The sequence below is a fragment of the Streptomyces sp. ISL-11 genome (assembly GCF_018614525.1).
Lineage (GTDB): Bacteria > Actinomycetota > Actinomycetes > Streptomycetales > Streptomycetaceae > Streptomyces.
Genome location: NZ_JAGGOL010000014.1, coordinates 1 through 54,027 on the forward strand (window position 1 = coordinate 1; position 54,027 = coordinate 54,027).

A 54,027-nucleotide genomic window follows, 5' to 3' on the forward strand; every position below is an offset into this window, starting at 1 on the left:
GGCGCCGGCGGCGGCCCGTACCCCGGCGGCCCCGGCGGCGGCCCGCCCGGTGGTCCCTACGGCGGCGACCCCTACGGCGGAAGCGGGGCACCCGGCGGCCCCGGCAACCCCTACGGCGACCAGTACGGCGCCGCCGACCCGCTGGCGGGCATGCCGCCGCTCGCGAGCCGCTGGAAGCGGCTGGTGGCCCGGATCATCGACGCGCTGCTCATCGGCATCCCGGTCAGCGCGATCTTCTCCGCCGCGACCTGGGGCTGGGACCCCTGGGACGACAGCGGGAAGTCCACCGGGCTGTCCATCATCATCTCGGTGGTCTACTTCATCTACGAGGGCTTGATGCTCACCAGCCGCGGCCAGACCGTCGGCAAGATGGCCATGAAGATCCGGGTGGCGATGCTGGAGAACGGCGCGGTGCCCGAAGGAAGGCCGGGCTGGACCCGCGCCGCCGTCTACTCCCTGCCCGAGGTCGTGCCGTGCTGCGGCTTCATCTTCTGGCTGATCAACGTGTTGTGGTGTACATGGGACGAGCCGTATCACCAATGCGTGCACGACAAGGCGGCGAAGACCGTGGTGGTCTCAGCCGTGTAGCGAGTGCTCGCTCATCCTCGTCTCGGCGGGCAGCGGCGCCCGCCGTCCCGGGGCGCCGGCCGCGGTCCCGCGGACACCGCGGCCGGTCGTACGCGGCAGGGCCAGGGCGAGGGCGACGACAAGTCCCAGCGCGAGCGACGCGAGGGCGATGACCGCGATTCCGATCCCCCCGCGGGCCTGCGACACCAGCAGCATCGCGAGCGCGGAGAGAACGACGGTGGCCGAACCATAAGTTATCTGTGCGGGAGTCGGACGCGGCATGGCGGGATCCGTCCTCGGGGCAACGTATGAGAGGTGGGGGGAGCCGGCTGGTGGGTACACCAAAACGGCTCTACGGTCCTGTCTGCCCGAGCTGAACTTGCGGTAAGCGTGACCTAACTCATGGTTGCGGAGCACGGGGGGCGCACGGGCTCATGCGCCTGTCCAACAGGTGAGATCGGCGCGCCCGTTAGTGTCCGAAATGCTCCAACTTAAAAACCGTATAACGTACTTGCCTCACCGGCCTCAGTCAAGACCTGGTTTTTCTTGCCCCTGTCCGGTCAAATACCTCCACAGTTGTTACTGGGGAGGACAGGACACAAGTGAAAAGCAGCCAACGGAGGATCGTCGGATCCGCCGCCGTGGCCACGGTCGTCGCGCTGAGCGCGGCGACCCTTTCGGCCGGAATCGCACAGGCGGCGGGCACGATCGGAACGGCGAACGGGACTGACCACCCCGCGGCCGTCGAGCGGCACGACCCGGAGCAGGCCGAGCGCCGTGTGGAACACGACCTCAAGGGCCCGTACAGCAAGAAGAACGAGGCGCAGCGCAAGGCCGCCCTCGACAAGGTGATCGCCGGCGACGCCCGGGCCGAGCAGCGCGGCGCGTCGAAGGTCGTCCAGCTCGGCAAGGGCAAGTACGTCGAGCTCGCCCGCGAGAAGACCGACCGGATCTTCACGATCCTCGTGGACTTCGGCGACAAGGTCGACGACACCACGATGTACGACCCGGACGGCCCGGACGGCCCCAAGCCGCCCGTCAAGAAGTACGGCGGCACCGCCGGCCCGGCGCACAACCGAATAACCGAGCCGGACCGCAAGAAGGACAACAGCACCGCCTGGCGGAAGGATTTCAACCGCCAGTACTTCCAGGACCTGTACTTCTCGCACGACAAGGACAAGGAGTCCCTGGCCAAGTACTACGAGAAGCAGTCCTCGGGCCGCTACTCCGTCGAGGGCCAGGTCGCCGACTGGGTCAAGGTCCCGAACAACGAGGCCCGCTACGGCTCCAACTACTGCGGCTCCACCAACTGCCCCAGCGCCTGGGACCTCGTGCGCGACGGCGTCAACCAGTGGGTGAAGGACCAGCAGTCCGCCGGCCACTCCGACGCCGACATCAAGGCGGAGCTCGCCAAGTACGACCAGTGGGACCGCAACGACTACGACGGCGACGGCAACTTCAACGAGCCCGACGGCTACATCGACCACTTCCAGATCGTGCACGCCGGTGAGGACGAGTCCGCCGGCGGCGGTGTGCAGAAGACCGATGCCATCTGGGCCCACCGCTGGTACGCCTACGGCTCCGACGCGGGCAAGACCGGCCCCGGCACCAACAAGGCCGGCGGCACCCAGATCGGCGACACCGGCATCTGGGTCGGCGACTACACCATGCAGCCCGAGAACGGCGGCCTCGGCGTCTTCGCCCACGAGTACGGCCACGACCTGGGCCTGCCCGACGAGTACGACACCACCGGCAAGGGCGAGTCCTCCGTCGCCTACTGGTCGCTGATGTCCTCCGGCTCCTGGCTCGGCGCCGGCAAGGACTCCATCGGTGACCTGCCCGGTGACATGAGCGCCTGGGACAAGCTCCAGCTCGGCTGGCTCAACTACGGCAAGGCCAAGGCCGCGACGAAGTCGACGCACAAGCTGGGCGTGGCCGAGTACAACACCAAGGACAAGCAGGCGGTCGTCGTCGACCTGCCCGCCAAGGCGGTCAAGACCGACGTCGTCAAGCCCGCCGAGGGCGCCAAGCAGTGGTGGGGCGGCCAGGCCGACGACCTGAAGAGCACCCTCACCCGGTCCGTCGACCTCACCGGCAAGTCCAAGGCGCAGCTCGGCCTGTCGGGCTGGTGGGACATCGAGGCCAACTACGACTACCTCTACGCCGAGGTGTCCACCGACGGCGGCGCCAACTGGACCCCGCTCGACGGCACCGCCGACGGCAAGTCCATCCCGCGCGACGGCGGCGACAAGCCCGCCCTGACCGGCGTCTCCGGCGGCTTCGAGAAGCTCGCCTACCCGCTCGACGCCTACGCGGGCAAGAAGGTCGACCTGCGCTTCCGCTACCAGACCGACGGCGGCACCACCGGCAAGGGCTTCACCGCCGACGCCATCACCCTCACCGCCGACGGCGCCACCCTCTTCGCGGACGGCGCCGAGGGCGACGACAACGGCTGGGCCGCGAAGGGCTTCTCGCGCATCGGCGAGTCCTTCACCAAGGAGTACGCGCAGTACTACATCGCCGAGAACCGCCAGTACGTGTCGTACGACAAGACCCTGAAGGTCGGCCCGTACAACTTCGGCTGGAAGAGCACCAAGCCGGCCTGGGTCGAGCACTACCCGTACCAGAACGGCCTGTTGATCTGGAAGTGGGACACCTCCCAGATCGACAACAACGTCGGCCTGCACCCGGGCGTCGGCCGCATCCTGCCCGTCGACGCGCACGCCAAGCCCGAGAAGTGGGCGGACGGCACCATGATGCGCAACCGCTTCCAGGCGTACGACTCGCCGTTCAGCTGGTACCCGAGCGACGGCTACACCATCCACAGCGACGGTGTCGCCACCCGCGTCAAGGGCAAGCTCGGCACGCCGGTCTTCGACGACCGCAAGGGCTCGTACTACGACAAGGCGAACCCGACCGGCGGCGTGCAGCTTACTGACACCAACACCCGGATCAAGATCCTCACGGAGGCGCTGAGCGGCTCCACGATGACCATCCAGGTGGGCCCGTCGGGCAAGTAACCCCCGAGTAATCGGTATCTCCGCAGGTCAGAGACGTGTCGGCCGTCGCCCTCTAGCGGGCGGCGGCCGATCGCGTTTAGATGACTGCCATGACGCTGTTATTGACACGGGTGGCTGCGGGGGATTCGAGGTGACCGGTATGGCCGGAGGTGGATTCGCCAAGCTGCCGGGCGGCAGTGTGGTCGTCGCCCTCTCGCTGCCGAGCCCACCGGGCGGCGGGGCCCCGAACGGGCGCGTACGGGTCCTGGTCCACGCCGTGAACCGCCAGCGGGCCCTCACCCGCCTCCGCAACCTCGGCCTGCGGTCCGTCTACCTCCGGGGCAACAGCGAGCCCCCGACGCCGGACGAGATAACCGCGGTCCTCCACCACCCGGACGGCCTCGTCTGGCGCGGCGCACCGGATGACGACACGGAGTCGTGGCATCCGATAAGGGCCCTGCTGCGGAGCCGCACCCCATCAAGCCCGTCCGGCGTTTGAGGACGCCTGTGGCACGGCCACGACCCGCCCCTACCCGCCCTGAACCACCGGCTTGCCGCTCAGCTCCACACCCGCGTCCCGCAACTCCTCCAGGGCCCGCTCCGTCGTCCGGGGCGCGACCCCGGCCGTGAGGTCGAGCAGCACGTGCGTACGGAAACCCTCTCGGGCCGCGTCCAGCGCTGTCGCCCGCACGCAGTGGTCCGTCGCGAGGCCCACGACGTCGACCTCCGTGACGTCCCGCTCCCGGAGCCAGTCCGCCAAGGACACCCCGTTCTCGTCGGTGCCCTCGAAACCGCTGTACGCGGCGGCGTAGGCACCCTTGTCGAAGACGGCGTCTATCGCCCCGGAGGCGATGATCGGCGCGAAGTTCGGGTGGAAGCCGCTGCCCTCCGTGCCGGCCACGCAGTGCACGGGCCAGGAGCGCTCGTAGTCCGGGTGATCGGAGAAGTGGTCGCCGGGATCTATGTGGTGGTCGCGGGTGGCGACCACGTGCCGGTAGCCGGCGGTGGCCTCGCCGACCAGGTCGGTGATGGCCGCGGCCACGTCGGCGCCGCCGGCGACCGCGAGGCTGCCGCCCTCGCAGAAGTCGTTCTGCACGTCGACGACGATCAGTGCACGCTGCATGATGCGGATCCTTAGGGGAAGGGCCCTCGGCCGACAGTGCGGATCAAGTCGTTGTGACCGAGGGTAGTGACTCGCCTCGCGTTATGGGAGGGGGTGTCCGGAGCGCCCGGGCGCAAGGGCGCCCGTCAGACGTACTCCGTCGGCAGGACCGCCTCGCCGCGCGAGAGCTGCGTCGCCGACATCGGCAGGGCCGCCCGCGCGGCCGTATGCCGGTCGCGGGCCGCGTCCAGCGGCTCGCGGGCGACGGTCTCGCCGCCGCGTACGAGCTGTACGAGCAGCTGCCGGTCCGCGAGCTCGGCGGGTACCGGGCCGGTGCCCACGACCTCGGCCTCCGCCACGCCGTCCACGTCGAGCCGGCGGGCCGCCCACTTGCGGCCGCCGACCGAGGACTTGCCGCCCATGGACTTCTTCGCGACCGGCCGCAGCGGCGCGTCCGCCCCGGGGCCGTCCGCGCGGGCCACGAGCTTGTAGACCATCGAGCAGGTGGGGTGCCCACTGCCGGTCACCAGCTGGGTGCCGACGCCGTACGCGTCCACGGGCGCGGCCGCCAGCGAGGCGATCGCGTACTCGTCCAGGTCGCTGGTGACGACGATCCGCGTCTTGGTGGCCCCCAGCTCGTCCAGCTGCTGCCGCACCCGGTGGGCGAGCAGCAGCAGGTCGCCGGAGTCGATCCGGACGGCGCCCAGCTCCGGCCCGGCGATCTCCACGGCCATCCGGACGGCCTCCGTGACGTCGAAGGTGTCGACGAGCAGGGTCGTGCCTCCGCCGAGGGCGTCGACCTGTGCGGTGAAGGCGTCCCGCTCGCTGTCGTGCAACAGCGTGAAGGCGTGCGCACTGGTGCCGACGGTCGGAATGTTGTAACGGAACCCGGCCGCCAGGTCGGACGTCGAGGCGAAGCCGCCCACGTACGCGGCGCGCGCGGCGGCGACGGCCGCCAGCTCGTGGGTGCGCCGGGCCCCCATCTCGATCAGCGGCCGCCCGCCGGCCGCGACCGCCATCCGGGAGGCCGCGGCGGCGACCGCCGAGTCGTGGTTGAGGATCGAGAGGATCACCGTCTCCAGGAGGACGGCCTCGGCGAAGCTGCCCTCGACGCGGAGGATCGGCGAGCCGGGGAAGTAGACCTCGCCCTCGGGGTAGCCCCAGATGTCACCGCGGAAGCGGTAGTCGGCCAGCCAGGCGAGCGTCGGCTCGTCCACGATCCCCCGCTCCGCGAGGAAGTCCAGCACGCCGCTGTCGAAGCGGAAGTTCTCCACGGCGTCCAGGACGCGGCCGGTGCCGCCGACGACGCCGTAGCGGCGGCCGTCGGGCAGCCGGCGGGTGAAGACCTCGAAGACCGAGCGGCGGTCGGCTGTGCCCGAGCGCAGTGCCGCCTGGAGCATCGTGAGTTCGTACCGGTCGGTGAAGAGGGCCGTCGACGGCACGTCCACCGGCAGCCTCAAGTCCGCAGCGTTCATGGCATCAGATGCTACCCCCGAATCTCGTCAGAGTGACGATTTCTGTCGCCGCAGGGTGGCCGGGCGCGGGCGTCGGGCGGGCGGGGCGCCGGGCCGAGGGCGGTACCCCTTTGTGCATCGCGCCGCCGCGAGTGGCAGCATGGGAAGGGTGAGTGTTGCACCGGTCGAGATCGAACGACCCGAGACGGGCGAATCCCCCTTCGCCGTGGCCGAGCCCGACGTGCCGTGGGTGACCCTGGTCCACAACGATCCCGTCAACCTCATGAGTTATGTGACGTATGTCTTTCAGGCGTACTTCGGTTACCCCAAGGACAAGGCGCACCAGCTGATGCTCGACGTCCATCACAAGGGGCGCGCCACCGTGTCCAGTGGCAGCCGCGAGGAAATGGAGCGGGACGTGCAGGCGATGCACGGTTACGGCCTGTGGGCGACGCTGTCGCAGGACCGTTGATGGCCGGGCACTTCGAGCCGCTGCCGGGCGGCGGGGCCGCCGTGGCCCTGGACGAGGTCGAGATCTCCATCCTGCGCAGCCTGGCCGTCCAGCTCCTGGAGCTGATCGGGCCGGGCGAGAGCCACGGCGCCGACGACGCCGACCCGCTGGCGCGGCTCTTCGCCGAGGGCCCCAGCGAGCCGCCCGCCGACCCCGCGCTGGCCCGCCTCTTCCCGGACGCCTATGGTGATCCGGGCTCCGAGCAGGACCAGCGGGAGCGCGCGTACGCCTCCGAGTTCCGCCGTTACACCGAGAACGACCTGCGGGAGCGCAAGCGCGAGGACGCCCTGGGCGTCGTCCGCTCGCTGGACTCGCTGACGCCGGCCGGGGACAGCGGCGCCGTGCTGCGGCTGCCGGCCGAGGACTGCCGGCGCTGGCTGGGCGCGCTCAACGATCTGCGGCTGGCCATAGGGACGCGGCTGGAGGTCCGGGAGGACGACGACAGCGAGGCGCTGTTCCGGCTGCCGGACGAGGATCCGCGCAAGCCGATGGTCATGGCGTACCTCTGGCTCGGGGGTCTTCAGGAGACGCTGGTCGAGGCCCTGATGGCGTGAATTCGACGGGCAAATCCGGAGCGAATGCCATGAACATGCCAGATGTGTCCGCTTAGCGAACGCTCAAGTCCGGATAACGATCGAATCACTGTGGTGGCGGCTATTGGCCGTCACCATTACTTTTGTCCTAATTCCTTTGTGGTGTGCCTCACAATGGCCCCGACGATCTCCTCGCCACTCGTGATAAATCTTCACGACCTGCCACCGCGACGCCACCCATGTTGCGGCGGGAGCGCTTCGCCGGCCGACCGTCGGCAATGACAGGACTCCATTTCCGGGGGGATCTGGACCCGATCCGAATTGACCGGATCGGTATGGAGAAAGGCGCACCACCATGACCTCTGAGCAGGTCGCGGACCGTACCGCAAGCGCGGAGGCCGCAGGGCAGGACGGAAGCGGACAGGACGCTTCCGAGGGTTACCAGCGCGGACTGGGCAACCGACAGATCCAGATGATCGCCATCGGCGGTGCCATCGGCACCGGCCTGTTTCTCGGCGCCGGCACGGCCATCCACAAGGCCGGTCCCAGCCTGATCCTGGCCTACGCAATAGCCGGCCTCGTCATCTTCTTCATCATGCGCGCGCTCGGCGAGCTGCTCATGTACCGCCCGGTGTCGGGGTCCTTCTCCGACTACGCGCGGGAATTCCTCGGCCCCTTCTGGGGGTACGTGACCGGCTGGACGTACTGGCTCTTCTGGGTCGTCACCGGCATCGTCGAGGTCACCGCCGCGGCGACCTATATGAGCTACTGGACCCATGGCGACGTCCCGCAATGGGTGTCCGCTCTCGGGTTCACGGTCATCCTCTACTTCGCCAACCTGATCTCCGTGAAGCTCTTCGGTGAGCTGGAGTTCTGGTTCTCCATGGTCAAGGTCACCGCCATCATCGGCATGATCCTGATCGGCCTCGGCGTGATCACCCTCGGCTTCTCCGACGCCGGTGACACCGCCACCTTCACCAACCTCTGGTCGCACCACGGCTTCTTCCCCAACGGCATCCGCTCCACGCTGATGACGCTGCAGATCGTGATGTTCGCGTTCCTCGCCGTCGAGCTCGTCGGCGTCACCGCGGGCGAGGCCAAGGACCCGAAGAAGACGCTCCCCAAGGCGATCAACACCGTCCCGTGGCGGATCGCGGTCTTCTACATCGGTGCGCTCATCATCATTCTGGCCGTGGTCCCGTGGACCGAGTTCATGCCCGGGGTGAGCCCGTTCGTGGCGGCCTTCGCGAAGATCGGCCTGCCGGCCGGCGCCGGCATCGTCAACTTCGTGGTGCTGACGGCGGCGCTCTCCTCCTGCAACTCCGGTATGTACTCCACCGGCCGCATGCTGCGCGACCTCGCGCTCAACGGCCAGGGCCCGAAGTTCTTCGCCCAGCTCACCAAGAACGGCCTGCCGCTGCGCGGTACGACCTTCTCGGCCGCGCTGATGCTCGTCGGCGTCTGGATCAACTACCAGTGGCCGGGACAGGCGTTCACCTACGTCGTGTCCTTCGCGACCATCTCGGGCATGTGGGCGTGGATCATGATCCTCGCGGCGCAGCTGATCTACCGCCGCAAGGCCAACCGCGGCGAGCTTCCGCAGTCCGCGTTCAAGGCCCCCGGTGCGCCGTGGACCAGCCTCTTCGCGCTCGCCTTCATCCTCATGGTGATCGTGCTGATGGGCATCGACAAGGACTCCCGGATCTCCCTGTACTGCGCGCCCATCTGGGCCGCGATCATGGTGGGCTCGTACTACGTCCTCAAGGCCCGCAACCCGCAGGCATTCGCCCGCAAGAACTACGCGGCGCCTGTCGAAGAGGCGGCCAAGAGCCACTGACGCTCTGACCGCTGTCCGGCATTCGGGCCCGTTCGTACCACCACTCGGTACGGACGGGCCCTTCTGTCTATCCTGGCCGACATGCTGACCATCACCAAGGACCTCCACGACCGGATCGTCGCCCACGCCCGCGCCGACCACCCCGACGAGGCGTGCGGCGTGGTCGCGGGTCCGGCCGGCACCGACCGCCCCGAGCGGTTCGTCCCCATGCTCAACGCGGCCCGCTCGCCCACCTTCTACGAGTTCGACTCCACCGACCTGCTCAAGCTCTACCGCGAGCTGGACGACCGCGACGAGGACCCCGTCGTCATCTACCACTCGCACACCGCCACCGAGGCGTATCCCTCGCGCACGGACATCACCTACGCCAACGAACCCGGCGCCCACTACGTGCTCGTCTCCACCGCCGACACCGACGGCGCGGGCCCCTTCCAGTTCCGCTCGTTCCGCATAGTGGCGGGCGAGGTCACGGAGGAGGAGGTCGAGGTCGTGGCCGCGTACTGACGCCATGGCGGCGCGGTGAGACGGAAACGTCCGCATGCCGGGACGAACTTCCTGGATGCGTACAAGGAATCGATACGATGCGCCCATGGTTCTCACGACGTGAGCCCCCGCGTTCCGCGCGAACCGACCCCGCACTCCGACAGGAGCACAGACCCATGGCCATCGAGGTCCGCATCCCGACCATCCTCCGCACCTACACCGACGGCAAGAAGGCCGTCGAGGGCAGCGGCGCCACGATCGACGACCTCATCAAGGACCTCGAGACCCGCCACGCGGGCATCCGCGAGCGCCTGGTCGACGACGCCGCCGGCGGAGAGCTGCGCCGCTTCGTGAACGTCTACCTCAACGACGAGGACGTCCGCTTCCTGGCCGGCATCACCACCGAGCTGAGCGACGGCGACAGCGTCACCATCCTCCCGGCCGTGGCCGGCGGAATGGTCTGAGCGACGCGCATGCGTTACGACAGCCACCTCGCCTCGGTCGGCAACACCCCGCTCGTGCGCCTGCCGAGCTTCTCGCCGTCCGAGGCGGTGCGGATCTGGGCCAAGCTGGAGGACCGCAACCCCACCGGCTCGGTCAAGGACCGCCCCGCCCTGCACATGATCGAGCAGGCGGAGAAGGACGGCCGGCTGACCCCCGGCGCCACCATCCTGGAGCCCACCTCCGGCAACACCGGCATCTCCCTCGCCATGGCGGCCAGGCTCAAGGGCTACCGCATGGTGTGCGTCATGCCGGAGAACACCAGCGAGGAGCGCCGCAGTCTCCTCGCCATGTGGGGCGCGGAGATCATCCCCTCGCCGGCCGCAGGCGGCTCCAACACCGCCGTCCGCATGGCCAAGGAACTGGCTGCGGGCCACCCCGACTGGGTGATGCTCTACCAGTACGGCAACCCCGACAACGCCGGCGCCCACTACGCCACCACCGGCCCCGAGATCCTCGCGGACCTCCCCGAGATCACCCACTTCGTCGCCGGCCTCGGCACCACCGGCACCCTGATGGGCGTCGGCCGCTATCTGCGCGAACACGTCCCCGGCGTCGGCATCGTCGCCGCCGAACCGCGCTACGACGACGTCGTCTACGGCCTGCGCAACCTCGACGAGGGCTTCGTGCCCGAGCTCTACGACGCCTCCGTCCTCACCACCCGCTTCTCCGTCGGCTCCGAGGACGCCGTCCGCCGCACCCGCGAACTCCTCCATCAGGAGGGCATCTTCGCGGGCATCTCCACCGGCGCCGTGCTGCACGCCGCCGCCGGCGTGGCCCGCAAGGCCGAGCGCGCGGGCGAGCGCGCCGACATCGTCTTCATCGTCGCCGACGGGGGCTGGAAGTACCTTTCCACTGGCGTGTACACCGCGCCTACGACGGAAGCGGCCGTCGAGACACTGCACGGCCAGCTCTGGGCGTAGCGCCTGTCCGGCGGATCATCGTGAGCGGGCGCTGCGGCCCGTGGCGCCCGCACCACCGCTGCGCGGCGGTGTCCTCAAGCGCCGGACGGGCTGGGTTTGGCCGACCACGGCCAATTCAAGCCCGTTGGGGGCACCCCCAGCGGTAGCTGGGGGAGATTGAGGACACGCCCGCAGGGCGCCCCGCCGCCACAGGCGGCACAACAGGCATGTAGCCGAGGATCCGCCGGCCAGGCGAGAGGCATCCTTACCGGTGACTTCGCCCACAACGTCCCCCCACCGAGGAGCGACCGCCCGTCCCGCGCTTTACGCTCGACGAACCGCATGGCCCCCCGTAACCAGCCCACGGAGGTTCAGGCCCGCATGAAGCTCACCGTCGTCGGATGCTCGGGGTCGTTCCCGTCCACGGAATCGGCCTGTTCGAGCTACCTCGTAGAGGCCGACGGCTTCCGGCTGCTCCTCGACATGGGCAATGGCGCCCTGGGCGAGCTGCAGCGCCACATCGGTCTCTACGACCTCGACGCGATCCTGCTGTCGCACCTGCATCCCGATCACTGCATCGACATGTGCGGCTACTTCGTCGCCCGCTACTACCGGCACGAGGGCGGCCGCGCCGGCCCCATCCCCGTCCACGGCCCCAAGGGCACCGAGCAGCGGCTCGCCACGGCGTACGGCGACGTCCCCGACGACAGCTGCATGGGGGAGGTCTTCGACTTCCGCACCCTGGAGCCGGGCACCTTCGCCCTCGGCCCGCTCACCATCCGCACGGACCGGGTGCGCCACCCCGTCGAGGCGTACGCCTTCCGTGTCGAGCACCGGGGCGCCTCGCTCGTCTACTCCGGTGACACCGGCCCCTGCCAGGCCCTGCACGACCTCGCGGTGGGCGCCGACCTGCTGCTGTGCGAGGCGTCCTTCACGTACGGCAAGGAGGACATCCCGGATCTGCACCTCAACGGCCGCGAGGCCGGCGAGCACGCCGCCCGGGCCGGCGCCGGGCGCCTGGTCCTCACCCACATCCCGCCCTGGACCGACCCGCTGACCAACCTCCGCGACGCGCGCGCGGTCTTCGACGGCCCGGTGGAACTGGCGGAAACGGGAGCGGTCTATGAGATCTGACGGCGGTAATTGAACCCGGCGGTCTTCAATAAAGGCCGCAAAGGAAAAGGCCCCCGAAATCCAAGGGATTCCGGGGGCCTTTTCTTTTAATTCATCGAGCTCGGACCCTGGGGGGCGAGGTCAGGCTTTCAGCTCGGCGGACTCTTCCTCGGACTCGCGGCCCGGCGTCTTCAAGTTGAACTTGATGATCGCGAAGCGGAAGACCACGTAGTAGACCGCGGCGAAGCACAGACCCACCAGGACCAGCATCCACGGCTTGGAGGCGATGCCCAGGTTGAGCACGAAGTCGATGACACCGGCGGAGAAACCGAAGCCGTCCTTCATGCCGAGCGCCCAGGTCAGGGCCAGCGAGACACCGGTGAGCACCGCGTGGATCGCGTACAGCACCGGCGCGACGAACATGAACGTGAACTCGATCGGCTCGGTCACACCGGTGACGAAGGCGGTGAGCGCGAGCGAGAACATCATGCCGCCGACGACCTTGCGGTTCTCGGGGCGGGCGCAGTGCACGATCGCCAGGCAGGCGGCCGGCAACGCGAACATCATGATCGGGAAGAAGCCGGTCATGAACTGGCCGGCGTCCGGGTCACCGGCGAGGAAGCGGGCGATGTCACCGCTGACCGCGCCCTTGGGACCGTCGTACGAACCCGCCTGGAACCACGGGAAGGAGTTGAGCAGGTGGTGCATGCCGACCGGGATCAGCGCGCGGTTGGCGACACCGAAGATGCCGGCGCCGACGGCACCCGAGCCGACCAGCCACTCACCGAAGTTGTGCAGACCCGTGCCGAGCACCGGCCAGACGTAGCCGAAGACGACACCGATGACCAGACCCGCGAAGGACGACAGGATCGGCACCAGGCGGCGGCCGCCGAAGAAGCCCGCCCAGTCGGGCAGCCTGGTGCGGTAGAAGCGCTGGTAGATCAGCGCGACGACGAGGCCCATCACGACACCGCCGAGGACCTTGGCGTCCACGGCCTGTTCCACCATGACGACCTTGTGGTCGACCACGGCCTCCTTCTTCGGCAGGCTGCCGTCGGTGAAGGTGCCGAGCACCTTCTGGAAGACCAGGTAACCGGCGACGGCGGCCAGCGCGGTGGAACCGTCCGACTTCTTGGCGAAGCCGATCGCGACACCCACGGCGAACAGCAGCGCCATGTTGTCCAGGATCGCGCCGCCACCGGCGGCCATGAACTCGGCGATCTTGTTCAGGAACTGCGGGAGGGACTCCCGGCCGAGCATGTCGTCCTGGCCGAGGCGGACCATCAGCGCGGCGGCGGGAAGCACCGCGACCGGCAGCATGAGGCTGCGGCCGATGCGCTGGGCTATCGCCATGGCGCCGGAGCCGAACTTCTTCTTCTCCGGCGCGGCGTCATCAGGCGCCGTCTTTGCCGCCTTGGCGCTCTTACTCATCGGATTCCTCCAGGTGAGGCGGGCGCTCGGGGAAGGAGGGACGGCCCGCTTTTGGTCTACACCACTCAGTGGTTTAGACCTGTTGTAGCACGTGAGTCCGGCATAAAGGAATCCATCGTTCCCAGTGGGCTCGCCCACAGCCCCGCACCGCACGACAAACGGCCCCCGAGCAAGGCTCGGGGGCCGGGCCGCCGGGACGCACATCCCGGCGCAGTGTCACTGACTCCTTACGAGGCGTCCACCGCCGCCCCTCCTTACTTCACGTTCTCCTGCTCGATCTCCTCCGCCACCTCTTCCGGCTCACGCCCCGGAGTCGGCAGATCGAACCTCGTAATCGCGAAGCGGAAAATCACGTAGTACACGACCGCGAAGCACAGCCCGATCGGAATGATCAGCCACGGCTTGGTCGCCAGCCCCCAGTTGATCACGTAGTCGATCAGACCGGCCGAGAAACTGAAGCCGTCGTGCACCCCCAGCCCCCACGACACCGCCATCGACACACCCGTCAGCAACGCGTGGATCACGTACAGCGCCGGCGCGATGAACAGGAACGAGTACTCGATCGGCTCGGTGATGCCCGTGACGAACGACGTCAGCGCCACCGAGAGCATCATGCCGCCGACCACCTTCCGGCGGTGCGGCTTCGCGCAGTGCGTGATCGCCAGCGCCGCCGCCGGCAACGCGAACATCATGATCGGGAAGAAACCGGTGGTGAACTGCCCCGCCGCCGGATCACCCGCCAGGAACCGGTTGATGTCACCGTGCACGACCGTGCCGTCCGGCTTCGTGAAATCACCGAACTGGAACCACATGAAGGTGTTCAGGAACTGGTGCAGCCCCACCACCAGCAGCGCTCGGTTGGCCACACCGAAGACACCCGCACCCGTCGACCCCAGATCCGACAGCCACTCACTGAAGTCCGTCAGCGCGTCACCGACCGGCGGCCAGACGAACAGACAGATCACCGCGAACGCCAGCGCCACGAACGACATCAGGATCGGCACGAGCCTGCGGCCGTTGAAGAAGCCCAGCCAGTCGACCAGCCGCACCCTGTGGAACCGCATCCAGAACCACGCGCTCAGCAGCCCGATCACGATCCCGCCGAAGACCCCCGGATTCTGGAACGACGCCGGCTGCGCCACGCCCACCCCCGACACGCACACCCCGCTCCACAGCCCCGCCCCGCCGAAGTGCGCCTCGCGCGGGCAGTCCTCCGGGAACTGGTGCAGCACCGAGAAGTAGACGAGGAAGGCGACCACCGCGGCCAGCGCCGTCGAACCGTCCGCCTTCTTCGCCATCCCGATGGCCACACCCACGCAGAACAGCAGCGGCAGACCCAGCGCCGAGTCCAGCAGCGCCCCGCCCGCGCCCGCGAACACCTTCGCGACGTCCGTCCAGCCGAGCCCGTCCTTGCCGAAGACGTCCGGCTGCCCCAGCCGGTTGAGGATGCCCGCCGCCGGCAGCACCGCGATCGGCAACTGGAGGCTGCGGCCCATCTTCTGGAGGTTCTGCAGCAGACCCTGCGTCCAGGTCTTCTTCCTCGGGGCCGCCGCGGCGTTCGAGCTCATTCGCGTCCTCTCCGCGTCCTGCCGGCCGCCGCCCCGGCGACGGTCCACCCGGGGCTTGGCGCATACTGGTGTAGACCACCTGTGGGCGCGTTCCGGCCTCCCGGAGCGCGGCACCGGCTGGTCGCCATCATTCGGTAGATGGCGGACATACGCCCACGTTGTTGGGCTGAACGTGGGTTACCGTGTGAAGCCGGTCGGCGAGACCGCCGAAGGGCCGAGACAACCAGGAGTGCACATGGCCACCAAGGCTGAGAAGATCGTCGCCGGGCTCGGCGGGATCGACAACATCGAAGAGGTCGAGGGCTGCATCACCCGCCTCCGCACCGAGGTCGTCAACCCCGACCTCGTCGACGAGGCCGCACTCAAGGCCGCCGGCGCGCACGGCGTCGTCCGGATGGGCACCGCCATCCAGGTCGTCATCGGCACCGACGCCGACCCGGTCGCCGGCGAGATCGAAGACATGATGTGAGCCACTGAGCTCCGCTCGAAGGGCCCCGACACCGGAACCGCAGCGAACCGGAACGGGGCCCTTCGCGCATCCCCGATGCCAGTAGGCTCATCCCATGTCTCGCATCGACGGCCGCACCCCCGACCAGCTCCGCCCCGTGACCATCCAGCGCGGATGGAGCAAGCACGCCGAAGGCTCCGTACTCCTCTCCTTCGGCGACACCAAGGTCTTCTGCACCGCCAGCGTCACCGAGGGCGTGCCGCGCTGGCGCAAGGGCACCGGCGAAGGCTGGGTCACCGCCGAGTACTCGATGCTGCCCCGCTCCACGAACACCCGCGGCGACCGCGAATCCGTCCGCGGCAAGATCGGCGGCCGCACCCACGAGATCTCCCGCCTCATCGGCCGCTCCCTGCGCGCCGTGATCGACTACAAGGCCCTCGGCGAGAACACCATCGTCCTCGACTGCGACGTCCTCCAGGCCGACGGCGGCACCCGCACCGCTGCCATCACCGGCGCGTACGTGGCACTGGCCGACGCCATCACCTGGGCCCAGAACAAGAAGATCATCAAGCACGGCCGGCAGCCGCTCACCGGCACCGTCTCCGCCGTCAGCGTCGGCATCGTCGACGGCGTCCCCCTCCTCGACCTCTGCTACGAGGAGGACGTCCGCGCCGACACCGACATGAACGTCGTCTGCACCGGCGACGGCCGCTTCGTCGAGGTCCAGGGCACCGCCGAGGCCCAGCCCTTCGCCCGCGACGAGCTCAACACCCTGCTCGACCTCGCGGTCGCCGGCTGCGCCTCGCTCGACGCCGTGCAGCGCGAGGCGCTGGCGGCGACGCTGTAGAGGACGGCTGCCGCAAGGCAACCACCACGCGGTGAAAGAGCGTTCATAGATACGGGCGTACGGCATCGTGACCGTACGCCCGTAGCCGGGGAGGGAACCTCATGTCCGTACGCCGCCGCACCGGAGCCGCCGTCGCGCTCGCCGCCGCCGCGCTGGCCCTGCCGCTGGCGGTGGGCTGCTCCGCCGCGCAGAAGGCCGTCGACTGCGCCCGCCTGGGCATAGAGATCTCCAACGACGTCGACGACCTCCAGCGCGCCGTGACCGACACGGCGAACGACCCGGACCAGGCGGACAAAATCCTGGACACCCTGGAAAAGGACACGAAGAAACTCAAGGAGAAGACCAACAGCACGGACGTCGGCAAGGCCCTGGACCACCTCCAGACGGCCGTCACCAACACCCGCGACGCCGTACGCCAGGACAGGACGCCCGACCTGACGCCCCTCAAGGACGCCGCCGCCGAGCTGACGAAGGTCTGCACGGGATAGTGCGGGACCGCGCGGGATAATCCGTCCCATGAAGCGCCTGATCCTCGCCACCCGCAACGCCAACAAGGTCATCGAACTCCGCGCCATCCTGGAGGAGGCCGGCCTCGACGTCGAACTCATCGGCGCCGACGCCTATCCCCACATCCCGGACGTCAAGGAAACCGGCGTCACCTTCGCGGAGAACGCCCTCCTCAAGGCCCACGCCCTCGCCCGCGCCACCGGCCTGCCCGCCGTCGCCGACGACTCCGGCCTCTGCGTCGACGTCATGGGCGGCGCCCCCGGCATCCTCTCCGCCCGCTGGGCCGGCGCCCACGGCAACGACAAGGCCAACCTGGATCTGCTGCTCTCCCAGCTCGGCGACATCGCGGACGAGCACCGCGGCGCGCACTTCGCCTGCGCGGCGGCGCTGGCCCTGCCCGACGGCACGGAGCGCGTCGTCGAGGGCCGCCTGGAAGGCACCCTCCGCCACGAACCCGCCGGCGGCGGAGGCTTCGGCTACGACCCGATCCTCCAGCCCCTGGGCGAGACCCGCACCTGCGCGGAACTGACCCCGGCCGAAAAGAACGCGATCAGCCACCGGGGGAAGGCGTTCCGGGGGCTGGTACCGGTGGTGCGGGAGCTTTTGGGGTGAGGATGTAGCAAAGGGGCTGGCCCGCCGTTCGACGGACCAGCCCCTTCGATTCCAGATGGTGCGGCCGGTGGGACTCGAACCCACATGGGATTGCTCCCAGGTGCCCCTAAAACACCCGCTTATACCGATTCAGCAACGGCCGCTAGCCGTCAGCCATGGTAGCGGCTGACGGCTTTCGTGGCACAAGGGTCCCTGTTACCCGGCCGTAAGTCGCTCTGTTCGGCGCCTACCGCCCCTGCACCACGTTTCAGTAAGCGAGTGACAGTTGGGGCACAGGTAACGAAGATTCTCGGCCCGGTTGTCGAGCCAGTCGCCGTTGATGTGGTCGATCTGCAACGTCATCGGTTCGCCCAGCCACTCGCCTTCGTTGCCGCAACGAGCGCACCTGTACGGGACGCCGATCTCACCGAGGGCTCGGTGCAGCCGCTGCCGACTCTCGCGGGGTGCCCCTTCAGGGCGTACCTGGAGAACTTCACCCGCGACACGCTTGGGTTCGGCGACCGGGATGGTGCCCCAGGGTTTACGTGTGAAGTGGCACGTGTCCAGTTTGAGTTGAGCCACTCGCCGACGTACGCGCCGATGATTGGTGTCGTTCACCGGCAACCCGAGCTTCCGCATGACCTCGGCGAAGCTCGTGGCGTTGACGACCGCTTCCCGCAGACTGCCCTCGGGCAGCACAAGCCGACCGTTGCCGAAGCGAGTGGTGTCGACACCTACCTCATTGAGCATGCGCCGGAGCGCCGCACGCGATCTGCTGTCGTCAGGGACTCCAAGATTCCGGGCTACGGCCCGCACGCTGGTGGCGGATGCGGCGGCAACCTTGAGCTGTTCCCCGCTGAACGGCAGATCGGGCTGCGGGCGGTTCAGGCCGGGGAAGTGGCTGACGTCGATGCCTGCCGCGAGGATCCGGCGTCGGATGTGGGAGATCGTCCCGGTGGCCGGGGGTGCACCCAGCTTCTGCACCACCTCTCGCAGAGTGGTGGACGACCCGACAGCCGCGGCTATTGCATCGTCGGGGTACTTACGCCAAGGGCTGCGCTGCTTGAAGTGGCTGGTGTCGATGCCGTGGCCAGCGACCTTCTCCTGGAGAACCCGGCGTCTGCCGCCGCTGGCTTTGACCCCGAGCCTGCGCATCAGATCGGCCCAACCCGTTGATTCGCCAACGGCGGTGACCAGTGTCTCGCGGTCGTAGAGCTCAGACATCGGATCTCCCGATGGGGACCTCGGCCAGCAGCTCGTGCGTGTACCTGACCGCCACGTTCTCCCCCTCCGTACGACCCGGCCGAGGCCCCCGGACGCGTTCCGCGTCCGGAATGCCTCGTTCACCGGTACCACCGCGCACCCGTACGCGGCCTCGAACTCATCAACGAGGGGGTCACCCGACAGTTACGCCATAAGCACGAACTGTCAGAACTTCGGTTCAGGTGACTGGGACGAGACGATCTCCGCCGCTTCCTCCTTCGTCGATACCGACGGCGGGGAGCCCTCCAGGGGCTGTTGGGCGGTTTCCTTCATGCAGGCGACCGCGATCATGCCGATCACCGCCGCGGCCGTCGTGTAGAACGCCGGTGCCATGTCGCTGCCCGTGGCGCTGATCAGGCCCGTGACGGCCAGGGGCGTCGTGCCGCCGAAGAGGGACGTGGAGATGTTGTAGCCGATGGACAGGGAGCCGTAGCGGACCGGCGTGGGGAAGAGCGCCGGCAGGGCCGCGGACATCGTGCCGAGGAGGCAGACGAGGGGGAGGCCCAGCATCAGCATCCCGCCGAGGACCGCTACCAGGCTGCCCTGTTTCAGCAGCAGGAACGCCGGTGCCGAGAGGACCGCGAAGCCGCCCATGCCCGCCATCAGCAGCGGCTTGCGGCCGACGCGGTCGTTGAGGCGGCCCACGAAGGTGATGATCACCATCAGCAGGACCATCGTGGCGATGAGCACCAGCAGGCCGTGGGCGTCGTCGTAGCCGAGCTGGTCGGTCAGGTACGTCGGCATGTAGGAGAGCAGCAGGTAGTCGGTGATGCCGTACGCGCCGGCGAGGACGACGCACAGCAGCAGCCGCGACCACTGGGTGGTGAAGATCTGCTTCAGCTCGGTGGTCTCGCCGGTGACGCGCTCGCCGCCACCGTTCTCCTCCTCCAGTTTCTGGAAGGCGGGGGTGTCCTCCAGCTTCAGGCGGAGGTAGAGGCCGACGAGGCCGAGCGGGCCGGCGACGAGGAAGGGGACGCGCCAGCCCCAGTCGGTCATCGTGGCGGAGCCGAGCGTCGAGGTCATGAGGGTGACGAGGCCGGCCGCGGCGACGTAGCCGGCGAGGGTGCCCAGTTCGAGGAAGCTGCCGAAGAACCCGCGGCGCCGGTCGGGTGCGTACTCGGCGATGAACGTGGCCGCGCCGCCGTACTCGCCGCCGGTGGAGAAGCCCTGGAGCATCCGGAAGCAGATCAGCAGTACCGGTGCCCAGAAGCCGATCGTCGCGTAGGAGGGGATCAGGCCGATCGCGCAGGTGCCGACGGCCATCAGGACCATGGTCAGGGCGAGCACGCGCTTGCGGCCGACGCGGTCGCCGAGCGGGCCGAAGAAGAGGCTGCCGAGCGGGCGTACGAGGAAGGCGACGGCGAAGGTGGCGAGGGAGGACAGCAGCCGTACGGTGTCGTTCCCGGAGGGGAAGAAGACGTCGCCGATGGTGACGGCGAGGTAGCTGTAGATGCCGAAGTCGAACCATTCCATGGCGTTGCCGAGCGCCGCCGCCTTGACCGCGCGTCTGACGGTCTTCTCGTCCGTGACGGTGATGTCGGTGCGGCGGAGGCGGGGGCTCTTGCGCCGGGCGACGGCCCGGAAGAGGGCGCGGTGGCGTTTGACGGCCTCCGGGTCGAGGCCGGTGTCGGCCTCGGTGCTGCTGCCGGTGGACACGGCTCGGCTTCCTCTCGGTCGGCGGGGCGGGCCGAGCTGCGCGGCGGGTGGTGCTCGTGCTCGTACTCGCACCCGTCCTCGTTCAGGCGGGCCTCGTGCGTCTGCGCGCTGTGCGGCGGCTCAAACCGGCCGGGTGGCGGGAAGCGATATAGGTCACTCGGCAGACGCGCGGGCGTGGTCAATCTGATATAGGCGGGGAGGGAACGCGCCGCCCGATTTCACCGTCACTCAGAGCGGAGGGATCGCAACTGCCCTCCGCAGCACCATCCCCCGCCGAGGAAGAGACGTCGATGGCCGACCGTGCCGAGCCCCGCCGGGCCAGCATGCGCACTGTGGTGGCGGTCTTCGCGGCGGTGGCCGTGCTGGGCATCGGCTGTGTGTGGTTCGGTCAGGAGGACCGGGCGAACGCGGTGGCGGACGCGCCGAAGACGGCGGCCGCGCAGAAGTCGAAGGCGCCGCGGACCTCGCAGGAGGCCCGCGTGGACGCCTCGCCGGCGCGGGCGATGCCGGGGGTGCGGGAGTGCGGTCTGGGCGAGCCGGTGATCGAGCCGGAGATCATCACCTTGACCTGTGCGGACGCCGGCATGGTGGCGAGCGGGATCAAGTGGGGCCACTACGCGCGGGACGGGGCCGAGGGCACCGGCGTGGTGCAGGTGTCCCGTGGTGCGAGCGGCGCCGGCGTGATGTCCTTCCCCGCGCACTTCCGGCTCTACGGTGCGAAGAACGTCGACGGGATGATGGCCTTCACGGGCCTTGAGGTGGCGTACACGGGGGCCACGCCCCTGGGCGAGTCGCAGGAAACGTACTCGATCGCGTGATGGGCATCCGTGGCCGGATCGCCCTCGCGATCTCCTTCGTCACCGCACTCGCCGTCGTGGTCCTCGGTCTGTCCGTGCACCACATCTCCGCCGTGGAGCGCGACCGTCAGGCGCGCGCGTACCAGGACAGTCTGCTCAGCTCGGCGCTCCAGGTGTACCAGCGCGACAGTCTGCTGGCGCTCGGTGCGCAGCTGGACGATTCGACGCTGCCGCCGATGCTGACGGAGGCGGTGCGCAAGGGCCGTTCCGGTACGTACATCAGTGGGGGCGGTGATCCCCGGGTGTGGGCGGCGACCGAGGTCGGCGGCGGGAAGGTGCTGTCGGTGTCGGCGCCGTACCCGGACCGGGATCCCTTGCAGCGGGCGCTGGACAAGGCGCTGGTGGTGGCCGGTGCGGTGACGGTGGCGCTGATGGCGGTGGTGGCGTGGTTCGTGGCGCAGAGCCTGTCGCGGCGGCTGCGGCGCAGTGCGGCGGCGGCGCGGCGGATCGCGGCGGGTGAGCCGCCGGACGCGGCGGCGCTGGTGGGCGGTGGCCGTGACGAGGTGGCGGAGCTGGGGCGGTCGGTGCATCACATGGCGACGTCGCTGGCGGCGCGGGTGGAGGCGGAGCGGGAGTTCACGGCGGACGTGGCGCACGAGCTGCGGACGCCGGTGGCGGGGCTGGTGGCGTCGGCGGAGTTGTTGCCGCATCCGCGGGCGGTGGAGATGGTGCGGGAGCGGGCGCAGACGATGCGGTCGCTGGTGGAGGACCTGCTGGAGGTCTCGCGGCTGGACTCGGGTGTGGAGCGGGCGCAGCGGGATCCGGTGGAGCTGCCGTCGCTGGTGCGCGGGATCGTGAAGCGGGCGCGGGGGCAGCGCGGGGTCGACGACGTGTCGGTCGAGGTGGTCGGCGAGGGCCGGATCGTGGCGACGGACGCCCGTCGGGTGGAGCGGATCCTGGTGAATCTCCTGGGGAACGCGGCGAAGCACGGGAAGCCGCCGATCGAGGTGACGGTGGAGGGCACGCGGATCACGGTGCGGGACCACGGTGAGGGCTATCCGCCGGAGTTGGTGGATCAGGGTCCGCGGCGGTTCCGTACGGCGGCGCCGGAGCGCGGTACGGGGCATGGTCTGGGGCTGACGATCGCGGTGGGGCAGGCGGTGGTGCTGGGGGCCCGGCTGGAGTTCGGTACGGCGGAGGGCGGGGGTGCCCGCGCCGTCCTCGACCTGCCGGAGGTCGAGGACGGGCCGGAGGAGGGCCCGGTGGGCCGGGGGGCCTCGGCTCCCTGATCGGGTTGTGGTGTTCCGGGAGTGCGGTGTTACAGCCCCAGGTCCTTGATGATCTTCGCGACGTGGCCCGTGGCCTTGACGTTGTAGAGGGCGCGCTCGACCTTGCCCTCCTCGTCGACGATGACGGTGGAGCGGATCACGCCGGTGACGGTCTTGCCGTAGAGCTTCTTCTCGCCGAAGGCGCCGTACGCCTCCAGGACCTGCTTCTCGGGGTCGCCGACGAGGGTGACCCTGAGGTCCTCCTTGTCGCGGAACTTCGCGAGCTTCTCGGGCTTGTCGGGCGAGACGCCGATGACGTCGTAGCCGTGGCCGGCGAGGAAGTCGAGGTTGTCGGTGAAGTCGCACGCCTGCTTGGTGCAGCCGGGGGTGAGGGCGGCCGGGTAGAAGTAGACGATGACCTTGCGGCCCTTGTGGTCGGCGAGCGACACCTGCTTGCCCTCGGCGTCGGGCAGGGTGAAGGCGGGGGCGGTGTCGCCGGGCTGCAGTCGCTCGCTCATGGCACTCCTCGAAGGTCGTGGGCTACGGCTCCGAGACTAGCCACCGTGCCGATCGGGGGTGCCGCGGGGCACGGGGTGCGGTGAGCTGACAGACTGTCGTCATCACACTCATCATCACTCTTTTCGAGACGACGGAGGCAGCGCGGTGTCGGATGCCAGGACCCCTGCGCAGATCGAGGCGGACATCTCCCGCAGGCGGCAGGAGCTCGCCGTGACGCTCGACGAGATCGGTGTGCGGATGCACCCGAGCACGATCGTGGGCGATGCGAAGGCGAAGGTGGCCGCGAAGGTGGATCACACCGCGGGGCGCGCGTACGTGGCGGCGAACCGGCTGGTGTCCGATGTGCGGGCGCGTTTCGTGACGGAGGACGGTTCGCCGCGGCTGGACCGGATCGTGCCGGTGGCCATGGTGGCGGTGGGTGTGATCGGGCTGCTGACGGTCTCCTCGCGCCGGCGCAAGGCGTAGTGGGCGTCCAGTCGGGCGCCTGGCAAGGCGTAGCTCACCTCGACGGATCCGTGGCCCCGGGCCTCGGGGCCGTGCGCGGGCAGGTACGGTCATGGGCGTGAGCACGCATACCACCCACGACAAGCTGCCCATCCGGATGCTGCACGACCGGGTGCTGGTCCGGACCGATATTCCCGAGGGCGAGCGCCGGTCCTCGGGCGGCATCGTCATTCCGGCGACGGCGGCGGTGGGCCGCCGGCTGGCCTGGGCCGAGGTCGTGGCGGTCGGGCAGAGCGTGCGGACGGTGGAGCCGGGGGACCGGGTGCTGTACGACCCGGAGGACCGCGCCGAGGTGGAGGTGCGCGGTGTCGCGTACGTCCTGATGCGTGAGCGCGATCTGCACGCGGTGGCGGCGGAGCGGCTGGAGGGCTCGGAGGACTCGACAGGGCTCTATCTGTAGTCCTGCCCGGAGCGATACGCCCGGCGCGTGCCCCTTTTGTTAGGCTTGCCGGAACCCGACGAGACGCGCCGTACCGGGTCAGGACAAGACGACGCACCCCTGTAGGAACGTTTTCCACGGAGGTGCCGTCATGGCATGGATCCTGCTCGCTGTCGCCGGTCTGCTGGAAGTCGGCTGGTCGGTCGGTATGAAGTTCACCGACGGGTTCACCCGGCTCTGGCCGAGCGTGTTCACCGTCGCGGGTATCGCCGCCAGCATGCTGCTGCTGTCCCAGGCGGCGAAGAGCCTGCCCATCGGTACGGCCTACGGCGTGTGGGTCGGCATCGGCGCGGCCGGCGCGGCGGCGCTCGGCATGCTGGTGCTGGGCGAGCCGGCGACCGCCGCGCGGATCTTCTTCATCGTGCTGTTGCTGGTCGCGGTGGTGGGCCTGAAGGCGACGTCTGGCCACTAGGCCTTTGCCCGCGGGCTGTCTTTGCCGCCTTCGGCGCCGGGCGCCCTGCGGGCGCGTCCTCAATCTCCCCCAGCTACCGCTGGGGGTGCCCCCAACGGGCTTGAGATGGCTGAGCTCAGCCACAATCAAGCCCGTCCGGCGATTGAGGACCCACCGCGCAGCGGTGATGCGCACGCCACGGCCCGCAGGGCCGTTCCGCGTCAGTAGTCGTCCAGCAGCGATCCGCCGCCGTCCATCTCGCGTCCGCCTCCGCGCCCGCCCCCGTCCTTCGGCTCCTGCGGGAAGAACGTGAAGATCGGCCCCGTCGGGAAGTCGGTCGGCGGTCCCGGCCGGGTCGGCGGGCCCGTCGGCGGGAACGGCGGCGCCGAGCTCGGCGGTGTGGGGACCGGCGGCGTGGTCGGCGCGGGCGGTGCGCTGCTCGTCGGGGGAGCCGACGGCGAGGGCGGCTCCAGCGGCGGGACCTCGCCGCCGGACGTGCTCAGGTCGAAGTCCTTGGTGGACGTGCCCTCCAGGGCGTCGGAGGTGTACGCCGCCCAGATCTCCGCCGGGAAGCCGCCGCCGTTGACGCGGGGCAGGCCGGCCGCTCCGTACAGCGACTTCTGGTCGCCGGTCTCGGAGTCCTGGCCCATGACGGCGACGACGGTCGCGAGGTCGGGGGTGTAGCCGGCGAACCAGGCGGCCTTGTCCTCCTCCGCGGTGCCGGTCTTGCCCGCCGCCGGCCGCCCGGCGGCCTGGGCGGCGGAGCCGGTGCCGTTGTCGACGACGCTCTGGAGGATGGCGGTGGTGGTGTCGGCCGCCTCGCGCGGGACGGCCTGTGCGGGGTCCTTGCCGGGCAGCTGGATGTTCTCGCCGCCCTTGGTGACCTTGTCGACCAGGGTGTACGTGCCGTGCCGGCCGTGGTTGGCGAGCGTCGCGTAGGCCTGGGTCATGTCCAGGACGCTGGCGGTGGCGACGCCCAGCGCGATGGAGGGCGTGGCGGTCAGGTCGGGTGTCCGCTCCGGGATGCCGAGGGCGACGGCGGTGGCCTTGACCTTGGCGGGGCCGACGTCCTGTGCCATCTGGGCGTAGACGGCGTTGACCGACAGGTCGGTGGCCTTGGTGACGGTGATCCGCGGGTTGGAGTAGTCGTCCTCGTTGGCGGGGGCGTAGCCGACCGGGCCGCCGGGGCCGCGCACCTGGCGCCGGTTGGTGCCGTCGTAGACGGTGGTGGGGGTGATGGGGCGGCCGTTCTGCGTGGTGGCGTCGTTCTGCACGGCCGAGGTGAAGACGAACGGTTTGAAGGTGGAGCCGACCTGGTAGTCGCGGCGGGTGGCGTTGTTGACGTACTGCTTGGTGTAGTCGATGCCGCCGTAGAGGGCGACGACCCGGCCCGTCTTGGGGTCGATGGAGGCGCCGCCGGCCCGTACGTACTGGTCGACCTTGCGTTCGTCGCTGAGCTCGTCCATCAGCTGCTTCTGCACGGCGCCGGTGAAGGCGTCCTGTTTCTTGCGCTCGATGGTGGTGGTGATGCGGTAGCCGCCCCGGGCGAACGTCTGTTCATCGATGATCTTGTTGTCGGTGAGGTAGTCCTTGACGGCCTCGACGAGATAGCCGCGCTGGCCGTTCATGCCCTGGCGGGCCCGGGACTTGCCGGGGGCGGGGAACTTCAGGGCGTCGCGCTGCGCCTTGGTGAGCCATTTCTTCTTCACCATGCCGTCGAGGACGTAGTTCCAGCGGCCGGTGGCGCGCGGCTTGTTCTCGGGGTGGGCGCCGACGTCGTAGGCGCTGGGGGCGTTGAGGAGGGTGGCGAGGTAGGCGCCTTCGGCGACGGTGAGCTTGTCGGAGTCCTTGGCGTAGTACGCCTGGGCGGCGGCCTGGATGCCGTAGGCGTTGCGGCCGAAGTAGCTGGTGTTCAAATAGCCTTCGAGGATCTCGTCCTTGCTCTGTTCGCGGTCGAGCTTGATGGCGATGAAGAATTCCTTCACCTTGCGGGTGACGGTCTGTTCCTGGCCGAGGTAGTAGTTCTTGACGTACTGCTGGGTGATGGTGGAGCCGGACTGCTTGCCCTTGCCGGTGGCGGTGTTCCAGGCGGCGCGCACCATCGCCTCGGGGTTGACGGCCGACTCGGAGTAGAAGTCGCGGTCCTCGGCGGCGAGCACGGCGTGCTGGACGTCCTTGGGGACCCTGCTCAGGGGGACGCTCTCGCGGTTGACCTCGCCGCTTCGGGTGAGCTGGCTGCCGTCGGCGTAGAGGAAGACATTGCTCTCCGCGACGGCCGCCTTGTTGGCCGGGGGGATCTGGACGAGCATGTAACCGGCGATCAGGGCGCCGGCGACGAGCAGGACGACCAGCAGGAAGCCGCCGAGGACCATGCGCCAGGTGGGCACGAGGCGGCGCCAGCCGGTGCGCCTCGGACGTCTGGCCCTGCCGGGCTTGCGGGGCCCGTCACTGTCCTTCGGCGACCAGCCCGCCGGCCCGGTGGGATCGTCACCACCGGCCGGCCGCTTCCGTGACTGCTCGTCGCTCATGTCTGTAGGGACTCCTCGGCCGCCGCCGGGGTTGTGCGGCCACGGCGAGGGCGGTGTTGTGTCGGGCGGTTCGCTGTGCGCCGTACGCCCCGTAAAACACTCTCGCATCATGCGTTCCGTGCCGGGGTCGTACCGCACGGAAGACGGCCGTGTAAGAGCCGTCCGGGCCAGGCCGATCACTCCGGGGGGTGAAAAATCGTGTGGCCGTCGGCCGAGCCGGACGGGTAGGCTCCCGGCGCTTCGGCGCTTCGGCCCTGCGGACCGGCAGCGGACTGCCGAGGTTCAACGACGAGAGGTGTCAGGGGGATGCGGCTCTACGCGGCGGTGGCGGTGAGCGGCTTCCGGCGGTACGCCACCTACCGCGCCGCCACGGCGGCCGGTGTCTTCACCAATACCGTCTTCGGGTTCATCATCGCCGCCACCTTCATCGCCCTGTGGGACGAGCGCCCGCACCTGGGCGGCTACGACCAGTCGCAGGCCCTGACCTTCGTCTGGATCAGCCAGGCGCTGCTCGCCGTCGCCGCCCTGATGGGCGGTGGTTTCGAGGAGGAGCTCCAGGAACGCATCCGCACCGGGGACATCGCCGTCGACCTCTACCGCCCGGCCGACCTCCAGCTGTGGTGGCTCGCCGGTGAGCTGGGCCGGGCCGCCTTCCAGCTGCTGGGCCGCGGCGCCGTCCCGCTCGCCGCCGGTGCCCTCGTCTTCGACCTGTCCCTGCCCGCCGATCCGCTGCGCTGGCTGGTCTTCCTCCTGTCGGTCGTGCTCGGCGTCACGGTGGGCTTCGCGCTGCGCTTCCTGGTGGCCCTGAGCTCGTTCTGGCTGCTCGACGGTGCCGGGATCAATGTGATCAGCGGAGTGTCGAGCGTGTTCTTCTCCGGGATGCTGCTGCCGCTGACCGTCTTCCCGGGCGCGTGCGGGGAGGTCGTCCGCACGCTGCCGTGGGCGGCCATGCTCCAGGTGCCCGTCGACGTCCTCATCGGCCGGCAGGACGTGCCCGGTCTCGCCGCGGCGCTGGCCTTCCAGGCCGGCTGGGCGGCGCTGCTGCTGGGCGCCGGGCGGGCCCTTCAGTCGCTCGCGACGAGGAAGGTGGTGATCCAGGGTGGCTAGTGCCGTGACCGGAAACGTTCACCGGATCGACGACGGCTGTGGACGGCGTCCGGTCCTGCTTCCGCTGTGTGTGATGCCTGGTTCAGATAACCGTGACCCCGACCGCCTGCGGCCCCTTCGTGCCCTGGCCGATTTCGAATTCGACACGCTGGTTCGCTTCCAGTTGCCGGAACCCCCTCGCCTGGACCTCGCTGTAGTGGACGAATACATCAGCGCCCCCGCCGTCGGGCGTGATGAATCCGAAGCCCTTCTCCGAGTCGTACGACTTCACAGTGCCCTGAGCCATGGTCGTGTCTCCCAGTCGATGTGCGAGTGCCTTGATGGAGCCGGTTGGAGACGTACCCGCTATGGAAACGTAAGAGCCGGAAGTCACCCAAACGATGGCAGGAGGACACCACCGTGCAGCGGTGGTGCGCACGCCACGGCCCGCAGCCGGCCGCTCGCATGATCCGCCGGACATCGCCCAGGCCGCCCGCCGTGGAAGGGCTGCGGGCGTACGGGCTCGTGGTGGCGATGTGGGTGCGGTCCACGATGGCCTACCGCGTGTCGTTCGTGCTGACGACGCTGGGCAATCTGGCCGTCACCGGCCTCGACTTCGTCGCCATCCTGCTGATGTTCGCGCACGTCGACGCCCTCGGTGGCTTCTCCCTGCCGGAGATCGCGCTGCTGTACGGGACGTCGAGCGCCTCCCTGGGCCTGGCCGACCTGGCCTTCGGCAGGACGGACCGGATCGGGCGGCGGGTGCGCGACGGTTCGTTCGACATCCTGTTGCTGCGCCCGGTGCCGGTGCTCGCGCAGGTCGCGGCCGACCGGTTCGCGCTGCGCCGGGCCGGGCGGATCGTGCAGGGCGCGGCGGTGCTGGGCTGGGGGATGGCCCGGGTGGACGTGGCCTGGACGCTGCCGAAGGCGCTCTTCGTCGCCGTGACGGTGGTCGGCGGGGCGGCGATCTTCGCGGCGGTCTACGTGGCGGGCGCGGCCTTCCAGTTCTGGGCGTCCGACGCCGCGGAGGTGCAGAGCTCGTTCACCTACGGCGGTTCGACGATGCTCCAGTACCCGCCGACGATCTTCGCGGCGGAGCTGGTGCGCGGGGTGACGTTCGTGGTGCCGCTGGCCTTCGTCAACTGGCTGCCGGTGCTGCGGCTGCTGGGGCGTGAGGATCCGCTGGGGCTGCCGGGGTGGGTGGACTTCTGCGGGCCGCTGGTCGCCGTGGTGATGCTGACGGCGGCGGGGCTGGCGTGGCGGGCGGGGCTGAGGAGCTATCGGAGTACGGGGAGCTGAGGCTGTGGACGGTTTCATCGAACTCGACGGGGTCGAGAAGGTCTTCGACGTGCGGCGCAGGGCGGGTCTCCTGCGGCGCGAGCGGCACCGGGTGCGGGCCGTGGACGGCATCAGCTTCTCCGTCGCGGCCGGCGAGATGGTCGGCTACATCGGCCCGAACGGCGCGGGGAAGTCCACCACCATCAAGATGCTGACGGGCATCCTGGTGCCCAGCGGCGGCCGGTTGCGCGTCGCGGGCATCGACCCCTCGCGCGAGCGGACAAGGCTCGCGCACCGCATCGGCGTGGTCTTCGGTCAGCGCACCACCCTGTGGTGGGACCTGCCGCTGCGCGACTCCTACGGGCTGGTGCGCCGCATGTACCGGGTTCCCGAGGCCCGTTACCGCGCCAATCTGGAGCGCTGCGTCGAACTCCTCGACCTCGGCGACCTGCTGGACGTGCCCGTGCGGCAGCTGTCCCTGGGGCAGCGGATGCGCGGCGACATCGCCGCCGCCCTGCTGCACGACCCGGAGGTGCTCTACCTCGACGAGCCGACCATCGGCCTGGACGTGGTCAGCAAGGCGAAGGTGCGGCAGTTCCTGCGGGAGGTGAACACCGAGCGGGGCACGACGGTGCTGCTCACCACGCACGACCTCACCGACATCGAGCAGCTGTGCCGGCGCGTGATGGTCATCGACCACGGGCGCCTGGTGCACGACGGCGGGCTGGAGGAGCTGCACGCGGCGGCCGGCGGCGAGCGCACGCTCGTGGTCGACCTGGCGCGGGAGTCGCCGCCGATCGCGGACGTGCCCGGGGCCCGGGTGGTGAAGGTGGAGGGGCCGCGGCAGTGGCTGGCGTTCGCCGCCGGGAGCAGCGCGGCGCCGGTCGTGGCGGCCGTCGCCGAGCGGTATCCGCTGGTGGACCTGTCGGTGCGCGAGCCGGACATCGAGGACGTCATCGCCACGTTGTTGTATCCGCAGCGGGACCCGGACCAAAAGCCCGCAGGCCGGACAGCGCTTTAGAAGCCCTTGGGCCGCCTCTCGCTAGGCTGTTCGGCATGATGAGCGAACTTCCTGAGATGCGGGCCTCCGACGCCGAACGTGAGCGGATCGCCGAGGCCCTGCGCGACGCCGTCGCCGAGGGGCGGCTGGACATGGAGGAGTTCGAGCAGCGCCTGGAGGCGGCCTACAAGGCCCGTACGCACGCCGAGCTGGAGCCGCTCGTACGGGACCTCCCGGCGGCCGGCACGGTGGCCCCGGTGCCCGCGCCCGCCGGCTCGCCGGCCGCGAAGGGCTGGCCGGGCCGGATCGGCGGCCGGCCGAGTTCGGCGGGTGCCGTCGGCATCTGGGGCGGCTTCCACCGCAAGGGCGCGTGGACCGTCCCGCGGAAGTTCACCGCCTTCGCCATGTGGGGCGGCGGCGAGATCGACCTGCGGGAGGCGCGCTTCGAGGACCACGAGGTCGTCATCCGCTGCTTCGCGCTGATGGGCGGCATGGGCGTCGTGGTGCCGCCGGACCTGGACGTCGAGGTCAGCGGCATCGGCATCATGGGCGGCTTCGGCGACAAGGCCACGGGCCCGGGCACCCCGGGCTCGCCGCGCGTGCGGATCACCGGCCTGGCGATCTGGGGCGGTGTCTCCGTCGAGCGCAAGGCCACGAAGGACGAGCGGAAGCGGCAGCGGGAGGAGCGGCGCGAGGAGCGCCGCCTGGAGCGCGACGAGCGGCGCAAGTCGCTGGAGTGAGGGGCGGGGGCGCCCGGGTGGGCGCCCCGTCCGGTCACAGGGCGGTGGCCGCCTGGCCCTTGAGGGTCTCCAGGTCGATGGCGCGGGCCATCGCCGCGTACCCGGCGTCGCTCGGGTGGAGGTGGTCACCGGAGTCGTACGCGGGCAGGAGCCGCTCGGCGTCCCGCGGGTCGCGCAGCACCCGGTCGAAGTCCACGACGTCGTCGAAGACGCCGCCTGCCCGGATCAGCTCGTTGACGCCCTGCCGGGTGATCTCCTGGTTCGCCACGGTGCCCTTGTGGCCGGCGAAGGGCGCCAGCGTCGCGCCGACGACCCGCAGGCCGCGGCCGTGGGCCCGCTCCACCATCTGCCGCAGGCCGGACACGATGCGGTGCGGGTCCTGCTGCTGCGGGGCGCGCAGGATGTCGTTGACGCCCAGGTCCATGATCACGACGCGGACGCCCGTACGGCCGAGCACGTCGCGCTCGAAGCGTTCCAGGCCGCTGGGGTTGTTCACCGGGGGCGGCCCGGAGTTGCCGAGGAGGACGCGGTTGCCGCTGATGCCCTCGTTGAGGACGCCGTAGCGGGGCGCGCCGGGCTCGGTGCGCAGCCGGGCGGCCAGGAAGTCCGGCCAGCGGCGGTTGGTGCCGGTGGTGGAGGAGTAACCCGCTGTGATCGAGTCGCCGAAGGCGACGACCGTGCCGTGCGCCTCCTGGGCCCAGACGTCCACGGCCGTGAGGTAGCGCCAGCGGGTGTCCTTCGCGGTGTAGCCGGCGCCCTGGACGTCCTCCGTGCGGTCGCCGTGCGCGAGGTAGGACATCTGGCGGGACAGCGGCTGGTACGTGACCGGGCCGGAGGGGGTCGGCGAGTACGTGGTGACCAGCAGGTCGGCCGCCGGCGGCACGGTGAGCCGGACCGGGTCGCTGAGCAGGGACTGCCCGGCCGGGATCGTCACCGTGGGCTGCCCGGTGAAGGCCAGCCGGCGCATGCTGCCGGGGTCGGCGGCGGGGGTGCCGGGGGCCGCGGCGAGGGCGACGGAGGCGTGCGTGACGGACAGCGGCTGGGAACCGTAGAGGTTGGAGAGCTGGATCCGGACGCTGGTGCCGCCGATGCTGGTGTGCACGACGTTGCGGATCGACTGCCCTGCGTAACCCAGCCGGGTGTTCGGTTCCGCGCCCGCCGGGGACGTGCCCCAGGCGCCGACCCAGCCGCCGGAGGCGGCCGGCTCGGCCGTGCCGTGGTCCTCGTGCGACCCCGTCGCGGCCTGTCCGCCACGGCCCCCGACGCCGACGAATATCGCGGCAGAGACGAGGATCACCGCGGCTGCCAGTGCGGCGAGCGCGACATACGCCGCGCTGCGGGGCAGGGCTGGCCTGTTCATGGGCGGGCTTCTCCTGGGAGTGGCGGAGCGTATCGGCTCCGGTGCGGACCGGGGACAAACAGCGACTGATCAGCAACAGCGCCCTCGCGGTCCGATCGCCGTTCCATGATCCCACGACGCCCCGAGGGCGCGCCTGTCGGCTGTTGGATCACGCAACGTGTCACATGCGACTTGTCAGACGCCGGGAACTCCCGGTCCGTTCCACGAGTACGTCGAGTAGGGACAATGCACGTGACAGACGGCTGGAACGGGTGGTGCGGATGGAACGATCCCCTGACGAAGAGTCGGCAGCCGCTGATGGGGTGATGCCCACGGTGGCGGGCGGTCTCACCTATAGCGCCGCGGATGAGGAGAAACGCCGCGGAGTGCGCCGTATGAAGACCCTGGCGACGGGGCTGCTGATCGCCGTCGCCGCCGTCTACGCGCTCGCGAAGTGGGGGCAGTCCTCGGGCGCCGGCGGCTGGGCCGGCTATGTGGCGGCCGCCGCCGAGGCCGGCATGGTCGGCGCGCTCGCCGACTGGTTCGCCGTCACCGCCCTCTTCCGGCGCCCGATGGGCCTGCCCATCCCGCACACCGCGATCATCCCCACCAAGAAGGACCAGCTGGGCCAGAGCCTGGGCGAGTTCGTCGGCGAGAACTTCCTCTCCGGTGGCGTCGTACGCGTCCGGCTGCGCGCCGTCGGCATCTCCTCCCGCCTCGGCGGCTGGCTGGCCGAACCCGCGCACGCCGACCGGGTGACCGCCGAGCTGGCCACGGCGCTGCGCGGCGCCCTGCGGGTGCTGCGGGACTCCGACGTGCAGGCCGTCGTCGGCGAGGCCGTCACCCGGCGGGCCGACGCCCAGGAGGTCGCGCCCGGCATCGGCGCCATGCTGGAACGGATCGTCGCCGACGGCGGCCATCACCGGGTCGTGGACCTGGTGTGCGTACGGGCCCACGACTGGCTCGTGGAGCACGGCGACTCGGTGATGGGCGCCGTCACCGGCGGCGCTCCCGGCTGGACGCCCCGCTTCGTCGACCGCAAGGTCGGCGAACGCGTCTACAAGGAGCTGCTGCGCTTCGCCGCCGAGATGCGCGACATGCCCGACCACCCGGCCCGCGGTGCCGTCGACCGCTTCCTGGCCGACTTCGCCGGCGACCTCCAGTCCGACACGGACACCCGGGCCCGGGTCGAGCGGCTGAAGTCCGAGGTGCTCGGCCGCAGCGAGGTCCAGGACCTCATCGCGTCCGCGTGGTCCTCGGTACGGGCGATGATCGTCGCGGCGGCGGAGGACGAGCGCAGCGAACTGCGCCTGCGGGCGCGCGCCGCGATCCTCTCCCTCGGCTCCCGCATCGCCACGGACGCCCGGCTGCGCGCCAAGGTCGACGGCTGGCTGGAGGACGCGGCCGTCTACGTCGTGACGACCTACCGCGACGAGATCACCGCCCTGATCACGGACACCGTGGCGGGCTGGGACGCGGAGCACACCTCCCGCAAGATCGAGGCGCACATCGGTCGCGACCTGCAGTTCATCAGGATCAACGGCACGGTGGTGGGCGCGCTGGCGGGGCTGTGCATCTACACGGCGTCGCGGCTGCTGGGGGCGTGAGGCGCGGCCGGGAGGCGCTGCGGGCGCGTCCTCAAGCTCGCCCGGCTACCGCCGGGGGTGCCCCCAACGGGCTTGATCGCGGCTGAGCTCAGCCACAATCAAGCCCGTCCGGCGATTGAGGACACCGCCGCGCAGCGGTGGTGCGCACGACACGGCCCCCAGGGGAAATGCATGTGCGGACCAGGCGTCCGGTTGACAGGCTGGGGACCATGAACTCCCGGCTCAACGACGTCCCCGACCCCGGTTCCCCTACGGAAGGCGGCATGACCGACTGGATCACCACGCCCGTCGACGCCCGCCTGCTGCGCGGCGCCCTCGATGTGGAACGCACCGCGCACGGCCTGCTGCCGCACCGGCTGCCCGCCCGGGCCCGGAAGCAGTTCCCCGACGCGTACCTGGCCATGATCGAATCCCAGCCCTCCGGCGTGCGGCTGGCCTTCCGCACCCGGGCCACCGCCGTCGAGCTGGACGTCCTCCCCACGAAGACGGTCTACCAGGGCGCACCGCCCCCGCCGGACGGCCTCTACGACCTGCTCGTCGACGGCCGCCCGGCCGGCCGTACGGGCGTGACCGGCGGCAACGTCCGCACCGTCGACATGGCCACCGGGTCCGCGGACTTCCGCCCCGGCCCGCCCGGCACCGCCCGGTTCACCGGGCTGCCCGCCGGCGAGAAGGACGTCGAGATCTGGCTGCCGCACCGGGAGGTCGTCGAGCTGATCGCCCTGCGCACCGACGCCCCGGTCGAGCCCGCGCCGGACCGCGGCCGCAGGGTGTGGCTGCACCACGGCAGTTCGATCAGCCACGGTTCCTCCGCCGAGAGCCCGACCGGGACCTGGCCGGCGCTGGCCGCGGCCCTGGGCGGCGTGGAGCTGATCAACATGGGATTCGGCGGCAACGCCCTGCTCGACCCGTTCACCGCGCGCGCCATGCGGGACACCGCCGCCGACCTGATCAGCGTCAAGATCGGCATCAACCTGGTCAACACCGACCTGATCCGCCTGCGAGCCTTCGCCCCGGCCGTCCACGGCTTCCTCGACACCATCCGCGAGGGGCACCCCACCACGCCGCTGCTGGTCGTCTCGCCGGTCCTGTGTCCCCTCCAGGAGGACACCCCGGGCCCCATCGCCCCGGAATTCGACGGCGGGAAGATGAGCTTCCGGGCCCTGGGCGACCCGTCGGACCCCTCCCGGCTGACCCTCACCACCATCCGGAACGAGCTCGCCCGCATCACCGCTCAACGGGCCGCCGACGACCCGAACCTGCACTACCTCGACGGCCGCGCCCTCTACGGCGAGGAGGACTTCGCCGAACTGCCGCTGCCCGACGACCTCCACCCGGACTCCGCCGGTCACCGCCGCATCGGCGAGCGCTTCGCCGAGCGGGCCTTCGGGGACGGGGGCGCGTTCGCAGGCTGATCGGCACAGGGCGCTGGGCAGCGGGCACCGGGGGAGCGAACCTTCGCACCCCCTGGCGGCCCGGTCCCGCCCGCCTCCAGACTGACGCCCATGGAACTCACCGTGCCAGTCAAAGACGGCGAACTATGGGCGGAAGACACCGGCGGCGACGGCCTCCCCCTCGTCCTCCTGCATCCCGGCATCACGGACTCCCGCATCTGGGACCCCGTCATGTCGCGCCTCACGGCGCGACACCGCGTCATCCGCTACGACTCCCGCGGCTTCGGCCGGTCCCCGGTCGCCACGGCACCCTTCTCCCTCGTCGAGGACCTCACCGCCGTACTGGACCACTTGGAGCTGAGCCGGGCGGCCCTGGTCGGCTCCAGCATGGGCGGCGCCACCGCGCTGAACCTCGCCGTGGAAGCCCCCGGCAGGGTCGCCGCGCTCGGCCTCCTCTGTCCGGGCGTCACCGGTTACGAGGAGCTCGCCTCGCCCGAGGTGATGGCCGAGATCGCACGGCTGGCCCAGGCGGGCGACAAGGACGGCCTCCTGGCCCTCGTCCTGCGCACCTGGGCGGCGGCCGGTGTCGACGGCGACGCCGAGGCGGTGGAGCTGGTGCGCCCCGCGCTCCCGGCGTGGTTCTCCAACTACCCGTACCAGGTGCCGGACGCGCCCGTCTTCGACCGCCTCGGCGAGGTGACCGCTCCCAGCGTGCTGGCGCTGGGGGAGCTGGACCAGCCCGAGGTGATCCGCTGCAACGAGGACATGGCCGCGCGCCTCCCCGGCTGCCGCCTGGTGCGGCTGCCGGACTGCGACCATCTGCCGACGCTGCGCGATCCGGAGCGGTGCGCGGAACTGGTGCAGGAGGTCTGTGAAGCGGCCGGCTGACACCTGACGGGCTTGATCGCGGCTGAGCTCAGCCACAATCAAGCCCGTTGGGGGCGCCCCCAGCGGTAGCTGGGGGAGATTGAGGACACCGCCGCGCAGCGGTGGTGCGCACGACACGGCCCCCGGCGCCCCCTCACATCACCCGCCGGTAACGACCTAGGGTCGACCCGTGCTGAAACGTTTCACGCTGCTGTGGTTGCTCATCCCGTACGCGCTGTTCCTCGGCGCGCTGCCCCTCGTGGACCGGGTCCGCCCCACCGTTCTCGGGGTGCCGTTCCTCTTCTTCTGGCTGCTGCTGGCGACGCTGCTGACCCCCGCGGCCGTCTTCCTCGCCTGGCGCGGCGACCGGAAGCGGGGCCGGGTGTGAACGCCACCGTCGCCACGTCGGTCTTCGGCGTCTTCATGGTCCTCACCGTCGCCCTGGGCCTGCTCGCCGTCCGCGGCCGCGGCGCGGGCGGCGGCCTCACCGAGTGGTCGGTGGGCGGCCGCAGCCTGGGCACCGTCTTCATCTGGGTGCTGATGGCGGGCGAGGGCTATACGAGCTTCAGCTACCTCGGCGCGGCCGGCTGGGGCTACAACCACGGAGCCCCCGTCCTCTACGTCATCGCGTACATGTCCTGCGGCTACGCCATCGGTTACGTCGTCGGCCCGACCCTGTGGTCGTACGCGCGCCGCCACGGCCTCGTCACCATCACCGACATGGTCGCCCACCGCTACGGCCGCCCCTGGCTCGGCACGCTCGTCGCCGTCCTGGCGACCGTCTGCCTGCTGCCGTACATCCAGCTCCAGATCACCGGCATGGGCGTCGTCGTCTCCACGATCTCCTACGGCGCCATCAGCTTGAACTGGGCCTACTTCATCGCCTTCGCCGTCACCACGGGCTTCGTCGTCGTCAGCGGCCTGCGCGGCAGCGCCTGGGTGTCGGTCCTGAAGGACGTCCTCGTCATCGGCACCCTGGCCTTCCTCGCCGTCTACGTGCCCGTCCACTACTTCGACGGCTACGGGCCGTTCCTGGACCGCCTCGTGGCGGAGAAGCCGGACTGGCTGACCTTCACCGGGCACGGCGGGAGCGGCCTGGGCGGCGGCTGGTACGTGACGACCAGCTTCCTCAACTCCCTGACGGTCGTCATCTTCCCGACCACCGTCGCCGGCTACCTCGGCGCCCGCAACGCCGACGCCCTGCGCCGCAACGCCATGCTGCTGCCCTTCTACAACGTCCTGCTGTTCGTGCCGATGCTGCTGGGCATGGCGGCCATGTTCGTGGTGCCGGGGCTGACGGGCGCGGGCTCGAACCTCGCCCTCTTCAAGCTCGTCGTGGACTCGTTGCCGGCGTGGACGGTGGGGCTGATCGGCGTCGCGGCCGCGCTGTCGTCGATCGTGCCGATGGCGGTCTTCATGCTGGTCATCGGCACGATGTGGGGCAGGAGCGTGCTGGGTACGATCCCCCGGCTCGCGGACCGTCCGGACCGGCAGCGGCTCGCGGCGCAGGTCGTCGTGGTGGTGGCCGGCGTGCTGGCCCTGGTCCTCACCTACCTCACGCCCAACACCCTGGTGCGGCTGTCGCTCATCTCGTACGAGGGCATGGCCCAGCTCGTCCCCATGATTCTGCTGGGACTGGTGTGGCGGAAGCTGACGCTGTGGGGCGCGCTGAGCGGACTCGTCGTGGGCGGGACGCTGGTGTGCGCCCTGGTCTTCACCGAGAACGACCCGGTGTGGGGCGTGAACGCGGGAGCCCTCGCGCTCGGCGCGAACGTGCTCGTGGCGCTCGCGGTCTCCTGGCTGGGCCCGAAGGAGGTGGACGACCGGTCGGACGCCGAGGTCCTGGCGTCGGACCCGGGACCGGATCGGCCGAGTGTCAGTGCGAAGGTCTAACATTCCTGTCATCGGAACTCATCGGGACGACTGTTCGCGTCGGCTGACGCGAACTCAGGAAAGGGGAGGGTGATGAACGTGGCGATCCGCACGCACGTGAGCGCTCTCCTCTTCCTCCTGGCCGAACTGCTGCTGCTCATGCAGGGCGGCCTCGTGAGCGCCGTCGCGGTCGCCGCGGCCGCCGTGGTGGTCGCCTCGGCGGCCGCGCTGCTGCTGTGCGCGGCGATCGCCGCCGCCAGGACGGGCGGTCCGCTCACCCGCACCCGCATACGCACCGCGATACGGGACCGGGAGCTGCGCACCGCGTTCCTCGCCCAGCGCGATCCCGATGCCCGGGGCCGTCGACGGCCCCGCGCGCCCGGCCGTCCCCTCCCGACGGCCACGCGGGCGCTCTGCTGCTGACCACGAGCTGAGCCGACCCCGCGCGGCTCGTCACGCCGAATGAACCATTCCGGCACGACGAGACCCGTGGAGGGCTCACCATGTTCTCAACCCTCGGCTCACTTCTCTCCCACCTGGCCGAAGCGCTCGAACCCCTCTTCGGCGCCTCTGCGACGGCCGCCGCCGTGGTGGCCTTCACCCTGCTCGTACGGACCGCCCTGCACCCGCTGGCCCGCTCGGCGGCGCGCGGCGAGCGGGCGAAGGCCGCACTCGCCCCCCGCGTGGCCGAACTGCGACGCCGGCACGGCCGCGACCCCGAGCGCCTGATGAGGGAGGTACGCGAACTGCACACCAAGGCGGGCGTCTCGCAACTGGCCGGCGTGCTGCCGATGCTCGCGCAGGCGCCGGTGCTGTTCGTGATGTACCACCTGTTCTCCACCGGCGACGGCGGAGCGGGCCTGCTGAACCACGACTTGCTGGGCGCGCGCCTGGGCGGTCATTGGCTGGATGCGCCGTTCGGTGGCCAGGGGCTGGTACGCGGCCCTGTTCGCCCTGGTGGCCACGGTGGCCGCATGGACCTATCACCGCGCCCGCAAAACGGCCCAGGCCCAGGAAAAGACGACGACGGAGGACCAGACACCGGCCATGGCGACAGCGGCAAAGCTCTTCCCACTGCTGTCCTTCGGCACGCTGGTGACGGCAGCGCTGGTACCTCTGGCGGCGGGCCTCTACCTGGCGACGAGCACCACGTGGACGGCGGTGGAACGGGCCTGCTTGCAGCGACGGGTGACGGACAAATCCAGCCGGGCCGGCGCGTGAGGACACGTGTGTGGGCGGGGGCCCCGCAGATCCAGCCTGGCCGGCGTTTGGGGCCAGGGTCACCCAAACTAGCCCGTCCGGCGATTGAGGACACCCGTACGGACAAGGTGCCGCGAATAGCCCGGCCGTTGAGTCCACGGTCACCCAATCCAGCCCGTCCGGCGTTTGAGGACAACCCCGGACGGTGGCGAGCCCGTCATTTAAGCCCGGCCGGCGATTGAGGCCACCCATACGGGCGGCCCCGCTGGCCAAGGGGGGCGGCCGGGCCGGGGCGGCAGCCCGAAAGTCAGTCCCGGCACGGCCGCATCGTCACCGCCCGGTCCCGCCCCTCGGCGGTCACGCACAGGCCACTCGCGGAGTTCCGCAGCGTCTGATCGTCCGCCGTGTACGTGAACTTCTGCCCCGCCCCACTCGCGCACTGCCGCGACGTCACGGCGTTCCCCGCCCCCATCGATGTCAGGCAGCGCCCACCGGCGGCGTTCCGGACGGTCCCGTTGGGCTCGATGGTGAACTGCTGGCCCGGCCCGCCGCACGCCCGTGCCGTCACCGTCCCGCCCTCGCCGCCACCGGTGAGGCAGTGGCCGCTGACGGAGTTCCTGATCGTTCCGTCGTGCAGCCCCACCGTCCACCGTTGCTCGGGCGCGGTATCCGTACGAGCCGCCCCGGCGGAGGAGGCCGGCGCGGTCACGCCGAGCACCGCACCGACAGCGAACAAGGCGACCAGAATCCGACAACCCATGGCACTCTCCACAGCTCGGCAACACTGTCCTCGTCGCTCTGCTCCCTACCCGCCCACCGGGCCGACCGCCGGGGTGTCCCCGCGAAGTCACCCGTGCGGGTAATGTCCACAGGCTGAAAGGGGCCTTGCGGAGAGCCCCTCCGTTCTTGGACGATCTACCGGTTGCTCGATGGCCGTCCCCATCGGCCGGCCCGTACGGGCACGTCCGGGCCGACCCTTCGACCTCGGGAGACGTACCGATGAAGCTGTTGCGTGTGGGACCTGTGGGGGCGGAACGCCCGGCGCTGCTCGACGACGAGGGCACGCTTCGCGACCTGACCACCGTCGTGCCGGACGTGGACGGACGGCTGCTGGCCGACCGTTCCGCCCTGGAGCGCGTACGAGCCGCCGTCGGCGCCCGCATCCTCCCGGCCATCGACCCCGTGGGCCTGCGTACCGGCCCGCCCCTGGCCCGCATCGGCAAGATCGTCTGCGTGGGTCTCAACTTCCACGGCCATGCCCGCGAGCTGCGCGTCCGTCCCCCCGCCGAGCCTGTCCTCTTCCTCAAGGCACCCGACACGGTCGTCGGCCCGGACGACGCGGTGCTGATCCCGCGCGGCAGCGAGAAGACCGACTGGGAGGTCGAACTCGCCGTCGTCATCGGCACCACCGTCCGCCACCTGGAGACCGACGAGGAGGCGCTCGCCGCCGTCGCCGGTTACGCCGTGGCCAACGACGTCTCCGAGCGCGCCTTCCAGATGGAACGCGGCGGCCAGTGGGACAAGGGCAAGAACTGCGAGACGTTCAACCCCCTCGGTCCCTGGCTCGTCACCCCCGACGAGATACCCGACCCCCAGGCACTCCGCCTGCGCCTGTGGGTCAACGGCCGGCTCAAGCAGGACGGCAACACGTCCGACCAGATTTTCCCGGTGGCCGAAACCATCCGCTACATCAGCCGCTTCATGACCCTCTACCCCGGCGACGTCATCAACACCGGCACCCCCGGCGGCGTAGCCCTCGGCCACCCCGACCCCAAGCCGTACCTCCGCGCCGGCGACGTCGTCGAGCTGGAGATCGACGGCCTCGGCCGCCAGCGGCAGCAGCTCAAGGACGCCCACTCGGGCGACCGCCCCGTGGGCCGCTGGAACTGAGCGCCGGGAAGAGCCGGCGGGTTACGCGGCTCTCCGGCCCGGTCAGCCGTACATCGCCGCGCGGTAGAGAGCCGCGAGCGCGTCGTCGATGGGATGGGGCTGCGGCTTGCCCGAGGAGTCGAGTCTGTTCCACCTCTGCAGGTTCACCGCGACGGACATCTGCCGCTTGCCGTCGGCACTGGTCATGGCCAGCGTTCCAGCACCCCAGACCGTGCCGCCGTGGCCCCAGAAGGTGCCCTGACCGGGAGCCTCCATCGGGTGCAGGCCGAGGCCGTAGTCGATCGTCTTTCCCTCTTGGGAGATGACCGGGACAGTGCGTTGCATGTGCGCCAGCGACGACGGGCTGACGATCTCGCCGGCGAGCAGCATGCCGTAGAAGCGGTTGAGGTCCGTGACGGTCGATATCAGCGAGCCCGCCGGACCCACCCATGACATGTCGAAGACGCTGTAGTCGCGCGGCGGGTCGATCATGCCGAACCACGCCTCGTAGATCTGCGAGTGCGGCCCGTCGACGTACGGTTCGGCGGGGAGTTCGGTGTCCCGGAGCCCGGCGCGCTCGATGACGTTCCGGGTGATGTACCGCTCGGCCGTAGTGCCGGTCACCCGTTCCAGGAGTTCGCCGAGGAGCAGGTAGTTGGTGTTGGAGTAGACCCCCGGAGTGCCGCCCGGGGCGCCGACGGCAGGTGCGGTGACCCCCATCTCGATCAGTTCGGTGGGGTGAAACCGCGTGAACCGGTTGTCGTCCAGGCTCTGCGGCCCGGTGTTCGCGAGGTCGGGGAACGCCTTGAGGGAGGGGTAGGCGTAAGGGAGGTATTCGGGGAGGCCGCTGGTGTGGTTGATCAGCATCCGAACCGTGATCGCGGCACCGCGTTCCCCGGGAACCAGCTCCGGAAGGTACCGGCCGATCGGCGTGTCGAGCCCGATCCGACCGCTCTCGACCTGCTGCAGAACCGCGGCGGCGGTGAAGGTCTTGGTGATGCTGCCGGCGCGGTGCCGCATGTCGGCGGTGACGGGGCGACGGGTGGCGACATCGGCGACCCCGGCGGCGCCGCGCCAGACCTGGTCGCCGTCACGCACCTCGGCGAACAGGCCGGGTATCCCGGCGCGGTGGACGTTCTCAACGGCGGCGTCGAGCTTCGCGGGATCCAGCGGGTTCTTCACGACATGCGTCCTTTCGTATTCCCCGGGGTTGGCTCCACGTCGGCCGCCTCACCCGGGTAACAGGGCATGAGTGGCACGCCGGCCTGCATGCTGCGGGCCCCTCGGCATGCTCATGTCCTCATTATGCACGCGGTGCGTGCAACGCCAAGTGCACAGGTAGACTGAGTCCCGACGAGAGGGGTGGGATGGCAGGCAGAAGGCGCTGGTCGACCGAGGAGATCCTGGATGCGGCGGCGGAGTTGCTGCGCACGGGCGACGCCGACTCGTTCAGCGTGCGCAAGCTCGCCGCGGCGCTCGGGACCGACTCCTCCAGCCTCTACCGGCACTTCCGCAGCAAGACCGAACTGCTGCGCGCGGTCGCCGACCGGATCCTCCTGGCCGCCATGGACGGCTACCGCCCCGAGGGTGACTGGAAGCAGCGCATCACGGCCCTGGCCCTGCGCGTGAGAGAGGCCTTCGGCCAGCAGCCCCAGCTCGCCGCGGTCTGGGGACGCTACGCGTCGAGCGGCACCGGTTCCCGGCTGGTCATGGAAGAGGTGCTGCAGGCTCTGCGCACGTCGGGACTGCCCGACGAGGAGATCCCGGCGCGCTACCACCGGATCGCGGTCCTCATCGCCGCGCTGATCGCCTCCGAGGCCGGGGTCAACACCGTCACCCCCGGAGAGTACGAACAGGGCATGGAGCTGTTTCGCGTCGCGGTACTCGGCGCCGACCCCGAACGCTTCCCCGCCCTGGCCCACTTCGCCCGCGACGTCCGCCCCCTCGGGGCGGACCGCCGCGCCGCGTTCGAAGAGATCCTCGCCGCCCAACTCGCGCACGTCGAGGCCGCGATCCGCTCGAGCTAGGCCGTGTCCGGCGGATCACGTGAGAGGGCGGCTGCCGGGCCGTATCGTCCGCACCACCGCTGCGCGGTGGCGTCCTCAATCTCCCCCAGCTACCGCTGGGGGTGCCCCCAACGGGCTTGATTGTGGCCGAGCTCAGCTGAAATCAAGCCCGTCCGGCGTTTGAGGACGCGCCCGCAGGGCGCCCGCCGCGGCAGGCGGCAAAGACGGCCCGCAGCCGAAGACCCGCCGGACAAGCCCTAGCCAACCGGCTCGGGAGTGTCGGCAAACGCCGTCGAGTTCATCCGCGAACTCATCGTCCAGGGCACTCACGAGGGCCTCGACGCCGCCCGCACCCGCGGCACTCGACTCGGCCGCCGCCGGCCATGACCGAGGAACAGGTCCACCACGCGGCGAGAACTACCGGGACCCCGTCTTCGGGGCGGCGCGCATGCCTATGTAGCAGCAACCCGTGCCGTCGGGGAGGGTGGAGAACACCACGGGCATCCACCCGTCGCTGAAGGAGGCCGTGCCCGCCCCGGCGAACACCGTCTCCGACACCGGCACGAGATCCATCTCCAGCGCCGGGGACAGCCCCGCCATGCCGTCGACGAACTCGTACACCAGGTGCGGCCGTCCCTCGCGCTCGGTGACCGTTATGGCCACGCCCTCGCGCCGGTAGGTCCCCACGAGCGGCGTGACGTCGACCGCCGGCGGCCGGGCGGCGGGGCCGAAGGAGTCCGGCATGCGCACTCCGGCGAGTTCGCCGAGCAGCTCCCGGAAGAGCGCCGAGTACAGCTGGTGCCCGCCACCGCCATTGGTCAGCAGCGCGACCGCCACACCCGCCCCCGGCACCACCCGCAGGTAGCCGTACTGGCCGATCGTCGCGCCGTCGTGACCGAAACCGGGCACCCCGTCCCAGTCGTACAGCGTCCAGCCCAGGCCCCAACCGTCCGAGCTGACGGTCCACTTGTCCGGCGCGTCGGCCTCGCACCGCCGCATCGCCTCGACCGTCTCCGGTGCGAGAAGGCGCGTACCGTCCGGTGCCGTACCGCCGTCGAGGTGCATCCTGGCCAGCCGGACCACGTCGGCGGCCGTGGCGCAGAGCACGCCGCCGTACGGGCCCGACGAGCGCGGCAGCGGGTTCCAGGCCGGCGCCGGGTCCGGGTCGTGCCCGGTCTCTCCCAAGTGTCCCATCGCGACACGGAACCGCAGGGCGTCCTCCGGCAGCGTCACCGTGCTCGACAGCCCGAGCGGTGTGCACAGCCGGTCCCTGAGGGCGTCGTCCCAGGTCTGGTCGGTCAGTACCTCGATGATGCGGCCGAGCACGTTGTATCCGACGCTGCTGTACGAGATCGCCGTCCCGGGCGGGCAGTCCAGCGCCACGCCCTTGCTCGCCTCGACATACCGGGCCAGGCAGTCGTCACCGCGACCGGTGTCATGGGTGAAGTCGCAGGTCAGCCCGCCGGTGTGGCTGAGCAACTGACGGGTCGTGATCCGCTTGGTGGCCTCGGGGTCGGCCGTGGCGAACTCCGGCAGGACGTCCACCACCGGCGCGTCCAGGTCCAGCGCACCGGCTTCGGCGAGCTGCATCACCAGCGTCGCGGTATGGATCTTGGTGATCGAACCGACCTGGAACACGGAGTCGGTCGTCACCTCGACCCCCGTACCCCGGTGCAGTACGCCGCTGGCCAGCTCGTGAAGGGTCCCGTCGGTGAGTACGGCCAGCGAGGCGCCCGGGACGTGGGCGGCGGCGCGCAGTGCGTCGAGCCTGGTCTGCCAGTGAGCGAGGTCGAAGGTCATGACGGTTCCCCCTGAGAAGCGAAGCGGTGCGTACGGTGTTCTCTCGATGCGCACACTGTACGCAGAGCGTCAGGGTGTGCGCAAGTGCGTACACTGTGCGCCGTGCGTCGGTGAGTTGGCGCGGAGCGAACGAGGAGGCGGCATGTCAGCCGAAGACCAGCAGGCCGAGCAGATCCCCTCGGTGTGGACCCGTCCGCGCCGGCAGCGCGAACAGCCCGCACTGAGCCGGGAGCAGATCGTGTCCGAGGCGGTCCGGCTCCTCGACGCCGACGGCATCGAATCCCTGAGCATGCGCAAACTCGGCACCCGCCTCGGCGCCGGCGCCACTTCCCTCTACCGGCACGTCGCCAACAAGGACGAACTGATCGAGCTCGTCGTCGACGAGGTCTACGGCGAGCTGGACGTACCGGTCTCCTACGACCCTGCGGGCTGGCGCCCGGCCGTCGCCCGCAGCGCCCACAGCCTCCGTTCGATGGCCCTGGGCCACCCCTGGGTCGCCTCGGTCCTCGGTCAGGTCGGCCTCGCCCACCTCGGCCCGAACCTGATGCGCATGTCGGACCGCATGCTCGCCCTGTTCGAGACGGCCGGCTTCGCCCCCGACGAGGCCGACCAGGCCATGAACACCGTCATCGCGTACGTCATCGGCACGGCCACCAGCGAAGCCGCGTACCTCTCGCTGCTCGCCCGCAGCGGCCAGGACGAGCGCACCTGGATCGAGAGCCTGCGCCCGGCCACGGATGAGGCCATGAAGGACCACCCGCGCCTGAGGGAGGGTCACTCATCCCGCCCCGACAAGGATCCGCGCACCATCCGCGAGGAGAACTTCGAGTACGGGCTCCAGCGCGTACTGGATGGCCTGGCGGCCCGGCTCGTCGGTTAGGGGAGCCTGGTCGTCGCGCGTCCGAGCGGGTGAATGGGTGCGTGTGCTGCGCTGATCCTTGGCGGGAGGCGGGCATATGGTCCGGCATGCGCAGAAAGGCGAGAAGGCGATCGGGCCTGGTGGCGGCCGCACTCACGGTGATCGCGGCCGCCCTGCTGGTCTGCGCGTTCGCCGTGCCGGGCGCGTTGCGGGACCGGGTGCCCGGGCCGGACCGGGCGGTCGCCGGTAACGGACACGAGCTGGCGCACAGTGGGCCCCCGATGAGCCGCATGATGATGCTGGGCGGGGCGCTGGTGGTGCTGGGGGCGGGGGTCGGGCTGCTGGGTCTGTACCGGTCGCGTCAGGAGACGGGCTGAAGTGTTTCGCGGGTCACGGCGGTCGTGAAAGCCGCCCAGGTGCGGGGTGAGACGGTGAGGGCGCCTCTGGGGCGGTCTTTGCTGTCGCCTATGGCTATGAGGTCGTCGACGGTCGTCTGTATTTCGACGCAACCCGCCTGCTGGTCATCGCTGTAGGGGGACTTGCGCCACTTGAGGGCGGGCAGGTTGTGGCGGATCACGAATTCACCTCTTCGAGCTCGCTTGCGATCGATGCAATCAGTTCGGCGGACTGCTGTGGTGGAAGCGCTGATGAGCGGAGCCGTCCAAACGCCCGCTGATACTTTGCGACGGCCTCATCATCCTCCAGGTGCAGGGCGCCGTCGAGATACTCCACGGTGGCAACACGCAGGTTCATGGGCTCCGGATAGGTGTAGAGGACGAAGGATCCGCCCGTGCACCCGTGCAGGTGAACGCGCTCTGGGAAGAGGGGACGACCTGCACTGTTACCTTCGCGGCGCGGCTCACCTCGACCAGCTGCCACAGCTGTTTCGCCATGAGTGCGGGACCGCCGATGCTGTGGCGGAGAACGCCTTCCGGGAGGATGCACAGGTATTCGGGGGCGTTCTCGCGTCGGAAGATTCCTTGTCGTTCCATTCGCAGACCGACGTAGAAATCGAGCTCCTGCGGTGACAACGGATCGGAGCCGCTCATGACGGTGGCCGCGTACTCCCTGGTTTGCAGGAGCCCTGGAATCACCTGTGCCTGAAAGGTGTGGATAGCGGCGACGTCGGATTCCAGTGCCAGTGTCTCTTTGAAGCGTGCAGGCAAAGGCTCACCGTACTGGTGCCACCAGCTTCTCTTGCGCCCCTCGGCCGCCAGGGCGATCAGCCACTCCCGTGTCTTTTCCTCGCTGACCGCATAGAGATCCAGCAGCCTGTCGAGCTCCAGTCGGGTAACGCGATGGCCGCCGGTCTCGATCCGGCTGATCTTGGTGTTGTCGCAGTGGAGTGCTCCCGCGGCCTCCGCGACGGTGACTCGCGCCGCTTCTCTGACACCTCTGAGGGCGCTCCCCAGCCTCCGGCGCCGAGCCGTGCGGTGTGCTTGCTGCCCCAAGTCCCCTCTCCCCTCCGAACGGTGAGTCCCCAAGTCTGCGCCGTGCGGACGGATCCTCCACCTCCGGAGCATCGAGTGCCACCCGAAGGTTTGTAGAGCTGCAATTTGCAGCTCCATCAATTGAAGTTTGAAATGGCGCCAAGTTTGGGTGCATCGTGGATGCGTAGCCGCCGCATGCGAATTGGACGGCAAATTCCGTCTGCCCGGACGCAGTTGCTGAGCGGCCATTCCTGGAAGGAGGCGCGGGTCATGACCTACCGAAACGGCGCGTACGTCGTCGACACGCGAGAGGACCGGATCGGTCAAGTCATCGGAGGCGTGGGCAAGCGCGTACACGTCCGCATGCCCGGCGGCGGACAAACGTGGGAAGTGCCGTTCGAGGAGCTGCGGTTGGCGACGCGGGAGGAGCGCGCCGCGGCGGGGCTGTGGCCGGTGGGTGAACGTCCGAGCCTGCGGGACTGCAAGACCTGCCCGGAACTGGACGCGGCCTGGCGGGAGGCCAAGGCCGGTGGGGACGAGGTCGAGGCGGGGAACGCGCTCGTAGCGCAGCGTAGGCACTGGCGGTCGCACGTGCTGCCGGGAGGCCCCGCGTGAGGGGCCTGAAATGCCGCCACGCAGGCGGGTGGTCGCACGCGCGGGGCGAGGCGAGATGCCGGGACTGCGGGACGGTACGGGTCACGAGCTACGGCGCGCTCAGAACACCGGACACGCCGGAAGTGCGTACGCCGCCGGCGCGGCAAGCGCACATCGCCGACAGGCTGGCGGCGGAGTGGGTGGCGCGGACGGCGCGGAGAAGACCGTGGTGGGGGTTGGTCACCCCGATGGGGGCGTAGCGGGCGACGGACCGCTCTCCAGCTCGACTCGCGGCAGGATCAGCACACCCCACGTGACCAGCGCCGCGCCGACCGCTTCGGGGACGAGCCACCAGCCGGCGCGGACGCGCTCACCGTAGACGAGGATGCCGAGGGCGAGGCTGACGAGGCCCTCGCCGAGGGTGAGGGAGGGCTGGGAGGCGATGAGGGGGCCGGATTCCATCGCGTTGGCCAGCAGGAAGAGCGAACAGGCGCCGGCTGCGACGAAGCCGTAGGTCTGCCAGGAGGCGAAGAACGCACCGGCGCCGTGGGCCTGGAAGGTGGTGGTCGCGGATTTCATGAGGGTGGCGGTGAGGGCGTAGCCGATGGCGGAGGAGGAGCCGAAGAGGGCGGCGCGGGCCCGGCCGCGCGGCCGGGGGAGGGCGGCGAGGACGCACAGGGCCATGGCGCCGCTGGTGGCGAGCAGGGTGAGGACCCACAGGGCGGGGGAGACGTGGGTCTGGCCGCCGGAGGGTGCGGCCGCGGCGAGGGCGATGCCGAGGCCGGCGGCGACCATGACGGAGGCGGCCCAGCCGGCGGCGGGGAGGGGCTGCCGGGAGAGGGCGGCGGCGATGAGGAGCGTGAAGGGGAGTTCGATGACGAGGAGGGGTTGCACGAGGGAGAGGGAGCCGAGGGTCAGGGCGAGGGCCTGGCAGGCGGCGGCGACGACGATGACGGCGACACCGCCGAGCCAGGCGGGGCTGCGGAGGAGGTACCGGACGAGCCGGAGGCTGAAGGCGTCGCCGTGGGGAACGGTCCGGGCGGCCACTCGCTGAAGCACCGTGCCGGTGGCGTTGCCGAGGGCGGCCAGCAGGGCGAACAGCGCGGAGAGTGCGGCTGACACGGGGCGGCTCCTCCGGTTCGGCGCATCGGTCACTGGCCGCGACGGCGGCGGGGGCCGGGGGCCGCGCCACCGTGTGACGACGACGATCACATGGGCGGCCGTGCGGGAGGAAGAGGCGCGCGGGGTCGGCCACCGCGCGGGGTTGACCTTGACCTTGAGGGCAAGGTTTAGCGTTCGGGAAGAAGGAGGGCGGCATGCGGATCGGTGAGCTGGCGCGGCGCGCGGACGTGACGGCCAAGGCGGTGCGGTACTACGAATCGCTGGGGTTGATCACGGCGGAGCGGCTGGCCAACGGCTACCGCGACTACGCCGAGGACGACGTGCGGCTGGTGCGCGAGATCAGGGAGCTCAGCCTGCTCGGCATCCCCGTCGAGCGCACCCGGCCGTTCCTGGAGTGCCTGGCGGCCGGGCGGCGGCACTCGGACGACTGCCCGTCGTCCCTGGCCGGTTACCGGGACGCCATCGACGAGCTGACGGAGCGGATCGAGGGCCTCACCGCCCGCCGGGCAGCCCTGGTCGCGCAACTGCGCGCGTCGGCCTACCGCAACAGCACCGCCGCCCACGCCCCCATCCCCATGGATGACGACGAAGGAGCCCCGATGACGCCGACGACCGACTTCCCGCTGCCCGCCGGTCTTCCCGTACCGGAGGACGACGGGGCGGCGGACCACCTGCCGGGCCTGAGGATGCCGGCGGTCGAGCTGCCGGGAACGGCGGGGGAGACGGTCCGCCTGGACGACCTCGGCTCGGGCCGCACAGTGCTCTACCTCTACCCGATGACCGGCCGCCCGGATGTCGACATGCCCGAGGGCTGGGACGCCATACCGGGAGCCCGGGGCTGCACCCCGGAGTCGTGCGGCTTCCGTGACCACCACGAGGAACTGCTGGAGGCGGGCGCGGGACGGGTGTTCGGCCTGTCCGGCCAGGACGCGGATTACCAGCGCGAGGTCGTCGAACGGCTCCGCCTGCCCTTCTCGATGCTGTCCGATCCGGCCCTGCGGCTGGTGGACGAGCTGGGCCTGCCGACGTTCGAGGCGGGCGGGGCGACGCTGTTCAAGCGACTGACGCTGATCGTCCGCGACGGGCTGATCGAGCACGTCTTCTACCCCGTCTTCCCGCCGAACGAGCACGCCGGCCAGGTCCTGGAGTGGCTGCGCGCCCATGCCGTGAAGTGAGGTGCCGGGTCGCTGCGTCGCTACGGAATCCGGCAGCGGTAAACGGCCCGCCACTTTGGATCATGTAGTGTTTGCCGCGTCAAAGAGAGAACGACCGAGGAGGTGGGACCCATTACCGCAGTAGCAGGCCGGGTGCTCTCCCCTCGTGGTCGTACGGTCTCCGCTTCGTAGGCGGACCGCGAGAGCGCCCTTCGGTATTCGGAAGGCTCTCATGTCGGTTTCACTCTCCACTCTTCTTTCTCCGTCCGTCATCGTCACCAGGCTTCGCGCCGCCGGTTGTGTATTCGCCGAGGACGAGACGCGGTTGCTCCTTTCCACGGCACGCACTCCCGGCGAACTCGCCACGATGGTGGAACGCCGGATCGACGGGCTGCCCCTGGAACACGTCCTCGGCTGGGCCGAGTTCTGCGGTCTGCGCATCGCCGTGGACGCGGGGGTCTTCGTGCCGCGCCGCCGCACCGAGTTCCTCGCAGGCCGGGCCGTCGCCCTGGCCCGGGCGATTCCCGAGGGCCGTCGGCCCGTGGTCGTCGACCTGTGCTGCGGCTCCGGCGCGGTGGGCACCGTACTGGCCTCGACCCTGGACCAGGTCGAGCTGCACGCGGCCGACATCGATCCGTCGGCGGTACGGTGCGCCCGCCGCAACATCGCCGCCTCCGGCGAGGTGTACGAGGGCGACCTCTACACCCCGCTGCCCACCACCCTGCGGGGCCGCGTCGACGTCCTGGTCGCCAACACCCCGTACGTACCGACCGAGGAGATAGCCCTTTTGCCGCCGGAGGCCCGCGAGCACGAGGCCCGGGTGGCGCTGGACGGAGGCGCGGACGGCCTGGACGTACAGCGCCGCGTCGCGGCCGAGGCGTCGGCATGGCTCGCACCGGGCGGCCACCTGCTGGTCGAGACGAGCGAGGACCAGGCGCCACTGACGGTGGAGACCTTCGCCCGCAACGGCCTGATCCCCCAGGTGGTCACCGACGACGACCTTTACGCGACGGTCGTCATCGGCACCAGGCCGGCAGCTCCGTAGCCTCTACCCGTCAGCCTCTACCCGTCACAACGCCGTGAAGGCAACCGCATTGCTCACGTTCCCGTCATGGTCCTCCACGGTCACCATGACGGGACCGTGGATCTCCGGGACCGTGACGTCCACGAACGTCCCGTCCTCCGACAGCTCGCAGTCCAGGGCCTGGGCGTCGCCGAAGTAGACGCACCGAGGGTCCACCAGGTTCTCGCCGCGGATCTTGACGGCCTGGTCCGGGTAGCCGTTGTCCGGTTCGACGTGGCTGAGTCTGGTGATGTCCATGACTTTCCTCAGTACCCCCGCCACCGGCCCGCAGCCGGACCTCCACCCGGTTGGCGGATGCGGTGCCGGGAACCACGCACCAGTGCCTGCTGAGGCAACCCCTCAGCGCACCCCCGCACCCAGATACCGCTCCAGCCCCTCCACCACCAGCGCGTGGTCCTCCGCCTGCGGCAGGCCCGAGACCGCCACCACGCCCACGACGCCCGTCCCGCGCACCCGGACCGGGAACGCGCCGCCGTGTGCCGCGTAGCGGTCCGGGTCCAGGCGGGAGGAGTCCTCGAAGGTGCGGTCCTTCGCGCGGAAGCGGGCGCCTACGAGGAAGGAGGACTCGGCGTAGCGCTCGACGACGCGGGACTTGCGGTCGATCCAGGCGTCGTTGTCGGCGCTGGTGCCGGGCAGGGCGCAGTGGAAGAGCCGCTGCGGGCCGCGCCGGATGCCGATCGTGACGGCGGCGCCGCGCTCGCGGGCGAGGCGGACGAGGAGGGAGCCGAGCTCCCAGGCGTCGTCGTTGCCGAAGTGGTCGAAGACCAGCCGTCGTTCGTCCGCTTCCAGGCGGGCGACCTCGTCGTTCATGCGGACTCCTTCCCGATGCGAACCGTGCGGCCCTCCGCCGCCGACAGCTTCGCCGCTTCCAGCACCCGCAGCGCGGACGCCGCCTCCCGCGCGCCGACGGGCGGTTCGCCGCCGGTGCGCAGGGCCTCGGCCACCGCCGCGTAGTAGGCGGGGTAGTCGCCCGCGAGGGTCGGGACCGGTTCGCCGCCGCCGGACGCCGGGGACTCGCCGGCGCCGAGCCGCCCCCACGCGGACTCCGGTTCGACGCCCCAGGCCGCGGTGTCGCCGGCCGGGCGCCGACCCTCGCGCAGGGCCGCCTCCTGCGGGTCGAGGCCGTACTTCACATAGCCCGCCCGGCTGCCCAGCACCCGGAACCGCGGGCCGAGCTGGGCGGTGACGGCGCTCACCCACAGGTGGGAGCGGACGCCGCCGGCGTGGGTGAGCGCGATGAACGTGTCGTCGTCCGCCTCGGCGCCCGGGCGGCGTACGTCGGACTCGGCGTAGACGGTGACGGCGGGCCCGAAGAGGGCCAGGGCCTGGTCGACGACGTGGCTGCCCAGGTCGTAGAGCAGGCCGCCGAGCTCGGCCGGGTCGCCGGACTCGCGCCAGCCGCCCTTGGGCCGCGGCCGCCAGCGCTCGAAACGGGACTCGAAGCGCAGGACCTCGCCGAGCGCGCCGTCGTCGATCAGCCGGCGGACGGTGAGGAAGTCGTTGTCCCAGCGGCGGTTCTGGAAGGCGCTGAGCAGCAGCCCGCGGCTGTCGGCGAGCTCGGCCAGCGACTCGGCCTCGGCGGCCGTCGCGGCGAGCGGCTTGTCGACGACGACGGGAAGGCCCGCCTCCAGGGCCGTACGGGCGAGCGCGACGTGCGTGCGGTTGGGGGAGGCGATGACGATCAGGTCGAGTTCGGCCGCGCGGGTGAAGAGCGCGTCCGCGTCGGGGACCGTCCGTACGCCCGGGTGCTCGGCGACGGCCTGCGCCTGCCGGCCGGGGTCGGAGGTGACGACCGTGTCGAGGGCGAGACCGTCGGTGGCGGCGATGAGCGGGGCGTGGAAGACGGAGCCCGCGAGGCCGTAACCGATGAGTCCGACGCGGAAGGGGGCGCGGGAGGTGTCAGTGATGCCATCCATGCCCGCCACTTTGGCAACGCTGTTGCGAAAGTGCAAGCGATGACGAGAATGGTGGGGTGAACACGACCCTCCCCGGCCCGGCCGGCGCCAACCTCGCCGCGCTGCGCGACCACAACACCGCCGTCGTCCTCGGGCTCCTGCGCGCCGCGGGCCAGGAGGGCGCGGGCCGTGGAGAACTGGCGGCGGGGACGGGCCTGACCCCGCAGGCCGTCAGCAAGATCACCGCGCGGCTGCGGGGTACCGGCCTGGTCGCGGAGGCGGCCCGCCGCGCCTCCACCGGCGGCAAGCCGCCCACGGCCTGGCGGCTGGTCCCCGGTGCCGCGCAGGCCATCGGCGTCCAGCTGGACCGCGACTCCCTCACCATGACCCTCGTCGACCTCACCGGCACCGAGATCACCACCCGCACCACCCCGCTCGCCTTCGGCGCCGGTGCGGACGCCGTCCTGGACGCGGTGACACAAGAGGTGCGGGCCCTGCCGGCCGAAGGGCGCGGCACCCTCCTCGGCGTCGGGGTCGCCGTACCCGGCCCCCTCGACCACCGCGCCGGTGTCCTGCACAAGGTCACCGGCTTCGCCCAGTGGGACGGCTTCCCGCTCCGCGCCGCCCTCGCCGAGCGGCTCGCGGCCCCCGTCGTCGTCGACAAGGACACCAACGCCGCCGCCCTCGGGCTCATACGGCACGGCGCGCCCGGCGCCGACTCCTTCGCCTACCTCCACCTCGGTACGGGCCTGGGCGCCGGCCTCGTGCTCAACGGTGGCGTGCACCGGGGGGCGCGCACCGGGGCGGGCGAGTTCGGCCACCAGGTGCTCCAGCTCGACGGCCCGCCCTGCCCCTGCGGCAACCGCGGCTGCGTCGAGGCCCTGTGCCTGGCCGCCGTCGCCGACGGCGACACCGCCCGCGCCGCCCGCCTCCTCGGGACCGGCGCCGCCAACCTCGTACGGCTGCTCGACATCGACCTCGTCCTCCTCGGCGGCCGGACCGTGCTGGCCGACCCGGACGCGTATGTGGGGGGCGTACGGGCCGTCCTCGCCGGCGCGGCCCCGGTCGCGGT

The 54,027-nt window shown here is 70.5% G+C and carries 59 protein-coding genes, 1 tRNA gene, 1 pseudogene and 1 riboswitch (1 of these 62 only partly in view); of the genes and pseudogenes, 39 read left to right on the forward strand and 22 right to left on the reverse strand.

Going from position 1 to position 54,027, the window contains the following annotated elements; genetic code table 11:
- A partial coding sequence (locus J7E86_RS03190; RefSeq protein ID WP_251018595.1) for an RDD family protein occupies positions 1 to 588 on the forward strand: 588 nt, incomplete at its 5' end.
- Here the strand turns inward: J7E86_RS03190 and J7E86_RS03195 are convergent.
- A complete protein-coding gene (locus J7E86_RS03195) occupies positions 577 to 849 on the reverse strand; it encodes a hypothetical protein (RefSeq protein ID WP_215079522.1) in 273 nt (90 codons plus the stop codon). The genes J7E86_RS03190 and J7E86_RS03195 overlap by 12 nt on opposite strands.
- Positions 850 to 1,169: 320 nt before the next feature.
- Between J7E86_RS03195 and J7E86_RS03200 the strand changes: the two genes are divergently transcribed.
- Positions 1,170 to 3,587, forward strand: coding sequence for an immune inhibitor A domain-containing protein (locus J7E86_RS03200; protein WP_308312447.1), 2,418 nt, complete (start codon positions 1,170 to 1,172; stop codon positions 3,585 to 3,587).
- A 139-nt stretch (positions 3,588 to 3,726) separates the two neighbouring features.
- On the forward strand, positions 3,727 to 4,065 hold the full coding sequence (locus tag J7E86_RS03205) for a hypothetical protein (RefSeq protein WP_215079524.1): 339 nt from the start codon (positions 3,727 to 3,729) through the stop codon (positions 4,063 to 4,065).
- Between the two features lie 30 nt (positions 4,066 to 4,095).
- Here the strand turns inward: J7E86_RS03205 and J7E86_RS03210 are convergent, their stop codons facing one another.
- Positions 4,096 to 4,689, reverse strand: a complete 594-nt coding sequence (locus tag J7E86_RS03210; RefSeq protein WP_215079526.1) for an isochorismatase family protein — start codon at positions 4,687 to 4,689, stop codon at positions 4,096 to 4,098.
- Between the two features lie 125 nt (positions 4,690 to 4,814).
- Complete coding sequence (locus J7E86_RS03215) at positions 4,815 to 6,143, reverse strand: nicotinate phosphoribosyltransferase (protein WP_215079528.1); 1,329 nt, start codon at positions 6,141 to 6,143, stop codon at positions 4,815 to 4,817.
- Between the two features lie 139 nt (positions 6,144 to 6,282).
- Here J7E86_RS03215 and clpS point away from each other — a divergent pair, with 139 nt between their 5' ends.
- From clpS to J7E86_RS03250, 7 genes are all read left to right on the forward strand, one after another.
- Entirely contained in the window at positions 6,283 to 6,594 is a 312-nt protein-coding gene (clpS, locus tag J7E86_RS03220) for an ATP-dependent Clp protease adapter ClpS (RefSeq protein WP_215079530.1), read from the forward strand.
- A complete protein-coding gene (locus J7E86_RS03225; protein WP_215079532.1) occupies positions 6,594 to 7,187 on the forward strand; it encodes a DUF2017 domain-containing protein in 594 nt (197 codons plus the stop codon). Before clpS ends, J7E86_RS03225 begins: the two co-directional genes overlap by 1 nt.
- Before the next feature lie 334 nt (positions 7,188 to 7,521).
- On the forward strand, positions 7,522 to 9,003 hold the full coding sequence (locus J7E86_RS03230) for an amino acid permease (protein ID WP_215079534.1): 1,482 nt from the start codon (positions 7,522 to 7,524) through the stop codon (positions 9,001 to 9,003).
- Positions 9,004 to 9,084: 81 nt separating this feature from the next.
- Complete coding sequence (locus tag J7E86_RS03235; protein ID WP_215079535.1) at positions 9,085 to 9,507, forward strand: Mov34/MPN/PAD-1 family protein; 423 nt, start codon at positions 9,085 to 9,087, stop codon at positions 9,505 to 9,507.
- Positions 9,508 to 9,662: 155 nt separating this feature from the next.
- On the forward strand, positions 9,663 to 9,950 hold the full coding sequence (locus tag J7E86_RS03240) for a MoaD/ThiS family protein (RefSeq protein WP_215079537.1): 288 nt from the start codon (positions 9,663 to 9,665) through the stop codon (positions 9,948 to 9,950).
- Between the two features lie 9 nt (positions 9,951 to 9,959).
- Complete coding sequence (locus J7E86_RS03245) at positions 9,960 to 10,910, forward strand: PLP-dependent cysteine synthase family protein (RefSeq protein ID WP_215079539.1); 951 nt, start codon at positions 9,960 to 9,962, stop codon at positions 10,908 to 10,910.
- A gap of 360 nt (positions 10,911 to 11,270) precedes the next feature.
- Positions 11,271 to 12,023 carry an MBL fold metallo-hydrolase gene (locus J7E86_RS03250; RefSeq protein WP_215079541.1) on the forward strand — a complete coding sequence of 251 codons (753 nt, stop codon included), beginning with the start codon at positions 11,271 to 11,273 and terminating at the stop codon, positions 12,021 to 12,023.
- 120 nt (positions 12,024 to 12,143) lie between these two features.
- Here the strand turns inward: J7E86_RS03250 and J7E86_RS03255 are convergent, their stop codons facing one another.
- Together J7E86_RS03255 and J7E86_RS03260 are read right to left on the reverse strand one after the other, a co-directional pair.
- Positions 12,144 to 13,433, reverse strand: a complete 1,290-nt coding sequence (locus J7E86_RS03255) for a PTS transporter subunit EIIC (protein ID WP_215079543.1) — start codon at positions 13,431 to 13,433, stop codon at positions 12,144 to 12,146.
- A gap of 254 nt (positions 13,434 to 13,687) precedes the next feature.
- Positions 13,688 to 15,001, reverse strand: a complete 1,314-nt coding sequence (locus J7E86_RS03260; protein WP_215079545.1) for a PTS transporter subunit EIIC — start codon at positions 14,999 to 15,001, stop codon at positions 13,688 to 13,690.
- Between the two features lie 235 nt (positions 15,002 to 15,236).
- Between J7E86_RS03260 and J7E86_RS03265 the strand changes: the two genes are divergently transcribed.
- From J7E86_RS03265 to rdgB, 4 genes are all read left to right on the forward strand, one after another.
- A complete protein-coding gene (locus tag J7E86_RS03265) occupies positions 15,237 to 15,470 on the forward strand; it encodes a glucose PTS transporter subunit EIIB (RefSeq protein WP_215079547.1) in 234 nt (77 codons plus the stop codon).
- A 94-nt stretch (positions 15,471 to 15,564) separates the two neighbouring features.
- Entirely contained in the window at positions 15,565 to 16,296 is a 732-nt protein-coding gene (gene rph / locus J7E86_RS03270) for a ribonuclease PH (RefSeq protein ID WP_215079549.1), read from the forward strand.
- A gap of 101 nt (positions 16,297 to 16,397) precedes the next feature.
- Positions 16,398 to 16,784, forward strand: coding sequence for a hypothetical protein (locus J7E86_RS03275; protein WP_215079551.1), 387 nt, complete (start codon positions 16,398 to 16,400; stop codon positions 16,782 to 16,784).
- A 28-nt stretch (positions 16,785 to 16,812) separates the two neighbouring features.
- Positions 16,813 to 17,415: an RdgB/HAM1 family non-canonical purine NTP pyrophosphatase gene (gene rdgB, locus J7E86_RS03280; RefSeq protein WP_215079553.1), complete on the forward strand. Its 603-nt coding sequence runs from the start codon at positions 16,813 to 16,815 to the stop codon at positions 17,413 to 17,415.
- A 56-nt stretch (positions 17,416 to 17,471) separates the two neighbouring features.
- On the opposite strand, the gene J7E86_RS03285 is transcribed toward rdgB, so the two are convergent.
- From J7E86_RS03285 to J7E86_RS03295, 3 genes are all read right to left on the reverse strand, one after another.
- Positions 17,472 to 17,558: transfer RNA gene (locus tag J7E86_RS03285), tRNA-Leu, on the reverse strand.
- 52 nt (positions 17,559 to 17,610) lie between these two features.
- Positions 17,611 to 18,618, reverse strand: coding sequence for an HNH endonuclease (locus tag J7E86_RS03290; protein ID WP_215079555.1), 1,008 nt, complete (start codon positions 18,616 to 18,618; stop codon positions 17,611 to 17,613).
- Between the two features lie 204 nt (positions 18,619 to 18,822).
- Positions 18,823 to 20,313 (reverse strand): MFS transporter, encoded by a 1,491-nt coding sequence (locus tag J7E86_RS03295; RefSeq protein ID WP_215079556.1) that lies wholly within the window; start codon positions 20,311 to 20,313, stop codon positions 18,823 to 18,825.
- Between the two features lie 290 nt (positions 20,314 to 20,603).
- Here J7E86_RS03295 and J7E86_RS03300 point away from each other — a divergent pair, with 290 nt between their 5' ends.
- Complete coding sequence (locus J7E86_RS03300; RefSeq protein ID WP_215079558.1) at positions 20,604 to 21,131, forward strand: hypothetical protein; 528 nt, start codon at positions 20,604 to 20,606, stop codon at positions 21,129 to 21,131.
- Positions 21,131 to 22,399, forward strand: a complete 1,269-nt coding sequence (locus J7E86_RS03305) for a sensor histidine kinase KdpD (protein ID WP_215079634.1) — start codon at positions 21,131 to 21,133, stop codon at positions 22,397 to 22,399. Before J7E86_RS03300 ends, J7E86_RS03305 begins: the two co-directional genes overlap by 1 nt.
- 29 nt (positions 22,400 to 22,428) lie before the next feature.
- Here J7E86_RS03305 and bcp read toward each other — a convergent pair whose 3' ends face one another.
- Positions 22,429 to 22,896 carry a thioredoxin-dependent thiol peroxidase gene (gene bcp / locus J7E86_RS03310; protein ID WP_215079560.1) on the reverse strand — a complete coding sequence of 156 codons (468 nt, stop codon included), beginning with the start codon at positions 22,894 to 22,896 and terminating at the stop codon, positions 22,429 to 22,431.
- Between the two features lie 145 nt (positions 22,897 to 23,041).
- Between bcp and J7E86_RS03315 the strand changes: the two genes are divergently transcribed.
- From J7E86_RS03315 to J7E86_RS03325, 3 genes are all read left to right on the forward strand, one after another.
- Positions 23,042 to 23,362: a DUF3618 domain-containing protein gene (locus J7E86_RS03315; protein WP_215079561.1), complete on the forward strand. Its 321-nt coding sequence runs from the start codon at positions 23,042 to 23,044 to the stop codon at positions 23,360 to 23,362.
- 91 nt (positions 23,363 to 23,453) lie between these two features.
- Positions 23,454 to 23,801 carry a co-chaperone GroES gene (locus J7E86_RS03320; protein ID WP_215079563.1) on the forward strand — a complete coding sequence of 116 codons (348 nt, stop codon included), beginning with the start codon at positions 23,454 to 23,456 and terminating at the stop codon, positions 23,799 to 23,801.
- A gap of 37 nt (positions 23,802 to 23,838) precedes the next feature.
- Positions 23,839 to 23,899: riboswitch (guanidine-III (ykkC-III) riboswitch) on the forward strand.
- Positions 23,900 to 23,931: 32 nt separating this feature from the next.
- On the forward strand, positions 23,932 to 24,252 hold the full coding sequence (locus tag J7E86_RS03325) for a multidrug efflux SMR transporter (protein WP_215079564.1): 321 nt from the start codon (positions 23,932 to 23,934) through the stop codon (positions 24,250 to 24,252).
- 200 nt (positions 24,253 to 24,452) lie between these two features.
- Here J7E86_RS03325 and J7E86_RS03330 read toward each other — a convergent pair whose 3' ends face one another.
- The gene (locus tag J7E86_RS03330) at positions 24,453 to 26,759 is read right to left on the reverse strand and encodes a transglycosylase domain-containing protein (RefSeq protein WP_215079566.1); all 2,307 of its coding nucleotides are present in this window, start codon (positions 26,757 to 26,759) and stop codon (positions 24,453 to 24,455) included.
- A gap of 306 nt (positions 26,760 to 27,065) precedes the next feature.
- Between J7E86_RS03330 and J7E86_RS03335 the strand changes: the two genes are divergently transcribed.
- On the forward strand, positions 27,066 to 27,866 hold the full coding sequence (locus tag J7E86_RS03335) for an ABC-2 family transporter protein (RefSeq protein ID WP_215079568.1): 801 nt from the start codon (positions 27,066 to 27,068) through the stop codon (positions 27,864 to 27,866).
- 82 nt (positions 27,867 to 27,948) lie between these two features.
- Here the strand turns inward: J7E86_RS03335 and J7E86_RS03340 are convergent, their stop codons facing one another.
- Positions 27,949 to 28,152, reverse strand: coding sequence for a cold-shock protein (locus J7E86_RS03340; protein WP_215079570.1), 204 nt, complete (start codon positions 28,150 to 28,152; stop codon positions 27,949 to 27,951).
- Positions 28,153 to 28,310: 158 nt separating this feature from the next.
- Here J7E86_RS03340 and J7E86_RS03345 point away from each other — a divergent pair, with 158 nt between their 5' ends.
- The 3 genes from J7E86_RS03345 to J7E86_RS03355 are packed head-to-tail and all read left to right on the forward strand — an operon-like array spanning position 28,311 to position 30,863.
- Positions 28,311 to 29,144 (forward strand): ABC transporter permease, encoded by an 834-nt coding sequence (locus J7E86_RS03345; protein ID WP_215079571.1) that lies wholly within the window; start codon positions 28,311 to 28,313, stop codon positions 29,142 to 29,144.
- A gap of 4 nt (positions 29,145 to 29,148) precedes the next feature.
- The gene (locus J7E86_RS03350; RefSeq protein ID WP_308312448.1) at positions 29,149 to 30,144 is read left to right on the forward strand and encodes an ATP-binding cassette domain-containing protein; all 996 of its coding nucleotides are present in this window, start codon (positions 29,149 to 29,151) and stop codon (positions 30,142 to 30,144) included.
- 35 nt (positions 30,145 to 30,179) lie between these two features.
- On the forward strand, positions 30,180 to 30,863 hold the full coding sequence (locus tag J7E86_RS03355; RefSeq protein ID WP_374223759.1) for a DUF1707 domain-containing protein: 684 nt from the start codon (positions 30,180 to 30,182) through the stop codon (positions 30,861 to 30,863).
- A 34-nt stretch (positions 30,864 to 30,897) separates the two neighbouring features.
- On the opposite strand, the gene J7E86_RS03360 is transcribed toward J7E86_RS03355, so the two are convergent.
- Positions 30,898 to 32,223, reverse strand: a complete 1,326-nt coding sequence (locus tag J7E86_RS03360; protein ID WP_215079574.1) for an SGNH/GDSL hydrolase family protein — start codon at positions 32,221 to 32,223, stop codon at positions 30,898 to 30,900.
- 305 nt (positions 32,224 to 32,528) lie between these two features.
- On the opposite strand from J7E86_RS03360, the gene J7E86_RS03365 reads away from it, so the two are divergent.
- The 7 genes and pseudogenes from J7E86_RS03365 (at position 32,529) to J7E86_RS03395 (ending at position 39,163) form a co-directional block, all read left to right on the forward strand.
- The gene (locus J7E86_RS03365; protein ID WP_251018602.1) at positions 32,529 to 33,809 is read left to right on the forward strand and encodes a DUF445 domain-containing protein; all 1,281 of its coding nucleotides are present in this window, start codon (positions 32,529 to 32,531) and stop codon (positions 33,807 to 33,809) included.
- Between the two features lie 209 nt (positions 33,810 to 34,018).
- Complete coding sequence (locus J7E86_RS03370; protein WP_251018596.1) at positions 34,019 to 35,224, forward strand: GDSL-type esterase/lipase family protein; 1,206 nt, start codon at positions 34,019 to 34,021, stop codon at positions 35,222 to 35,224.
- A gap of 102 nt (positions 35,225 to 35,326) precedes the next feature.
- The gene (locus J7E86_RS03375; RefSeq protein WP_308312449.1) at positions 35,327 to 36,091 is read left to right on the forward strand and encodes an alpha/beta fold hydrolase; all 765 of its coding nucleotides are present in this window, start codon (positions 35,327 to 35,329) and stop codon (positions 36,089 to 36,091) included.
- 169 nt (positions 36,092 to 36,260) lie between these two features.
- On the forward strand, positions 36,261 to 36,458 hold the full coding sequence (locus J7E86_RS03380) for a DUF3311 domain-containing protein (RefSeq protein WP_308312450.1): 198 nt from the start codon (positions 36,261 to 36,263) through the stop codon (positions 36,456 to 36,458).
- Entirely contained in the window at positions 36,455 to 37,963 is a 1,509-nt protein-coding gene (locus J7E86_RS03385; RefSeq protein WP_215079579.1) for a sodium:solute symporter, read from the forward strand. Before J7E86_RS03380 ends, J7E86_RS03385 begins: the two co-directional genes overlap by 4 nt.
- Before the next feature lie 72 nt (positions 37,964 to 38,035).
- Entirely contained in the window at positions 38,036 to 38,365 is a 330-nt protein-coding gene (locus tag J7E86_RS03390) for a DUF6412 domain-containing protein (RefSeq protein ID WP_215079581.1), read from the forward strand.
- Between the two features lie 80 nt (positions 38,366 to 38,445).
- Positions 38,446 to 39,163, forward strand: a pseudogene (locus J7E86_RS03395) (YidC/Oxa1 family membrane protein insertase).
- A 286-nt stretch (positions 39,164 to 39,449) separates the two neighbouring features.
- Here the strand turns inward: J7E86_RS03395 and J7E86_RS03400 are convergent.
- Complete coding sequence (locus J7E86_RS03400) at positions 39,450 to 39,878, reverse strand: RICIN domain-containing protein (protein WP_215079583.1); 429 nt, start codon at positions 39,876 to 39,878, stop codon at positions 39,450 to 39,452.
- Positions 39,879 to 40,141: 263 nt separating this feature from the next.
- Here J7E86_RS03400 and J7E86_RS03405 point away from each other — a divergent pair, with 263 nt between their 5' ends.
- The gene (locus J7E86_RS03405; protein ID WP_215079585.1) at positions 40,142 to 41,032 is read left to right on the forward strand and encodes a fumarylacetoacetate hydrolase family protein; all 891 of its coding nucleotides are present in this window, start codon (positions 40,142 to 40,144) and stop codon (positions 41,030 to 41,032) included.
- 42 nt (positions 41,033 to 41,074) lie between these two features.
- Here the strand turns inward: J7E86_RS03405 and J7E86_RS03410 are convergent, their stop codons facing one another.
- Positions 41,075 to 42,193, reverse strand: a complete 1,119-nt coding sequence (locus J7E86_RS03410) for a serine hydrolase (RefSeq protein WP_215079587.1) — start codon at positions 42,191 to 42,193, stop codon at positions 41,075 to 41,077.
- Positions 42,194 to 42,378: 185 nt separating this feature from the next.
- On the opposite strand from J7E86_RS03410, the gene J7E86_RS03415 reads away from it, so the two are divergent.
- Entirely contained in the window at positions 42,379 to 43,038 is a 660-nt protein-coding gene (locus J7E86_RS03415; protein WP_215079589.1) for a TetR/AcrR family transcriptional regulator, read from the forward strand.
- Positions 43,039 to 43,434: 396 nt separating this feature from the next.
- Here the strand turns inward: J7E86_RS03415 and J7E86_RS03425 are convergent, their stop codons facing one another.
- Complete coding sequence (locus tag J7E86_RS03425) at positions 43,435 to 44,817, reverse strand: serine hydrolase (RefSeq protein ID WP_215079591.1); 1,383 nt, start codon at positions 44,815 to 44,817, stop codon at positions 43,435 to 43,437.
- 142 nt (positions 44,818 to 44,959) lie between these two features.
- Here J7E86_RS03425 and J7E86_RS03430 point away from each other — a divergent pair, with 142 nt between their 5' ends.
- Complete coding sequence (locus J7E86_RS03430) at positions 44,960 to 45,697, forward strand: TetR/AcrR family transcriptional regulator (protein ID WP_215079592.1); 738 nt, start codon at positions 44,960 to 44,962, stop codon at positions 45,695 to 45,697.
- A 119-nt stretch (positions 45,698 to 45,816) separates the two neighbouring features.
- Positions 45,817 to 46,053 (forward strand): hypothetical protein, encoded by a 237-nt coding sequence (locus J7E86_RS03435; protein WP_215079594.1) that lies wholly within the window; start codon positions 45,817 to 45,819, stop codon positions 46,051 to 46,053.
- Here J7E86_RS03435 and J7E86_RS03440 read toward each other — a convergent pair.
- The 3 genes from J7E86_RS03440 to J7E86_RS03450 are packed head-to-tail and all read right to left on the reverse strand — an operon-like array spanning position 46,038 to position 47,127.
- Positions 46,038 to 46,253, reverse strand: a complete 216-nt coding sequence (locus J7E86_RS03440) for a DUF397 domain-containing protein (RefSeq protein WP_308312451.1) — start codon at positions 46,251 to 46,253, stop codon at positions 46,038 to 46,040. The two genes, J7E86_RS03435 and J7E86_RS03440, sit on opposite strands and share 16 nt — an antisense overlap.
- A complete protein-coding gene (locus J7E86_RS03445; protein ID WP_215079596.1) occupies positions 46,250 to 46,429 on the reverse strand; it encodes a Scr1 family TA system antitoxin-like transcriptional regulator in 180 nt (59 codons plus the stop codon). Before J7E86_RS03445 ends, J7E86_RS03440 begins: the two co-directional genes overlap by 4 nt.
- Entirely contained in the window at positions 46,426 to 47,127 is a 702-nt protein-coding gene (locus J7E86_RS03450; RefSeq protein WP_215079598.1) for a helix-turn-helix transcriptional regulator, read from the reverse strand. Before J7E86_RS03450 ends, J7E86_RS03445 begins: the two co-directional genes overlap by 4 nt.
- A gap of 249 nt (positions 47,128 to 47,376) precedes the next feature.
- Here J7E86_RS03450 and J7E86_RS03455 point away from each other — a divergent pair, with 249 nt between their 5' ends.
- Complete coding sequence (locus tag J7E86_RS03455) at positions 47,377 to 47,721, forward strand: hypothetical protein (protein ID WP_215079600.1); 345 nt, start codon at positions 47,377 to 47,379, stop codon at positions 47,719 to 47,721.
- Entirely contained in the window at positions 47,718 to 47,960 is a 243-nt protein-coding gene (locus tag J7E86_RS31975; protein WP_374223760.1) for a DUF6255 family natural product biosynthesis protein, read from the forward strand. The genes J7E86_RS03455 and J7E86_RS31975 overlap by 4 nt, the downstream gene beginning before the upstream one ends.
- On the opposite strand, the gene J7E86_RS03460 is transcribed toward J7E86_RS31975, so the two are convergent.
- Entirely contained in the window at positions 47,941 to 48,822 is an 882-nt protein-coding gene (locus tag J7E86_RS03460) for a DMT family transporter (RefSeq protein ID WP_215079602.1), read from the reverse strand. The genes J7E86_RS31975 and J7E86_RS03460 overlap by 20 nt on opposite strands.
- A 194-nt stretch (positions 48,823 to 49,016) precedes the next feature.
- On the opposite strand from J7E86_RS03460, the gene J7E86_RS03465 reads away from it, so the two are divergent.
- Together J7E86_RS03465 and J7E86_RS03470 are read left to right on the forward strand one after the other, a co-directional pair.
- On the forward strand, positions 49,017 to 49,997 hold the full coding sequence (locus tag J7E86_RS03465; protein WP_215079604.1) for a MerR family DNA-binding transcriptional regulator: 981 nt from the start codon (positions 49,017 to 49,019) through the stop codon (positions 49,995 to 49,997).
- Between the two features lie 211 nt (positions 49,998 to 50,208).
- Positions 50,209 to 51,021, forward strand: coding sequence for a putative protein N(5)-glutamine methyltransferase (locus tag J7E86_RS03470; RefSeq protein WP_215079606.1), 813 nt, complete (start codon positions 50,209 to 50,211; stop codon positions 51,019 to 51,021).
- A 24-nt stretch (positions 51,022 to 51,045) separates the two neighbouring features.
- Here the strand turns inward: J7E86_RS03470 and J7E86_RS03475 are convergent, their stop codons facing one another.
- From J7E86_RS03475 to J7E86_RS03485, 3 genes are all read right to left on the reverse strand, one after another.
- Positions 51,046 to 51,297, reverse strand: coding sequence for a hypothetical protein (locus tag J7E86_RS03475; RefSeq protein WP_215079608.1), 252 nt, complete (start codon positions 51,295 to 51,297; stop codon positions 51,046 to 51,048).
- A gap of 102 nt (positions 51,298 to 51,399) precedes the next feature.
- On the reverse strand, positions 51,400 to 51,870 hold the full coding sequence (locus J7E86_RS03480) for a heme-degrading domain-containing protein (protein WP_215079609.1): 471 nt from the start codon (positions 51,868 to 51,870) through the stop codon (positions 51,400 to 51,402).
- Positions 51,867 to 52,976, reverse strand: coding sequence for a Gfo/Idh/MocA family oxidoreductase (locus tag J7E86_RS03485; protein WP_215079611.1), 1,110 nt, complete (start codon positions 52,974 to 52,976; stop codon positions 51,867 to 51,869). The genes J7E86_RS03480 and J7E86_RS03485 overlap by 4 nt, the downstream gene beginning before the upstream one ends.
- Positions 52,977 to 53,032: 56 nt before the next feature.
- Between J7E86_RS03485 and J7E86_RS03490 the strand changes: the two genes are divergently transcribed.
- Positions 53,033 to 54,027, forward strand: partial view of an ROK family transcriptional regulator gene (locus tag J7E86_RS03490; protein WP_215079613.1) — the 5' portion only. The gene runs 91 nt beyond the window's last position; 995 of the gene's 1,086 nt are visible here — the first part of the coding sequence; it begins with the start codon at positions 53,033 to 53,035; the stop codon falls past the right edge of the window.

What these genes read in the sequence shown, in the direction of transcription:
- J7E86_RS03465 (WP_215079604.1), top strand. Translation starts at nt 49,017, where the DNA reads ATGCGGATCGGTGAGCTGGCGCGGCGCGCGGACGTGACGGCCAAGGCG.
- rdgB (WP_215079553.1), top strand. Translation starts at nt 16,813, where the DNA reads ATGAAGCGCCTGATCCTCGCCACCCGCAACGCCAACAAGGTCATCGAA.
- J7E86_RS03250 (WP_215079541.1), top strand. Translation starts at nt 11,271, where the DNA reads ATGAAGCTCACCGTCGTCGGATGCTCGGGGTCGTTCCCGTCCACGGAA.
- J7E86_RS03405 (WP_215079585.1), top strand. Translation starts at nt 40,142, where the DNA reads ATGAAGCTGTTGCGTGTGGGACCTGTGGGGGCGGAACGCCCGGCGCTG.
- J7E86_RS03305 (WP_215079634.1), top strand. Translation starts at nt 21,131, where the DNA reads ATGGGCATCCGTGGCCGGATCGCCCTCGCGATCTCCTTCGTCACCGCA.
- J7E86_RS03370 (WP_251018596.1), top strand. Translation starts at nt 34,019, where the DNA reads ATGAACTCCCGGCTCAACGACGTCCCCGACCCCGGTTCCCCTACGGAA.
- J7E86_RS03345 (WP_215079571.1), top strand. Translation starts at nt 28,311, where the DNA reads ATGATCCGCCGGACATCGCCCAGGCCGCCCGCCGTGGAAGGGCTGCGG.
- J7E86_RS03475 (WP_215079608.1), bottom strand. Translation starts at nt 51,297, where the DNA reads ATGGACATCACCAGACTCAGCCACGTCGAACCGGACAACGGCTACCCG.
- J7E86_RS03225 (WP_215079532.1), top strand. Translation starts at nt 6,594, where the DNA reads ATGGCCGGGCACTTCGAGCCGCTGCCGGGCGGCGGGGCCGCCGTGGCC.
- J7E86_RS03265 (WP_215079547.1), top strand. Translation starts at nt 15,237, where the DNA reads ATGGCCACCAAGGCTGAGAAGATCGTCGCCGGGCTCGGCGGGATCGAC.
- J7E86_RS03390 (WP_215079581.1), top strand. Translation starts at nt 38,036, where the DNA reads ATGAACGTGGCGATCCGCACGCACGTGAGCGCTCTCCTCTTCCTCCTG.
- J7E86_RS03195 (WP_215079522.1), bottom strand. Translation starts at nt 849, where the DNA reads ATGCCGCGTCCGACTCCCGCACAGATAACTTATGGTTCGGCCACCGTC.
- J7E86_RS03340 (WP_215079570.1), bottom strand. Translation starts at nt 28,152, where the DNA reads ATGGCTCAGGGCACTGTGAAGTCGTACGACTCGGAGAAGGGCTTCGGA.
- J7E86_RS03455 (WP_215079600.1), top strand. Translation starts at nt 47,377, where the DNA reads ATGACCTACCGAAACGGCGCGTACGTCGTCGACACGCGAGAGGACCGG.
- J7E86_RS03445 (WP_215079596.1), bottom strand. Translation starts at nt 46,429, where the DNA reads ATGAACCTGCGTGTTGCCACCGTGGAGTATCTCGACGGCGCCCTGCAC.
- J7E86_RS03430 (WP_215079592.1), top strand. Translation starts at nt 44,960, where the DNA reads ATGTCAGCCGAAGACCAGCAGGCCGAGCAGATCCCCTCGGTGTGGACC.
- J7E86_RS03415 (WP_215079589.1), top strand. Translation starts at nt 42,379, where the DNA reads ATGGCAGGCAGAAGGCGCTGGTCGACCGAGGAGATCCTGGATGCGGCG.
- J7E86_RS03365 (WP_251018602.1), top strand. Translation starts at nt 32,529, where the DNA reads ATGCCCACGGTGGCGGGCGGTCTCACCTATAGCGCCGCGGATGAGGAG.
- J7E86_RS03330 (WP_215079566.1), bottom strand. Translation starts at nt 26,759, where the DNA reads ATGAGCGACGAGCAGTCACGGAAGCGGCCGGCCGGTGGTGACGATCCC.
- J7E86_RS03255 (WP_215079543.1), bottom strand. Translation starts at nt 13,433, where the DNA reads ATGAGTAAGAGCGCCAAGGCGGCAAAGACGGCGCCTGATGACGCCGCG.
- J7E86_RS03235 (WP_215079535.1), top strand. Translation starts at nt 9,085, where the DNA reads ATGCTGACCATCACCAAGGACCTCCACGACCGGATCGTCGCCCACGCC.
- J7E86_RS03210 (WP_215079526.1), bottom strand. Translation starts at nt 4,689, where the DNA reads ATGCAGCGTGCACTGATCGTCGTCGACGTGCAGAACGACTTCTGCGAG.
- J7E86_RS03355 (WP_374223759.1), top strand. Translation starts at nt 30,180, where the DNA reads ATGATGAGCGAACTTCCTGAGATGCGGGCCTCCGACGCCGAACGTGAG.
- rph (WP_215079549.1), top strand. Translation starts at nt 15,565, where the DNA reads ATGTCTCGCATCGACGGCCGCACCCCCGACCAGCTCCGCCCCGTGACC.
- J7E86_RS03300 (WP_215079558.1), top strand. Translation starts at nt 20,604, where the DNA reads ATGGCCGACCGTGCCGAGCCCCGCCGGGCCAGCATGCGCACTGTGGTG.
- clpS (WP_215079530.1), top strand. Translation starts at nt 6,283, where the DNA reads ATGGGAAGGGTGAGTGTTGCACCGGTCGAGATCGAACGACCCGAGACG.
- J7E86_RS03260 (WP_215079545.1), bottom strand. Translation starts at nt 15,001, where the DNA reads ATGAGCTCGAACGCCGCGGCGGCCCCGAGGAAGAAGACCTGGACGCAG.
- J7E86_RS03205 (WP_215079524.1), top strand. Translation starts at nt 3,727, where the DNA reads ATGGCCGGAGGTGGATTCGCCAAGCTGCCGGGCGGCAGTGTGGTCGTC.
- J7E86_RS03335 (WP_215079568.1), top strand. Translation starts at nt 27,066, where the DNA reads ATGCGGCTCTACGCGGCGGTGGCGGTGAGCGGCTTCCGGCGGTACGCC.
- J7E86_RS03240 (WP_215079537.1), top strand. Translation starts at nt 9,663, where the DNA reads ATGGCCATCGAGGTCCGCATCCCGACCATCCTCCGCACCTACACCGAC.
- J7E86_RS03230 (WP_215079534.1), top strand. Translation starts at nt 7,522, where the DNA reads ATGACCTCTGAGCAGGTCGCGGACCGTACCGCAAGCGCGGAGGCCGCA.
- J7E86_RS03320 (WP_215079563.1), top strand. Translation starts at nt 23,454, where the DNA reads ATGGGCGTGAGCACGCATACCACCCACGACAAGCTGCCCATCCGGATG.
- J7E86_RS03425 (WP_215079591.1), bottom strand. Translation starts at nt 44,817, where the DNA reads ATGACCTTCGACCTCGCTCACTGGCAGACCAGGCTCGACGCACTGCGC.
- J7E86_RS03480 (WP_215079609.1), bottom strand. Translation starts at nt 51,870, where the DNA reads ATGAACGACGAGGTCGCCCGCCTGGAAGCGGACGAACGACGGCTGGTC.
- J7E86_RS03290 (WP_215079555.1), bottom strand. Translation starts at nt 18,618, where the DNA reads ATGTCTGAGCTCTACGACCGCGAGACACTGGTCACCGCCGTTGGCGAA.
- J7E86_RS03275 (WP_215079551.1), top strand. Translation starts at nt 16,398, where the DNA reads ATGTCCGTACGCCGCCGCACCGGAGCCGCCGTCGCGCTCGCCGCCGCC.
- bcp (WP_215079560.1), bottom strand. Translation starts at nt 22,896, where the DNA reads ATGAGCGAGCGACTGCAGCCCGGCGACACCGCCCCCGCCTTCACCCTG.
- J7E86_RS03215 (WP_215079528.1), bottom strand. Translation starts at nt 6,143, where the DNA reads ATGAACGCTGCGGACTTGAGGCTGCCGGTGGACGTGCCGTCGACGGCC.
- J7E86_RS03360 (WP_215079574.1), bottom strand. Translation starts at nt 32,223, where the DNA reads ATGAACAGGCCAGCCCTGCCCCGCAGCGCGGCGTATGTCGCGCTCGCC.
- J7E86_RS03485 (WP_215079611.1), bottom strand. Translation starts at nt 52,976, where the DNA reads ATGGATGGCATCACTGACACCTCCCGCGCCCCCTTCCGCGTCGGACTC.
- J7E86_RS03245 (WP_215079539.1), top strand. Translation starts at nt 9,960, where the DNA reads ATGCGTTACGACAGCCACCTCGCCTCGGTCGGCAACACCCCGCTCGTG.
- J7E86_RS03325 (WP_215079564.1), top strand. Translation starts at nt 23,932, where the DNA reads ATGGCATGGATCCTGCTCGCTGTCGCCGGTCTGCTGGAAGTCGGCTGG.
- J7E86_RS03470 (WP_215079606.1), top strand. Translation starts at nt 50,209, where the DNA reads ATGTCGGTTTCACTCTCCACTCTTCTTTCTCCGTCCGTCATCGTCACC.